This window comes from Saccharothrix sp. ST-888 (assembly GCF_000955975.1).
Taxonomy (GTDB): Bacteria; Actinomycetota; Actinomycetes; order Streptomycetales; family Streptomycetaceae; genus Kitasatospora.
Genome location: NZ_JYJF01000039.1, coordinates 1 through 56,126, shown reverse-complemented (window position 1 = coordinate 56,126; position 56,126 = coordinate 1). Strand labels below are relative to the sequence as shown.

43 protein-coding genes and 1 tRNA gene are annotated in these 56,126 nt (G+C 71.5%); 20 read left to right on the top strand and 24 right to left on the bottom strand.

The window, feature by feature from the left end; genetic code table 11:
* Window positions 1-1,125: 1,125 nt before the first annotated feature.
* From UK12_RS41275 to UK12_RS39735, 5 genes are all read right to left on the bottom strand, one after another.
* A complete protein-coding gene (locus UK12_RS41275) occupies window positions 1,126-2,124 on the bottom strand; it encodes a DUF6529 family protein (RefSeq protein ID WP_197084872.1) in 999 nt (332 codons plus the stop codon).
* Entirely contained in the window at window positions 2,121-3,074 is a 954-nt protein-coding gene (locus tag UK12_RS15105) for a metallophosphoesterase family protein (RefSeq protein ID WP_045303467.1), read from the bottom strand. The genes UK12_RS41275 and UK12_RS15105 overlap by 4 nt, the downstream gene beginning before the upstream one ends.
* Window positions 3,071-3,592: a cupredoxin domain-containing protein gene (locus tag UK12_RS38000; RefSeq protein WP_082119632.1), complete on the bottom strand. Its 522-nt coding sequence runs from the start codon at window positions 3,590-3,592 to the stop codon at window positions 3,071-3,073. Before UK12_RS38000 ends, UK12_RS15105 begins: the two co-directional genes overlap by 4 nt.
* A gap of 671 nt (window positions 3,593-4,263) precedes the next feature.
* Entirely contained in the window at window positions 4,264-4,920 is a 657-nt protein-coding gene (locus UK12_RS36590) for a C40 family peptidase (RefSeq protein WP_052681895.1), read from the bottom strand.
* Window positions 4,921-4,981: 61 nt separating this feature from the next.
* Window positions 4,982-5,731 (bottom strand): hypothetical protein, encoded by a 750-nt coding sequence (locus UK12_RS39735; protein ID WP_156178741.1) that lies wholly within the window; start codon window positions 5,729-5,731, stop codon window positions 4,982-4,984.
* A 708-nt stretch (window positions 5,732-6,439) separates the two neighbouring features.
* On the opposite strand from UK12_RS39735, the gene UK12_RS15085 reads away from it, so the two are divergent.
* Window positions 6,440-6,949: a universal stress protein gene (locus UK12_RS15085; RefSeq protein WP_045303466.1), complete on the top strand. Its 510-nt coding sequence runs from the start codon at window positions 6,440-6,442 to the stop codon at window positions 6,947-6,949.
* Window positions 6,950-7,068: 119 nt separating this feature from the next.
* Here UK12_RS15085 and UK12_RS15080 read toward each other — a convergent pair whose 3' ends face one another.
* From UK12_RS15080 to UK12_RS15050, 6 genes are all read right to left on the bottom strand, one after another.
* Window positions 7,069-7,911 (bottom strand): hypothetical protein, encoded by an 843-nt coding sequence (locus UK12_RS15080; RefSeq protein WP_082119631.1) that lies wholly within the window; start codon window positions 7,909-7,911, stop codon window positions 7,069-7,071.
* A 487-nt stretch (window positions 7,912-8,398) separates the two neighbouring features.
* A complete protein-coding gene (locus UK12_RS15070) occupies window positions 8,399-9,424 on the bottom strand; it encodes a ketoacyl-ACP synthase III family protein (protein WP_045303463.1) in 1,026 nt (341 codons plus the stop codon).
* Window positions 9,421-10,074 (bottom strand): hypothetical protein, encoded by a 654-nt coding sequence (locus UK12_RS15065; RefSeq protein ID WP_045303462.1) that lies wholly within the window; start codon window positions 10,072-10,074, stop codon window positions 9,421-9,423. Before UK12_RS15065 ends, UK12_RS15070 begins: the two co-directional genes overlap by 4 nt.
* Window positions 10,046-11,770, bottom strand: a complete 1,725-nt coding sequence (locus UK12_RS15060; RefSeq protein WP_045303461.1) for a thiamine pyrophosphate-binding protein — start codon at window positions 11,768-11,770, stop codon at window positions 10,046-10,048. Before UK12_RS15060 ends, UK12_RS15065 begins: the two co-directional genes overlap by 29 nt.
* Window positions 11,767-12,801 carry a GlxA family transcriptional regulator gene (locus tag UK12_RS15055; protein WP_231591221.1) on the bottom strand — a complete coding sequence of 345 codons (1,035 nt, stop codon included), beginning with the start codon at window positions 12,799-12,801 and terminating at the stop codon, window positions 11,767-11,769. The genes UK12_RS15060 and UK12_RS15055 overlap by 4 nt, the downstream gene beginning before the upstream one ends.
* 188 nt (window positions 12,802-12,989) lie before the next feature.
* Window positions 12,990-13,706, bottom strand: a complete 717-nt coding sequence (locus tag UK12_RS15050; RefSeq protein WP_045303460.1) for a TetR/AcrR family transcriptional regulator — start codon at window positions 13,704-13,706, stop codon at window positions 12,990-12,992.
* A gap of 103 nt (window positions 13,707-13,809) precedes the next feature.
* On the opposite strand from UK12_RS15050, the gene UK12_RS15045 reads away from it, so the two are divergent.
* Together UK12_RS15045 and UK12_RS15040 are read left to right on the top strand one after the other, a co-directional pair.
* Window positions 13,810-15,009 carry an FAD-dependent monooxygenase gene (locus UK12_RS15045; RefSeq protein WP_045303459.1) on the top strand — a complete coding sequence of 400 codons (1,200 nt, stop codon included), beginning with the start codon at window positions 13,810-13,812 and terminating at the stop codon, window positions 15,007-15,009.
* Window positions 15,010-15,052: 43 nt separating this feature from the next.
* Window positions 15,053-15,889 (top strand): poly-gamma-glutamate hydrolase family protein, encoded by an 837-nt coding sequence (locus UK12_RS15040; RefSeq protein ID WP_082119630.1) that lies wholly within the window; start codon window positions 15,053-15,055, stop codon window positions 15,887-15,889.
* Between the two features lie 42 nt (window positions 15,890-15,931).
* On the opposite strand, the gene UK12_RS39730 is transcribed toward UK12_RS15040, so the two are convergent.
* Window positions 15,932-16,159 (bottom strand): hypothetical protein, encoded by a 228-nt coding sequence (locus tag UK12_RS39730; protein WP_156178739.1) that lies wholly within the window; start codon window positions 16,157-16,159, stop codon window positions 15,932-15,934.
* Window positions 16,160-16,266: 107 nt separating this feature from the next.
* On the opposite strand from UK12_RS39730, the gene UK12_RS15030 reads away from it, so the two are divergent.
* Complete coding sequence (locus tag UK12_RS15030) at window positions 16,267-16,464, top strand: hypothetical protein (RefSeq protein ID WP_045303456.1); 198 nt, start codon at window positions 16,267-16,269, stop codon at window positions 16,462-16,464.
* Window positions 16,465-16,613: 149 nt separating this feature from the next.
* Window positions 16,614-17,783, top strand: coding sequence for a L,D-transpeptidase (locus UK12_RS15025; RefSeq protein ID WP_197084871.1), 1,170 nt, complete (start codon window positions 16,614-16,616; stop codon window positions 17,781-17,783).
* Window positions 17,784-17,948: 165 nt separating this feature from the next.
* On the opposite strand, the gene UK12_RS15020 is transcribed toward UK12_RS15025, so the two are convergent.
* Window positions 17,949-18,656 (bottom strand): RraA family protein, encoded by a 708-nt coding sequence (locus tag UK12_RS15020; RefSeq protein ID WP_045303454.1) that lies wholly within the window; start codon window positions 18,654-18,656, stop codon window positions 17,949-17,951.
* Window positions 18,657-18,949: 293 nt separating this feature from the next.
* Between UK12_RS15020 and UK12_RS15015 the strand changes: the two genes are divergently transcribed.
* The 3 genes from UK12_RS15015 to UK12_RS15005 all read left to right on the top strand — a co-directional run bounded on the left by UK12_RS15015 (window position 18,950) and on the right by UK12_RS15005 (window position 22,919).
* Window positions 18,950-19,459 (top strand): mycothiol transferase, encoded by a 510-nt coding sequence (locus UK12_RS15015; RefSeq protein WP_045303453.1) that lies wholly within the window; start codon window positions 18,950-18,952, stop codon window positions 19,457-19,459.
* Window positions 19,460-19,621: 162 nt separating this feature from the next.
* Window positions 19,622-20,419: a serine hydrolase gene (locus UK12_RS15010; protein WP_045303452.1), complete on the top strand. Its 798-nt coding sequence runs from the start codon at window positions 19,622-19,624 to the stop codon at window positions 20,417-20,419.
* A gap of 280 nt (window positions 20,420-20,699) precedes the next feature.
* Window positions 20,700-22,919, top strand: a complete 2,220-nt coding sequence (locus tag UK12_RS15005) for an NADP-dependent isocitrate dehydrogenase (protein WP_045303451.1) — start codon at window positions 20,700-20,702, stop codon at window positions 22,917-22,919.
* A gap of 548 nt (window positions 22,920-23,467) precedes the next feature.
* Here UK12_RS15005 and UK12_RS15000 read toward each other — a convergent pair.
* Window positions 23,468-23,776, bottom strand: a complete 309-nt coding sequence (locus UK12_RS15000; protein WP_045303450.1) for a WhiB family transcriptional regulator — start codon at window positions 23,774-23,776, stop codon at window positions 23,468-23,470.
* A 292-nt stretch (window positions 23,777-24,068) separates the two neighbouring features.
* Here UK12_RS15000 and UK12_RS14995 point away from each other — a divergent pair, with 292 nt between their 5' ends.
* Window positions 24,069-25,103 carry a mechanosensitive ion channel family protein gene (locus UK12_RS14995; protein WP_045303449.1) on the top strand — a complete coding sequence of 345 codons (1,035 nt, stop codon included), beginning with the start codon at window positions 24,069-24,071 and terminating at the stop codon, window positions 25,101-25,103.
* Window positions 25,104-25,267: 164 nt separating this feature from the next.
* Here UK12_RS14995 and UK12_RS14990 read toward each other — a convergent pair whose 3' ends face one another.
* Window positions 25,268-25,738 carry an ATP-binding protein gene (locus UK12_RS14990; RefSeq protein WP_045303448.1) on the bottom strand — a complete coding sequence of 157 codons (471 nt, stop codon included), beginning with the start codon at window positions 25,736-25,738 and terminating at the stop codon, window positions 25,268-25,270.
* A gap of 138 nt (window positions 25,739-25,876) precedes the next feature.
* On the bottom strand, window positions 25,877-26,272 hold the full coding sequence (locus UK12_RS14985; RefSeq protein ID WP_045303447.1) for an STAS domain-containing protein: 396 nt from the start codon (window positions 26,270-26,272) through the stop codon (window positions 25,877-25,879).
* Window positions 26,273-26,568: 296 nt separating this feature from the next.
* Here UK12_RS14985 and UK12_RS14980 point away from each other — a divergent pair, with 296 nt between their 5' ends.
* A complete protein-coding gene (locus tag UK12_RS14980; RefSeq protein WP_045303446.1) occupies window positions 26,569-27,495 on the top strand; it encodes an RNA polymerase sigma factor SigF in 927 nt (308 codons plus the stop codon).
* A 50-nt stretch (window positions 27,496-27,545) separates the two neighbouring features.
* On the opposite strand, the gene UK12_RS14975 is transcribed toward UK12_RS14980, so the two are convergent.
* Together UK12_RS14975 and UK12_RS14970 are read right to left on the bottom strand one after the other, a co-directional pair.
* On the bottom strand, window positions 27,546-28,106 hold the full coding sequence (locus UK12_RS14975) for a MarR family winged helix-turn-helix transcriptional regulator (protein WP_052681893.1): 561 nt from the start codon (window positions 28,104-28,106) through the stop codon (window positions 27,546-27,548).
* The gene (locus UK12_RS14970; protein WP_231591222.1) at window positions 28,103-29,872 is read right to left on the bottom strand and encodes an MFS transporter; all 1,770 of its coding nucleotides are present in this window, start codon (window positions 29,870-29,872) and stop codon (window positions 28,103-28,105) included. The genes UK12_RS14975 and UK12_RS14970 overlap by 4 nt, the downstream gene beginning before the upstream one ends.
* An 801-nt stretch (window positions 29,873-30,673) precedes the next feature.
* On the opposite strand from UK12_RS14970, the gene UK12_RS14965 reads away from it, so the two are divergent.
* Window positions 30,674-31,798, top strand: coding sequence for a PP2C family protein-serine/threonine phosphatase (locus UK12_RS14965; RefSeq protein WP_197084870.1), 1,125 nt, complete (start codon window positions 30,674-30,676; stop codon window positions 31,796-31,798).
* A gap of 45 nt (window positions 31,799-31,843) precedes the next feature.
* On the opposite strand, the gene UK12_RS14960 is transcribed toward UK12_RS14965, so the two are convergent.
* From UK12_RS14960 to UK12_RS14950, 3 genes are read right to left on the bottom strand one after another with little or no spacing between them, the layout of a single operon-like run.
* Window positions 31,844-32,164 (bottom strand): hypothetical protein, encoded by a 321-nt coding sequence (locus UK12_RS14960; RefSeq protein ID WP_045303444.1) that lies wholly within the window; start codon window positions 32,162-32,164, stop codon window positions 31,844-31,846.
* On the bottom strand, window positions 32,161-36,336 hold the full coding sequence (locus UK12_RS14955) for an RHS repeat-associated core domain-containing protein (protein WP_052681892.1): 4,176 nt from the start codon (window positions 36,334-36,336) through the stop codon (window positions 32,161-32,163). Before UK12_RS14955 ends, UK12_RS14960 begins: the two co-directional genes overlap by 4 nt.
* Entirely contained in the window at window positions 36,333-36,917 is a 585-nt protein-coding gene (locus tag UK12_RS14950) for a WXG100-like domain-containing protein (RefSeq protein ID WP_156178737.1), read from the bottom strand. The genes UK12_RS14955 and UK12_RS14950 overlap by 4 nt, the downstream gene beginning before the upstream one ends.
* A 489-nt stretch (window positions 36,918-37,406) precedes the next feature.
* Between UK12_RS14950 and UK12_RS14945 the strand changes: the two genes are divergently transcribed.
* A complete protein-coding gene (locus tag UK12_RS14945) occupies window positions 37,407-37,715 on the top strand; it encodes a hypothetical protein (RefSeq protein WP_197084869.1) in 309 nt (102 codons plus the stop codon).
* Between the two features lie 58 nt (window positions 37,716-37,773).
* On the top strand, window positions 37,774-40,347 hold the full coding sequence (locus UK12_RS14940; protein WP_045303442.1) for a DUF6185 family protein: 2,574 nt from the start codon (window positions 37,774-37,776) through the stop codon (window positions 40,345-40,347).
* 69 nt (window positions 40,348-40,416) lie between these two features.
* Here UK12_RS14940 and UK12_RS14935 read toward each other — a convergent pair whose 3' ends face one another.
* From UK12_RS14935 to UK12_RS14925, 3 genes are all read right to left on the bottom strand, one after another.
* A complete protein-coding gene (locus UK12_RS14935) occupies window positions 40,417-42,261 on the bottom strand; it encodes a peroxidase family protein (protein WP_231591220.1) in 1,845 nt (614 codons plus the stop codon).
* Window positions 42,262-42,345: 84 nt separating this feature from the next.
* Window positions 42,346-44,340: a GMC family oxidoreductase gene (locus UK12_RS14930; protein ID WP_045303441.1), complete on the bottom strand. Its 1,995-nt coding sequence runs from the start codon at window positions 44,338-44,340 to the stop codon at window positions 42,346-42,348.
* Window positions 44,337-44,705: a hypothetical protein gene (locus tag UK12_RS14925; RefSeq protein WP_045303440.1), complete on the bottom strand. Its 369-nt coding sequence runs from the start codon at window positions 44,703-44,705 to the stop codon at window positions 44,337-44,339. The genes UK12_RS14930 and UK12_RS14925 overlap by 4 nt, the downstream gene beginning before the upstream one ends.
* Window positions 44,706-45,105: 400 nt before the next feature.
* Between UK12_RS14925 and UK12_RS14920 the strand changes: the two genes are divergently transcribed.
* The 7 genes from UK12_RS14920 to UK12_RS14890 all read left to right on the top strand — a co-directional run bounded on the left by UK12_RS14920 (window position 45,106) and on the right by UK12_RS14890 (window position 54,536).
* A complete protein-coding gene (locus UK12_RS14920; protein WP_197084868.1) occupies window positions 45,106-48,639 on the top strand; it encodes a patatin-like protein in 3,534 nt (1,177 codons plus the stop codon).
* 284 nt (window positions 48,640-48,923) lie between these two features.
* Window positions 48,924-50,096, top strand: a complete 1,173-nt coding sequence (locus UK12_RS14915) for a branched-chain amino acid ABC transporter substrate-binding protein (RefSeq protein ID WP_045303438.1) — start codon at window positions 48,924-48,926, stop codon at window positions 50,094-50,096.
* Between the two features lie 19 nt (window positions 50,097-50,115).
* Complete coding sequence (locus UK12_RS14910; RefSeq protein ID WP_045303437.1) at window positions 50,116-51,036, top strand: branched-chain amino acid ABC transporter permease; 921 nt, start codon at window positions 50,116-50,118, stop codon at window positions 51,034-51,036.
* 187 nt (window positions 51,037-51,223) lie between these two features.
* Window positions 51,224-52,588, top strand: coding sequence for a branched-chain amino acid ABC transporter permease (locus UK12_RS14905; protein ID WP_045303436.1), 1,365 nt, complete (start codon window positions 51,224-51,226; stop codon window positions 52,586-52,588).
* Window positions 52,585-53,427, top strand: coding sequence for an ABC transporter ATP-binding protein (locus tag UK12_RS44405; protein ID WP_045303435.1), 843 nt, complete (start codon window positions 52,585-52,587; stop codon window positions 53,425-53,427). Before UK12_RS14905 ends, UK12_RS44405 begins: the two co-directional genes overlap by 4 nt.
* A 116-nt stretch (window positions 53,428-53,543) precedes the next feature.
* A complete protein-coding gene (locus UK12_RS14895; protein WP_197084873.1) occupies window positions 53,544-54,251 on the top strand; it encodes an ABC transporter ATP-binding protein in 708 nt (235 codons plus the stop codon).
* Between the two features lie 198 nt (window positions 54,252-54,449).
* A tRNA-Leu gene (locus UK12_RS14890) sits at window positions 54,450-54,536 on the top strand.
* The last annotated feature ends 1,590 nt before the right edge of the window (window positions 54,537-56,126 follow it).

Genomic DNA, 56,126 nt, shown 5'->3' with positions numbered 1-56,126 from the left:
GGAGTGGCGCAGGCCACAGGAATGCCTGTGGCCCGGGTCACAGAATGCCCGGGACCCGGCTCGCGGGAATGGCGGTGTGACCCGGGTCACTGAATACGGGGACCGAGGTGATTCGGAGCCTGGTGGCGGGCCCGGACGGTGCTGCGGGCCCGCCACAGGCAGGGCGCCGGAGAGGTAGTCGGGGGCGCCCGCCGGGCGGCACTGCACCGGCAACGAGGGCCCGCGCATCCTGCTTTGCCCCGCGAGGGCGGTGTCTCCGCAGCGTCTCCTTAATCGCTGCACGGCCGGTCGGGGGCGTGGCGGCGACCTGGAGGCGTCGGCGCCCCGGCACGGTGCCGGAGCCGTACGGGCCGGTCCGCCGGGACGCGTCGGGTAACTGCCGGCTGCGCCCCTCGTTGGGGCGCGCGGGCCGGTCTCCCGGTTCGGAGGCAGCTCTCCGGTTCAAGGTGCCGATGTGGGTCCGTCGGCGTCGCTGCTCACGGGGGCGGTGATCGGGGGCGGTCGATACCTGCAACGCCGCTGCGTTTGGACGTGAGGCCGGAGGTCAGGGGGGGTGAACGAGGCAACGGGACACCTGTAGATCAATGATCGGCAAAGAAAGTCGATCAAGGAAAGGGGCCCCGTTGCAGGAGAAGTCTGTCATCTGAACTTCGCGCTCTGCCCGCACGACGTGTGGCAGGGGGCAGGAGTACCCACCGCCTACGCCGAGCAGCTCATCGGATCAACCTTCTGGGAGTCCTGGTGGGACTGAGCAGCTGCTGCCCGCCACACGGTGTGTCCGTCAGCCGCCGTCCGTGCCGGCGGCGCACCTGGTCGGACGCTGTCCGGGGGTCCGGACACTCCAGACCGAGCAGGTCCAGTGCGTCGTCAACCGGGTCGCGCAGCCGTCCGCAAGCGGTCGGGGTCACGGGGCCACGGCGACCGCCGCGACCTGGCAGGTCGGCACGTATTCGGGTAGCGCCACGATTTCCGGGACGGTACTCATGGCCCCGGATCTATCGGCCACTTCGACATGTATGCGACCAGCGGCCGGAATCTCCTCGTGATTCCGGCGTAGGACGAACTCGGCCGCGCCACGCGGGAGTCCGGTGTCGGCCGTCGGGAGAGAAACGCCTCACGTTCTGCTCACAGGCCGGGGGCCTGGAAGCCGTTCAGGTACCAGAAGGGGGCGACGTACCAGATCAGGGCGATCGCGGTGACGAGGGTGCCGCCGGCCAGGGGGAGTGCCCAGCCGGGCCAGCGGCGGTGCCGGACCACGATGACCTTGGCGACGAAGGCCCCGTAGAGGAAGCAGCCGGCGAGCGAGTGCAGCGCCACGCGGGTGTCGGTGAATTGGACGCCGTAGGCGGTGATGCAGTGCCGGGCGATGGGCAGGGAGAGGAGGAAGGCGGTCAGGCCGATGAGGCGGTGCACGGTGTGGACCCGGTGCGGTGCGGCTCGCAGTGCGGGCAGGCGGCCGTACATCCACAGGGCGAGAAGTAGCTGAATCAGCGCCAGGCCCAGGAGCGCGGATCCCAGCTGGGCTTTCAGTAGTATCGCGTCGTTGCCGCGGTTCCCGAAGAGGCTGGTCTCGTAGTTGGGGGTGTGTACCCGGCCGTACCAGAAGAGGCCGACCATCACCGCCACGGGCAGGAGGAGCCACAGGACGTCGTGGAGCCGTTGGTGGCTGGCGGGGTGAGTGAGGCCCTCCGCGTGATCAGCCGTCCCCGCTCCCGACTCTGCCGCCCTGGATCTTGACGGCACGAGCCCGACCTCGGATGCATGCCAGGCCACGACGATCAGCAGGGTGAGCGTCTCGGTGATGAGGCTGAGCAGGGCCTGTGGGGCGGGTTGCAGGCCGTTTTCGGAGAACCCGAACAGTCCGGTGGTGCGGGATGCGGTGAACCCGGCGAGTGTGCCGATGGCGATCGCGGTGGCGGCGATCCGCAGGAGCGGGGGTGCCCCCAGCAGCAGGAGTGCGGCCACCGCGAAGGCGGTGCTGGCCTGTAGCAGGAACAGCGAGCCGATGATGTGGACGAAGCGGTATCCGTCGATGTAGAGCTGGGCGTGGATGTATCCGCTTGCCGCGAGTGTGGCGGCGAGTACCAGGCGCAGTGCGAGGGCTGGCAGGCTGCGGGTGTTCATGCGAGTTTCTCGTCCTTGATGGCCAGTGCGTGGTTGCCTTGCCAGTAGTTGACGGTGCGGATGCCGAGTGCGTCCTTGAGGTGTCCGGCGGGCAGTACCTGTGGGAGCGGGGCGGGGCCCTGGCCGGGTTTGGGGAACGGGTAGCAGGTGGGGGCGGCCGAGTGGAAGGTGATGTTGCCCTCGGTCTTGGCGAACAGCTGGTGGACGTGCCCGTTGAGGCAGGTGACCGAGGAGAAGCGGCGCAGCATCGACAGCACCTGTACCGCGTCGTCGGTGCCCCAGCCCCAGGTCGGATACATCGCGAACAAGGGGATGTGGCTGAAGATGACGATGGGGGTGTCCGAGGACAGGCCGGCGATGTCCTTGCGCACGAAGTCGATCTGATCGTTGCCCAGGTGGCCGAGTTGCTCCAGGTGCAGCGTGTTGACCAGCGCGATGAAGTGCACGCCGTGGGTGTCGAAGCTGTACCAGCCGTCGCCGAGGGTGTTTTTGCCGAAAGTCTGCCGGTAGGCGCGTGGTCCGTTGTCTCCGATCGAGTCGTGCTCGCCCGGCACGGTGAAGACCCGGTCGGTGTCCAGCTGCGACAGCATCTGCTTGACCTGGTCGAACTGGGCGGGGGTGGAAAGGTGTGTCAGGTCGCCGCTGTGCATGACGAAGTCGGGGCGGAAGCCGAGGGAGTTGACCTGGTTGATCGCGTCGGCGAACGTTCCGGTGACGTCCATGTTGGCCGGGCCCTGGAAGCCGATGTGGCTGTCGGAGACCTGCACGAACCGCAGGTCGGCGCTGCCCGCCGGGGCCGCGTTCGACGAACCGGGGATGTGACTGATAACCTCTCCCGCGGTGACGGTCAGGACCACGGCACCACCGAACCAGGCGGAGTGCCGCATGAGCTGGCGGCGGGTCATGCCGTGTTCGACGCCACCGTTGGAGTCGGGTGTGGGCTCGGTCACGGGGTCACCACCACGGTCGCGGTCATGAACGGGTGGATGGAGCAGAAGTAGGGGTAGCTGCCGGGTTGGGTGAACGTGTAGCTGTAGGTGTCGTTGGTGCCTAGGGCTGCCGACTGCAGTGGCCCGCCCGATCCCTGCTTGCTGGTGACGGTGTGAGCGTCGGGGTCGGTGTTGGTCCAGGTCACCGTCGTTCCCGCCTTGACCGTCACGGTGGCCGGGGAGAACGCAAAGTTCTTGATCGTCACCGCGTTGGCGGCCGCCGGAGCGGACGGCTGGCCGCTGGTGTACGGGGTCGATGGCGCGGTTGGTGGTGGGCTGGCGATGGCCGTACCGCTCGTTCCGGAGGCACCGGGAAATCCGGGCAGGGTCTGGCCGGGTCCCGGGCTCAGCGCGCCGGCGGGTTTGGGGTGTGACGATCCGCCGCACGCGCTGAGCAGTCCCAGTGCTCCGGCAACGGCGACAGCGGCCAGGCACGCCGTACGCGACCACCGCGCCGGAGCAGAGGAGTTCGCATTCATGCCCATCGTTCCTTCTGCACGTCCCCGGCCGCACGGGCGGGTCTGATCCGAAACCAATGCGGGATCGGCCTTATCAGGCAGACAGACGACCGCGTTACACCCTTCGGGGGGATGCTGGAAGGGGATGCAACCAGGTGGGCTAATTTATGTGAGCGGACAGCACAATCCATGCAGCGAAACGAATTCCACAGCGGAGTCTCGCTGTTTCACCCTGGCGGCGGGCAGCGGAACAGGGCTTCGGCGTCGCGCAGGAACTCCCAGGCGTCGGAGCCCGCAGCGTTGGAGGGCCGGAGGGGCTCTGCCGCCAGGCTGAGCTGGTTCCTCACCTCCGTGCTCTGCTGTCGTCGCCTGGCCACCGCATCGGGGGCCGCATCCGGTGGCGGAACCGGCACCCGCTCCGAACCCGTCACTGACGCCAAGTCAGCCGCCGTTGTCCGCGACACGGTCTCTGACCAGCGGAGATCGCCGACATCCCGGGAGCGGTGGAGCCGCTGTAATCGGCCTCACATCCTGGGATCTCATATCCCGGACGTTTTTCCGCCGGTAGCGCGTCGCTCGCGCACCCGGCAGGTCCGCCGCAAACGCATCGAGGGTCGGCCCCGCTGGCGCGGGGCCGACCCTCGAAGGTGGCGGTTGTCACAGAGTCGGGCAGGGGACTCCGGGGGGACTCGTTACCAGCGGTACGAGTGGTGCTGCCAAGTGTGGTCGGCGGGCGCAGGTGCGGGGGCGGCGGGTGCGGGGGTGCTGGTCGTGGGGGTGGCGGGGGCCGGTGCGGGTGCCGTCGTGGACGCGCTGGTGGCGGAGCCCGTGATCTTGTTGTAGCGGAGCGGCGTGTAGTAGCTGGTGGGCCAGCCGGCCAGCGAGCTGGCGTTGAGGTTGCCCTGGTACTCGCGGGTGGGAACGCTGCGGTTCTGCTCGGCGTAGAAGTTGAACGTCCCGGCGGACTGGTCGATCCAGTTGCCGAAGAGGATGACGTGGTCGGCGGTGTAGTCGAGGGCGTCGCCGGGCTGGAGCTGGGAGCTGGCGATCCTGGTGGAGACGCCCGGGAGCGTGGAGGTGACCAGGCTGGAGCTGAGGTGCCAGGCCATGGAGACGAACCCGGAGCAGTCCTCGCGGTAGGTGCCGTTGCTGTCGGTGTGGGTCGCGCCCTGGTTGTAGGGCACGCCCTGGCTGACCCAGCTCTTGGCCCGCTGGATGACCTCGTCGGGCGAGATGCTGCCGCCGACGGACGACGCCGCGTGCGCGGGAGTGGCGATCATCAGGGAGGCGGCGCCGACTCCGAGGAGGCCGACGAGGCAGCGGCGGAGGGCGGGTCCGTACAGGTGCATGGATGTCTCCAGGGGGTGCTGGTGTGGGGCAGCGGGGTGCTGGTGTGGGCAGCGGGTGTGGCTAGCCGAGCTGTCGGGCGACCGAGGTGAGCAGGTCTCCGTCGGCTCGGGTGCTGTAGGGGACGGCGTGGGTGGCAGCCCACTCGTCGAAGTGGACGACGGCCAGGGTGGTGCCCTGCTGGACGGCGTAGAGGTGGTCGGTCTGCGGGCCGGCCGCGGACAGCCCCTCGACGCCCGTCCACTGCCGCGACCAGGCGGTGCCCTGATCGGTCACGGCGGTCCTGGTGACCTGCGCGTCCGTCGTGCCGAGGGCCTTGGCCTGAAGGGCGCGGGACACGGTCTGGCAGGCGTCCATCTGCGTCAGCAGGCCCTGGTACGCGGTCTGCGCGGCGGTGCCGTCACGGAAGGTGAACAGGTCCTGCTCCGCCGGTGTCCGGTAGACGCTGACGTACGCCTGCTGCTGCCAGGAGGCGGCACCGGGGACGGACGCGCACTCGTCGAGCTGGACGGCGCCGGTCACGGCCTGGGTACGAGGTGGAGCGAGCGGGTGCCATCCCTCGACGGCTCCGTTGGGGAGCTGGGCCGCGGAGAGCCGTTCCGTCGCCGTGGGCCCTGCTGTGGACTCTGCGGTGACACTCGTCGGTGCTCCGGCGACCGAGGCGGACGCGCCGGTACTGCGGGCGGTGGCGGACAGCCGGGGAGCGCTGCCGCAGCCGCCGACGGTGACCAGCACGGCCAGGACGCCGAGCGCGCCGAGGGCAGCCGCGCTGACAGGTCGGACAGGGGCGGGGAGACGAATGGAGCCAGGCATCGGGGTCTTCCTAGCAAGGCCACCGGGTCACGGGACGGACTCGGTGGAACAAGGCACGGTGCAACAAGGCATGGCGGGACAGGGTGTGGCGGGACAAGGCGTCGGACGCCGGGGCAGGGACTTCCGGGTTTCGGCGTTCGGCCGGCGGCGCGGCACCCGTAGGGCGATCCGGCGACCTGGGCCTTCAGCACGACAGCTGTCCGCTTGGGGGGCGGCGCTGGGTGACCGGATTCTTGCCCGGTGGTTCGCGCACTGTCAAGAAGCCCATATAGGCAAATAAGGGCGGAAATGACCGATAAGTCCGATTTCTCGCTACCGGGATCTTCGGCTCGAACGGTGCGCTGGTCAGGCGGTCTGCGGACCCCTGCGGAGTCGGCCGATCCGGCTCTGGGTGTCCAAGTCCGAACGCAGCCGCCGTGGCGGGTGCGCGGCATCGCTTCTCAATCGCCAACTGGCCAGGATCACAAGGGAGTTCGCTGCGGTCGAGGGCTGTGCCCGGGGGGTGGCCGCCGCCGCGTCCCGACCGGCCGACCGGCCGCGCGTCGTCCGCATTGATGCAGGTCAGATGCCCCAAATAGTCAATGTATACAAGATCAAATAGTAGAAACACCTTTGATTTGCATGTAATAGGAGTGGCGTGCCACTATAATCGAAGGAGTCCGCGTTGAGCTCAGGGCGAGCGGGCAAGAGCAGAAAGAGCGAGGGTCCATGTCGGACGGCGCGCGCGTCATCGTCGGAGTCAGTGGCTCGTTGAACAGCCTGACCGCACTGCACCGCGCGGTGGACGAGGCCCGTACCCGCGGGGCGGTGCTTGTTCCCGTGCTGGCCTGGTCGCCCGTCGGCGGCGAGTTCAACTACCGCGCCCGGCCGTGTCCGCCGCTGCTCCGCACCTGGGAGGCGGCTGCCCGGGAGCGACTGGAGCGAGCCTTCCAGGACGCCTTCGGCGGACTCCCCGTCGGTGTCCGGGTGGAGCCGCTGGTGGTCCGCGGTGAGGCCGGACCGGTGCTGGTCCAGGTCGCCGATCGGCCGGACGACCTGCTGGTCATCAGCACCGGACGCCAGGGCGGCCTGCGCCGACTCCTGCACGGTTCGGTGAGCCGCTACTGCCTGGCCCGTGCGACGTGCCCGGTGGTCGCCGTTCCGCCGTCCACGCTCCACACCGAGCTGCGGCGGGTCGCCCGCATCACCGACCTGCGAGAGCTGTCGCACGCCGCCTGACCCCGGAGGTCACGCCGGCGCGAGCCGGCTCTGCGGGCAGCGGTCAACCGGCGCTGGCGCACGGGCAGTTCGGCGCAGCTCGACGGAGGCCGACACAGGCCGGCGCAGGCCAGTACGGGTCAGCGCAGAGCCTGCGTCTGCCAGTAGCCGAAGCGCTGGAGCGGCTCGCCGTCCATCCGCCAGGGCCAGGGGGTGACGGTTCCTCCGATCAGGCGGAAGACCTCTGCGGCCTCCGGGAGCCGGTTGGCCCGGACCAGCGCGTAGGCCAGCAGGTTGAGGTCGGCCAGCGCCGCGGCGTGCCGCAGGTAGCCCGGCTTGGTCCAGTCGGCGAGCGCGCGTTCCAGGGACGACGCCGCGCGGGCCTGCGTCCACTGTCTTCGGGCCAGCAGTCCGTCGACGCCGCCGCGGGAGACGGTGCGGTGGTGGTGTTCGACGATCGCCGTGAGCTCCAGGCCCACCGCCGGTACCGCCGGAGGTATCCGGGACCGGACGGAGTCGACGAAGTCGAGCACCCGGCTGTGGGAGCCGCACTCCTCCGGGGACAGGTAGCCCAGCATCTGCAGATGCGCTTCGCGGTGCCAGGCGTCACGGGCCATCACCTCGTGCCAGACCTGGAACACCTCCTGCGGGTCGCGCCGCAGCAGCCGCAGCATCCCGAGCATGACCACCCAGGGCGTCGGATCGCTCGGCTGGAGTTCGGCGGCGCGGTGGCAGCGGTCGGCGGTGGCGCGCGCGTCCTCCATCTCTCCGGCGAGTTGGCCGCGGATCAGCTCGACCCAGGACTCGAAGATCAGGGCGTCGGCACTCTTCGGCCGGCGCATCCGCCAGGACCGGGCGAGACCGGAATTCGCCGCCGGTCCCGCCAGTACCGCGAAGCGGTGCGCGCGCCGGTCCCAGTCCGTTCCCGCGTCCTGAATTACCCGTTCGACCTGGTCGATCTGAATATCGGTCAGGCCCGGCATAGGGGGGGAACCAAGTTGCTTGCGCACCCTTCCGAGTTTGCTGTCGTCGAGTTCGGGGGACAGGCGGGGGCCGGTGGTTCGAAGCATTCGGAAGAGCGACACGGACGCAGCGTAGGGCCGCCCCGGAATTACCGATAGACCCTTGGATGAATCGTTACTCGAGGGAACTCCGGGGAGCGGAATTACCGTCTCGTACGGTGAGATCGCGAGGAGTTCGGGTACTCAGGGAGACCATTCGGTCGCGCGGTGATGCGGTGTCGGCGGACGGCGGTGCCGGCTCCGCCAGTTCCCGCGCTCCGGCTGAGCACCGTCGAGTGGCCGTACTCGGTGGAGGACCGGCTGCCGTTCGACCTGCCCGGTGAGCCGGAGCCGGTCGGGACGCCCGCCGCGCGGCCGCACCGGAGTGCGCCGAGCCGGCGGGCGTCGCCCCGGGTTGTGCAGTCGCCCCGCTGCCGCGAGGCGGTGTAGCCCACCCGGCGGCAGCGCGTCAGGCGGCGCGGTGGCCGCCGCCCCAGCGGATCGCGGCCGCGCCGGCGAAGTCACCGGCGTGGGCGAAACCGCCGAGTACGACCAGGCCTCCGTCCTCGACCGCTCCGGAACGGATCGAGCGGTCGAGGGTGATGGGGATGGCCGCGCCGAACAGGTTTCCGCAGCTGTCGAACGTGTCGGGGTGCCGGTCCTTCGACAGCCCCAGGGACTCGCGCCAGTTCTGCAGGAACGTGCGGTTGGGCTGGTTGGTCACCAGCAGGTCGATCTCGGCGGTTCGGACCTCGATCCGGCGGCACAGGTCCGTGACGACCTCCGGGACCAGGCGGTTGCCGCGTTCCATGACCTGGGCGATGCCGGACTCGGTGAAACCTATCCGCAGCTGGGACTCTCCGGGTTCCCAGTACTTCCGGCCGTCGTCGAGGACCGCGGTCATGTCGCCGCCGTAGTCGCCGATGTGGCGGGTCACCACGTCCAGCACGGGCGCGCCGGCCGAGGTGGTCAGGTAGCCGACCCCGGCGCCGTCGCCGGGGATGGCGGCCTGGGCGAGCCGGCGCACGTCGGACTGGGTGAACAGCTGGCCCGCGGCGCTCTGCGCGTTGCAGATCAGCGCGGTCTTCGCGTCGGTGGTGGTGAGGATCGTGCGTGCCAGTTCGATCATCTGGATGAAGGACGCGCAGCCCGCGTTGGCCACGTCGATCAGCCACTGCGGTTTCAGCCCGAGCCGGCGCGCGACCTCGGTGCCGGCGCCCACGAACGGGATGTCGGGAAGCTGGCTGTGCGTCAGCAGGACGTCCACGGCGCGGATCTCCTCGCGCCCGTGCCGCTCGACGAGCGGCTGCACCGCGCGTTCGATCATGTCCACGTTGGTCTCGTCGGCGGCCACGTGGTGCCGCAGTGGGGGGATCCGGAACATCGGGCTGTCGCGGAGGCTGTCCTCGGCGTCGGCGTACTCGGTGTAGAACTCGGCGGGGACCGGCCTGCCGGGCAGATAGCCGGCGACGTCGGTGAGGCTGACCGTGGTCACGGCGCCACCACGGTGCGGGGGGAGCTGCTGACCGGCAGTCCGCCGTGGTGGCGGTGTTCGAGGATGGCCTTCAGGTTCTCCAGCTCCACCGTGTGGCCGGCGTAGAACATGTCCCAGTAGTCGCCCACCCACGGCCGGTCCGGCCGGGGAGCCAGCTCGGGACGGGGGTTCCGGTCGTAGTACGGGTGCCGGCAGTTGGTCCAGGTGATCACGGAGCCCGGTGCGCCCAGCACCGACCGCGCGGGAACGACCCGCATCAGGTAGATCATCCAGAGCTCCTCGCCCTGGTCCCAGGCGCAGTGGAAGTCCACCGTCATGGCCTCGGCGTTGGCCACCACCTTGCAGAAGATCTTGGTGTCCTGCTCCAGCCGGTCGTCCCCGACCCACAGGCCGGGGGTGCCGGCGGGCGCGAAGTCCCGCAGGCTGAACGTCCACTCCTCCAGGTGGTGGCCCTGGCTCAGGTACTCGTACGCCTTCTCCGGCGGGCAGTCGACGTAGGTCTGGATCGTGCAGTACTGCCCGTAGACCTCCTGGTGCGGATACGACGGCCGGGTCAACTCCGCGCAGCGGACCAGCAGTTGCTCCTGGTCGGTGTTCTCCACCCGGGTCAGGCCGGGGACGTCAGCCAACTCGTACGGGTCCGCGCTCATGTGCGCTCTCCTCACTCTCGGCCGGCTCCGGGCCGGCGGCCGCCACATCGGGAAGGGACAGGAACGGAAGGAACGGCGGTGTTTCGGCAGGATCGAGGTCGAGCGTGACGAACGCCGGGGCGCCGCTGTGGTTGGAGCGCAGCAGCGCCCGGCGCAGCTGGGTGCCGTCGTCGGCCCGGGTCACGTCGAGGGTCGGGAACATGCCCGCCACACCGGCCGCGATGTCGGTGGGCCGGAACAGGTTGCTGTGGTGCGGCGCTCCGAGGAACACCTGCTCGCGGGTGGCGCACATGGCGTGTGCGTTGTTGTTGAGGATCACGAAGGTGACGGGCGCGGTGTACTCGACCGCGGTGTGCACCTCCATCCCGTGCATGAAGAACGACCCGTCGCCGGCGATCACATAGGTGCGCCGGCCGGTGGCGAGCGCCGCGCCGATGCCGGCGCCGAAGGTGTAGCCCATGCCGCCCATGCCGACGGCCACCACGAAGCGGCCGTGCCGCGGGGCCGGCAGCAGGTGGATCGCACTGGCCCCGGCGTTGCCCGCGTCGACGAAGACGTCCGCCTGCGGCGGTAGCGCGGCCTCGACGGCGGCCACCGCAGCGGCGTAGGAGGTGCCGCCGCGACCGGTCCGCGGTGTCCGCCGGGGCACCGGTCCGGCGTGCCCGGGGGCCGGTCGCGGGCGCGGGTCGAGCCGCTCGGCCAGCGCGCGCAGGGTGTCCCGGACGGTGCCCTGCAGCGAGATCCCAGGGACGAACGGCGGTTCGGGGTCGATGCAGACCACCGGGGTCCCGGCCAGGGCTCCGTCCAGTCCGCCGCGCGCCACGTCCGGCAGCCTGGTGCCGACCAGCAGGCAGACATCGGCCCGCCGCAGGCAGTCCGTGACGTTCTGATGGCCCATCACCCCGGCCACGCCCGCGAACCGGGGATCGTCGTTGCGGAACACGTCCTTGGCGTCCGGCGTGACCGCCACCCAGGCGCCGAGCCGGCCGGCCACCTCGGCCAGCTCCGTCCGGGCGTCCGCCGAGGCCACGCCCTCACCGGCGATGACCAGTACGGTCCGCGCGCCGCGCAGCAGGTCCACGGCCCGGTCCGGCAGCGGCGGCCTCGGCGGCTCCGCCAGGGTGGCCGGGGCGGCCGGGCCCGTCGGCCGGCGGGGCTCGACCGGTGCCTGCTGGACGTCCTTGGGCAGCAGGAGCACCGCAGGGCCCCGGAGACCGGTGCGGGCTGCCGCGAGGGCTTGGGCGAGCAACTCCGGCAGCGAGTCCGGGTCCTCGACCCGGGCGCAGAACCGGGTGACGGGGGCGAACAGTTCCAGCGCGTCGAAGGAGCCGGCCTTCCCGCTGGTGTCCTGGAAGGCGCCCCGCCCCTCCGAGCCGGTGGGCGGCTGGCCCACCAGCGCCAGCACCGGAACCCGGGAGGCGTACGCCTCGGCCAGTCCGGGCAGCAGGTTGACCGCGCCGCCCCCGGACGTGGCGGCGACGACCCCGATCCGCCCGGTGACCCGGGCGTGTCCGTCGGCCATGGTGACGGCCGAGAACTCGTGCTTGGCCACGACGGCGCGGATCGCGCCGCCGGTGGCGTGGAACGCGTCGTACAGGTCCTCGATGTTCGCGCCACCGACGCCGAACACCTGGCTGACGCCCGCTGCGGCCAGTTCGGCCGCCAGCCGGTCGACGAGTCGGACTCCGATGGTCATGCGATGCTCCTCTCCGCCTGGCCGGACATCTCCGCCTCGCCGGGCGCGACGATGAGCCCGGACGGCGAGGTGGCCTGGAATCGGCGGCGGTATTCGCTCGGGGTCAGTTCGAAAGCCCGGCCGAAGGAGCGGAAAAACGTCTCGGAGGCCGGATAGCCGCAGCAGCGGGCGATCTGACTGATCGGCAGATCGGTGGTCTCCAGCAGTTTGCGGGCCTGGGCGATGCGCATCTGTTCGATGTAATGACCGGGCGGCATTCCCACCTCGCGCCGGAATACCCGGGCGAAGTTGCGGACACTCATATTGGCGCGCTCGGCGATCTCCGGGACGGGCAGCGGCTGTTCGAGATTCTGCAGTATCCACTCCTGTGCGGCGCGAATCGGGGCCCGGTCGGCGAGTTGGGCCTCCAGAATCGAGCTGAACTGCGACTGGCCGCCGTTCCGCTTGAAGAACAGCACCAGGAAACGCGCTATCTCCAGCGCGAACGCCGCACCGTGGTCGGCCTCCACCAGCGCGAGGGCCATGTCGATGCCGGTGGCCACCCCGGCCGAGGTCACGAACCGGCCGTCCCAGACGAAGATCGGCTCGGGATCGACCGTCACGGCCGGGTACCGGCGGGCCAGGTCCTCGCAGTAGGCCCAGTGCGTGGTGGCGCGCCGCCCCTGGAGCAGGCCCGCCTCGGCGAGCAGGAACGCCCCGCCGCACACCGAGGCGACCCGGCGCGACCGGTCGGCGGCCCGGCGGATCCACGAGACCAACTCCCGGTCGTCGAGCGCCTCCTTGAGGCTCCAGCCGCCGGGGACGAGCAGGGTGTCGATCGGGCCGTCTCCCGCAGCGAGCGGTTCGGCCTCGATCACCATGCCCGAGGAGGTCCGTACCAGCGGCGCATCGGCGGAGACGAACTGGATCCGGTAACCGGCACCCGTCGTCGACAGTTGCCGGTTGACGGTGTCGAACACCTCGATCGGCCCTGCTATGTCCAGCGCCTGTGCACCGGAGTAGACCATCACCACTATTCGTCGCTGAGACACGGTCACAGCCTGTATCCAGAGCGTGATGGCGGCAATGACGGCTTACTGACGAATTCGGCCACACCGGCCGGCCGGGGCTTGGAGAACCGTCTCTGAGCAGGCATGTTGACGGAGCGTCAGGGCGTGGTGTGAGGCACGTCATGTCCGCGTCCGCCAGGGCCGGCGGCCCGGGAGTGCCCCGGGTCCGCTCAGCCCGCGCGCTGGGCGATCAGGGCGCCCAGGCCGTCGAGGATGCGGTTCAGGCCGAAGTCCAGCGCCCGGTCGTGCCCGCCGGGTTGGGCCGCCGAGGCCATCGCGGCGGTGAGGGCGGGGTAGTCGGCGCCGTGCGTCCGCATCAGTTCGGCGAGCGGGGCGAGGAACCGCGCCTCCGGTTCGCCCGCCGGGCCCGCCGCCCGGCTCTGCGCGACGATGCCGCGGACATGGCCGACGAGCAGCACCAGGGCGTCCATCCGCTCGGCGCCGGTCAGGCCGGTGCCGTCCAGTGCGGCCAGGGCGCGCTCCATCCAGGTGAGTTCCCTGGGGCCGGGGAGACGCGGGCCGACGGTGGCGTCCAGCAGCCACGGGTGCTGCGCGAAGACCTCGCCCAACCGGTGGGCCCAGTCGCCCAGTTGCCCGCGCCAGTCGCCGCCCGCCCCGGTCCTCGGCGGGGCCTCGCCGATCGCGGCCTCCACCATCAGGGCGACCAGTTCGGCCTTTCCGGGCACGTACCGGTACAGCGACATCTTGGTGAAGTCGAGCTGTCCGGCGACCCGTTGCATGGAGACCGCACCGAGCCCCTCCGTGTCGGCGATCCCGACGCCCGCCTGCGCGATGCGGTCCAGGCTGAGGGCCGGCTTGGGTCCGCGCGAGGGCTTGGGGTGCGGGCCCCAGAGCAGCCGGACCCTTGCGCTCGCTTCGTCACTCATCCGCCGCTCCCGTCCTCGGTCTTGCGCTGCCGCCATAACTGTGTCTACCGTACACATAAATCATCAGTGTCCATCGGACACAGTTTTCGGGGAGTGGTCTGCCGTGGTCTTCGCCAACAGGAACGTGCTCATCTCGGGCGCCAGCATCGCCGGCCCGGCGCTGGCCTACTGGCTGGGGCGCTACGGCTTCCGGTCCACCGTGGTCGAACTGGCCCCGGAGCTGCGCGGCGGCGGGCACGCCGTCGACTTCCGTGGCGATACGCACCTGACCGTGCTGGAGCGGATGGGCGTGCTGGAGGAACTGCGCACGCTGGAGACCGGCGGCAGCCCGATCCGCTTCGTCGACCAGCGCGGGCGCGAAATGCTCAGCCTGCCGGGCGAGTTCGCCGGGGGCGACATCGAGGTGCCGCGCGGCGACCTGGCCCGGGTGCTGTACGAGCGCAGCCTCCCGTACGCCGAGTACGTCTTCGGCGACACCATCACCCGCCTCACCGAGACCGCCACGGGCGTGCGGGCCGAGTTCCGGCACGGCGCGGCACGCGAGTTCGACCTGGTGATCGGCGCGGACGGACTGCACTCCAACGTGCGTCGGCTGGCCTTCGGCCCGGAGGACCGCTACGTCCGCCACCTCGGCTACTACGCCGCGACCTGGTCACTGCCCAACTACCTGCGCCTGCACCGGGGTTCGGTCGGCTGCAGCGTCCCGGGGCGGTTCGCCTCGGTCGGCGCCGGCCACCGGGACGCCGAACGGGCGGGCGCCTTCTTCGTCTTCGCCTCACCCCGGCTCGACTACGACCGGCACGACCCGCAGCAGCAGAAGGCGCTGCTCACCACGGCCTTCGCCGACCTTGGCTGGGAGGTGCCGCGACTGCTCGAAACCCTGCGGCAGGCGCCGGAGTTGTACTTCGACTCGATCAGTCGGGCGGACCTGAACCGCTGGTCCACCGGCCGGATGGCCCTGCTCGGGGACGCCGCGTGCGGCGCCACCATCGGCGGCATGGGCACCGGAACCGCCGTGGTGGCGGCGTATGTGCTGGCCGGCGAACTCGCCCGGGCCGGCGGCGACCACCGGACTGCCTTCACCCGGTACGAGAGCCTGCTGCGCGACTACGCCCAGGGCTGCCAGAAGGGCGGCGACCGGACCGGGAAGTTCTTCGCTCCCGGCTCCGCGATCGGACTGCGGATCCGCAACGGGCTGTTGAACCGGCGCTTCCTGCTGGACCTGATGCTCAAGGAGGGCATGAAGGTCACCACCGTGGCGCTGCCGGACTACCCGGCCGAGCTCGGCGTGGCACGCCGGTGAACCTGATTGTCAGAAGGGTCTGCCCCTGCCATGCTCGCTCTACATGATCCTCAATCGCCGTACAGTGATCACCGCGCTGGCAGCCGCACCGGCCCTGAGCACCGTCACCGGTGTCGTGGGCAGCGCTCCGGCCCGGGCCGCCGGCGACACCTACGCCTCCAACACCGCCCTCTATGCGGACATAGGACTGGTCGAGGGTGTGGACTACGGCCGCCGCTCGCGTCGCCATCCGATCGACGACGCCGACCTTTCCGGCCGTTCGGCCTTCAACAGGACCACGGTCATCGCCCCGCACGGCGGCGGTATCGAGGGCGGCACCTCCGAACTCTGTCTGGCGATAGCCGGTTACCACCCGGCGGACCTCGCGCCCACCCCGGCCGCCGGGCCGGTGCACGACTTCTGGATGTTCGAGGGACTGCGCCTCGTCGGGAACGCCACCCTGCACGTCACCTCGACGCACTGCGACGACACCATCGCCCGCTCGCTCTGCGCGGGCAGCCTCAACGTGGTATCGCTGCACGGCTGTACGCCAGCCCAGGCCGGTCTGGCGGCCGGGACCCGGGCGGTGCTGGTGGGCGGTCTCAACGCCGACCTGCGGAAGTACCTGATGGAGGAGCTCACCGCGACCGGTATCCGGGCGCTGACGGCCTCGGGGGAGGAGGAGATCGCCGGTGTCTCCCCGAACAACATCTGCAACCGCACCCTGCTCGGGATGGGCGTCCAACTGGAGATCACCACCGACCTGCGTGCCGCCATGTTCGCGGAGGGGAGGAACACCCGGGCGGCCCGGGCGGTCAACACCCGGCCGCTCTTCTGGTCCTTCGTGAACGCGGTGCGCACCGCCGTCGGCCGGATCGAGGCCGACCAGCGGGTGATCTGATCCGATCCGACCGGGGGGGCGTCCGTACGGGCACCGGACTCCTCAGGGCGCCCCCGGTGGTGCGCGGACGCGGTCCCAGCCGAGCCCGGGCGAGCCTTCCCGAGGAGCTTCCGCGCCGGCCCGCACCCGCCGCCGGTACCACACGGTCCAGGCCAACAGGACGGCGACGGCCGCCAGTTCGACGACGGTCGACAGTCCGGCCACCACCGGGACCGGCAGGGTCCGGAGCAGTACGAGCCGTACGGCGTGGGGTCCCGGCGTGCCCCCCACGGATGACTCGACCGGGCCGATCGGTACGTCACCCTCGCCAGGCCATGACCTCCGGCTCCGCACACCGTTGACCCGGCGCAGCATCCACGCCACACGAAGGATCCGCCATGCGCCACCTCGCCGATACCCTCACCACCGCCGGGATCATCGCGGCCGTCGTCGCAGCAGGGTTCGTCGTCCTGCTGATCGCCGGTCTCGCCCGTACCTCTGCCCGCGCCGAGCGAATCGCCGCCAGGCACTGGGAGGAACGCGCCCGCGAGGCCGCCGCCGAAGACCCGGACCAACCGGCCGGGGACGACCGGTGACCACCGTCGATCGGGACCGCCGTCGACCGGGGCCGGTGCCGTCCCGTGCCCACCTGGGAAGTTCTCGGAAAGATCCCATGATCGGTGTGCAACCGAACGCCTGCTCGCCACGTATATCTTCACGGAACCGACAGACAGAGGGGGATGCGGTGAAGCGGGCGACGGGTTTGCTGGCGGTGGGCGGGGTGCTGGTGCTGGCGGGGTGCAGCGGCGGCGGTACCTCCGGCGCGGATCATTCCGACGCGGTGGCTTCGCCGAAGGTGTCCACGGCGAGACTAGCGATCGAGCCCAAGGACGGCTCGCAGGGGGCGGCGCCGAACGCGCTCAAGGTGTCGGTCGCCAGCGGCAAGCTGACCAGCGTGGCGGTGACCGACAAGAGCGGGAAGCCGGTCGACGGCACCATCTCCGCCGACGGGGCGAGCTGGTCGCCGTCGGCCGGCCTGGCCGTCGGCGCCGCGTACCAGGTGAGCGCGCGGGCCGCCGATGCCGATGGTGTGGTCACCACGGCGAACAGCGCCTTCACCACCCTGACGCCGGAGCAGACCCTCAAGGTCTCGGACAACGTCGACACCGGCGAGAAGTACGGCGTCGGCATGATCGTGTCGGTCAGATTCGGCGACCAGGTGAAGAACCGGGCGGAGGCGCAGAAGGCCATCACCGTGGAGGCCACCGACGGAACCGTGGTCAAGGGGCACTGGTTCGAGGACGGCACGCGGCTCGATCTGCGGCCGGAGAACTACTGGAAGCCCGACACCACGGTGAAGGTGCACTTCCGCACCAAGAACGTCGAGCTCTCGCCCGGCGTCTACGGCGACACCGACCGGGACGAGCAGTTCACCATAGGCCGCTCGAAGGTCAGCGCGGTCGACGCGTCCTCCCACATGATGGTGGTCAAGGAGGACGGCAGGTCCGACCAGAACGTTCCGATCACGGCCGGCGCCAACGACAACCCGTCCTGGAACGGCACCATGGTGATCTCCGCCAAGAGCCGGATGGAGCACATGGCCTCGTCCACCGTGTCGGACATCAAGGGGCCCGGGTACTCGGTGGACGAGCCCCACGCCCTGCGGCTGACCAACTCCGGCACCTACGTCCACGGCAACCCGAAGGCCGGTGCGGTGGCCGGCCGGGAGAACATCAGCCACGGCTGCATCGGCCTGCCGGACAGTGCGCAGGGCGACGACGGCTCCACGGCGGGCAGGTTCTACGCCGACTCGCTCATCGGTGACGTCGTGACCGTCAAGAACTCGGTGAAGACCCAGGCGCTCAACCCGGACAACGGCCTCAGCGGCTGGAACATGGCCTGGTCGAAGTGGTGACCCGGCGCTCCTGCGAGGCACCCGCCGACCTTTCCCCGGTGCCCTGAAGCGCGGCGGTCCGGTGAACTGATCCTCCGACAGTCCGACAGCCCGGTTGTCGGGCTGTCGGACTGTCGGGCCGCGTGACGGCCGGGTGCGTGCTCCTTGCCCGGCCAGGGCCGCAGGTCACTCCTCGATGGCCCCGCCCACGGACCGCAGGTGATCGCGGAAGGTCAGGGAAGGCGTCTGCCGGCGCTGCGCGAGGTAGGCGTCGAAGTGCACCTGGCTGCGCAGCGGGACACCGGCGTGGATCCGTCCGGCCTGCCGGCGCTCGGTGTCGCGGATCCTCTCCGCGAGGGCGAGGACCTCCTCGGCGCGGGCGGCCGGGAGGAGCAGCACCCCGTCGTCGTCGCCCAGGACCAGGTCCTCGCAACTCACCGTCCAGTCGCCCACGGTGACGGACTCCAGCGCGTCCTCGGGGCGGTCGTCGAGGCGTTGCGGGCCGGTCGGCGTCGCGCCCAGGCTGAAGACCGGCAGTCCGAGTGCCCGGATGTCGGCGGTGTCGCGGTGCAGCCCCCAGATCACGATCCCGTCCAGCCCCGCGGACTGCGCCTCCAGGACCACGAGATCACCGACGCAGGCCTCGTCGAGCCGTCCGCCGTTGTCGACCACCAGCACATCGCCGGGCGAGGACCCCTCGATTGCCTCCAGGAAGATGTCGACACTGCCGACGTGCCGGGCCGGGCAGGCCCGCCCGGCCACCCGGCCACCGGCCACCACGGCATGCAGTCCCGCGGGCGCACAGCGCACCGGGATCCGGGTGCGAATGCAGGCATCCGCCACATGGGCCGTGGTCAGCGTCGCGAACCGGTGCCGGAGTTCCTGGTGATCCATGGTGTGTGTCCTCTCGCCCGCTCACTCGCCCGGGCCTCATTGTCCTCAACCGGCCTGCCGCGAGGAACCGTTGCGCCGAAACGACGGAGCGCGCGCCGTCCGGCGCGCCCGGACCCCGCCGCCCGCCCAGCGGCCCCGGCCGGACCCCTGGACTTCCCGGGCACCGTTCCGGGAGCCGGTGGACGACACGTGCGGCGCCCCGTCATTCCGCGCCGCAGGATGGCCGGGCGGGCACAATCGGAGCAGTCGCACCGCCGAACGGCGGTGCCGCAGCACCGAGTACGGAGGGCCGGATGACCAGCGCGGACCTATTGGTCGATGCCTTCAACCGAGTCCAGGAGACCGTCCACGAGGCGGTCGGCGGTCTCACCGCCGCCCAACTGGCCGAGCGTCCGGCCGAACAGGCCAACTCGGTCGCCTGGCTGATCTGGCATCTGACGCGGGTACAGGACGACCATGTCGCCGATGCGAGCGGCACCGAGCAGCTGTGGACCGCCGACGGCTGGTGGGACCGCTTCGCGCTCCCGTTCTCCGCTGCGGACACCGGATACGGCCACTCCGCCGGGGAGGTGGCCGCGGTGCGGGTCAAGTCCCGTACGCTGCTGACCGGTTACTACGACGCCGTGCACGAGCACACCGTCCGCTACGTCGGCGGGATCCGTGACGCGGACCTGCGCCGGGTCGTGGACGAGAGCTGGACTCCACCGGTCACCCTGGCCGTCCGACTGGTCAGCGTCATCTCCGACAACCTCCAGCACGCGGGCCAGGCGGCCTATGTCCGCGGCCTGGTACGGCAGCGGTAGCCGATCGCATCGCGGCCGGACCGACCGGCACACGGGGCACGCCGCCATTCCCGTGATTGCGGCCGCCACCGCTGCCGACCGGCGGACAGCGGGGGCTTTCGGGTGCCATGCTCCTCGGCCGGGGGAAGAGGACTCGCAGGCGGTCACGGATCGGAGTGGGGCATGCTGTCTGTCGTCGTGGGGCCGTGGCGCGGAGCGCCGGTGGTACTGCGGAACGCCGAGGTGCTGCACGATGCGGCGAGCACCATGAAGATGGCCGTGCTCGCGGCCGTGTACCGCAGCGGGCTCGACCTGGAGGCCGCCGTACCGGTGGTCAACCGGTTCACCTCGGCGGTCGGCGGCAGTTACGGCAACGCGCGCGAGTGGGACAGTGACCCCGAACCCTGGCAGCTGCTCGACGCCGGACCGGCGTCGTCCCCGGCCTCGTCCCCGAACATGGCTGAGGCGCCGGCCTCGGCCCCGTTGCGCTGGCTCGCCGAACGGATGATCACGCACTCCTCGAACCTGGCCACCAATCTCTGCCTGGCGCAGGTGGGCCGGCCCGCGGTGGCGGAGGCGTGGCGGCAGGCGAACGCCACCCGCAGTTCGAGCCCGCGCGGCATCGAGGACTTCCCCGCCCGCGACGCCGGAGTGCACAACCGGGTCACCGCGCTGGACCTGGTCCGGCTGCTGGAGTCCCTGGAGCCCGAGCTGCTCGCCCTGCTGGAACGCAACACCTGGCGGGTCGACCTGGCGGCCGGGCTTCCGCCGGGCACCCGGATCGGCTTCAAGAACGGCTGGTGCCCCGGTGTGCGGCACTGCGCCGCCGTCGTCCACCCCGAGGACAGCGCGCCGTACGCGCTCGCGGTCTGCTACACCGGCCCGCTGGCCTCGGGCCACGACGAGATCGATCCGGCGGCCGGGCTGCTGGCGCGGATCTCGGCGCGGGTCTGGGACCGGCGGCACGAACTGGCGCGGTGACTCCGGCAGCCGCGTGCGGGGCGAACAGGAAGTAACCCGTCTCGATGGGGGACTGGGCGGTGAGGGCGCCGCTCTCGGAGAGCAGGGCCGGTCCGATTGGCAGCGGCATCAGGGTGCCGCTCATACTCGGTGTGTGGTGCGTCACGTCGGCGTGCTCGCCGCCGCACGGGAGCCGGTCCGCCCCGAGGACCTGACGACTCGACGCGGGGGTGGGTGTCGGGGAGGGGCCATCACGAGATATCTTGATATCAAGACGTTGTAGACGTGAAGCGGAGTACCGGTGACTGACTCGACCATCATCTATACGCACACTGACGAGGCCCCGGCCCTGGCAACGTATTCGTTCCTGCCTGTGGTCCAGGCGTACGCCTCGACGGCGGGCGTCACTGTGGAGACTCGCGACATCTCCCTGGCCGGGCGCATCATCGCGAGCTTCCCGGAGCGTCTCGAGGAGGGCCAGCGCATCGCCGACGCCCTCGCCGAGCTCGGCGAGCTCGCGAAGACCCCCGGGGCCAACATCATCAAGCTGCCGAACATCTCGGCCTCGATCCCGCAGCTCAAGGCGGCCATCGCCGAGCTGCAGCAGCAGGGCTACGCGCTGCCGGACTACCCGGACGACCCGAAGACCGACGAGGACCGGGACGTCCGCGCCCGGTACGACAAGGTCAAGGGCAGCGCCGTCAACCCGGTGCTGCGCGAGGGCAACTCCGACCGGCGCGCGCCCGCCTCGGTGAAGAACTACGCCAAGGCGCACCCGCACCGGATGGGCACCTGGACGGCCGACTCCAAGACGAACGTCGCCACCATGGGCGCCGACGACTTCCGCTCGACCGAGAAGTCCGCGGTCGTCGCCGAGGCCGGTTCGCTGCGGATCGAGCTGGCCGCGGCGGACGGCGGCACCACCGTGCTGCGCGAGTCGGTCCCGGTCCTCGCGGGCGAGGTCGTCGACGCCTCCGTGATGCGCGTGGCCGCGCTGCGTGAGTTCCTCACCGCGCAGGTCGCCCGTGCCAAGGCCGAGGATGTGCTGTTCTCGGTGCACCTCAAGGCCACGATGATGAAGGTCTCCGACCCGATCGTCTTCGGCCACGTGGTGCGCGCCTTCTTCCCGAAGACCTTCGCCGCGTACGGCGAGGTGCTCGCCGCCGCCGGTCTGAGCCCGAACGACGGCCTCGGCACCATCCTCAAGGGCCTGGACGCGCTGCCCGAGGGCGCCGAGATCAAGGCGTCCTTCGACGCCGAGATCGCCGAGGGCCCGGCCCTCGCGATGGTCGACTCGGACCGCGGCATCACCAACCTGCACGTGCCGAGCGACGTCATCGTCGACGCCTCCATGCCGGCCATGATCCGCACCTCCGGCCACATGTGGGGCCCGGACGGCCAGGAGGCCGACACCCTCGCCGTCCTGCCCGACAGCAGCTACTCCGGCGTGTACCAGGTCGTCATCGACGACTGCCGCGCGCACGGCGCCTTCGACCCGTCCACCATGGGCTCGGTGCCGAACGTCGGCCTGATGGCGCAGAAGGCCGAGGAGTACGGCAGCCACGACAAGACCTTCGAGATCGCCACCGCCGGTACGGTGCGCGTGGTCGACGCCGAGGGCAACGTCGTGCTGGAGCAGCCGGTGGGCGCGGGCGACATCTTCCGGATGTGCCAGACCAAGGACCTGCCGATCCAGGACTGGGTGAAGCTCGCCGTCAGCCGTGCCCGCGCGACCGGTGTCCCGGCCGTGTTCTGGCTCGACGAGAACCGCGCGCACGACGCCGTCCTGATCGAGAAGGTCAAGGCCTACCTCGCGGAGCACGACACCGAGGGCCTGCAGATCGAGATCCTCTCGCCGGTCGAGGCGACCGCGTTCTCCCTGGAGCGCATCCGCCGCGGCGAGGACACCGTCTCGGTCACCGGCAACGTGCTGCGCGACTACCTGACCGACCTGTTCCCGATCCTGGAGCTGGGCACCAGCGCCAAGATGCTCTCGGTCGTCCCGCTGATGAACGGTGGCGGTCTGTTCGAGACCGGCGCCGGCGGCTCCGCGCCGAAGCACGTCCAGCAGCTCGTCAAGGAGAACTACCTGCGCTGGGACAGCCTGGGCGAGTTCCTCGCGCTGGCGGTCAGCTTCGAGCACCTCGCGCAGACCACGGGCAACGCGCGTGCCCAGGTCCTCGCCGACACGCTCGACCGGGCGACCGGCACCTTCCTCGACGAGAACAAGTCGCCGAGCCGCCGCCTGGGTGGCATCGACAACCGCGGCAGCCACTTCTACCTGGCCTTCTACTGGGCGCAGGAGCTGGCCAAGCAGACCGCCGACGCCGAGCTGGCCGAGGCGTTCGCGGGTCTCGCCAAGACGCTGGCCGAGCAGGAGCAGACCATCGTCGACGAGCTGATCGCGGTCCAGGGATCGTCGGCCGACATCGGCGGCTACTACCAGCCGGTCCCCGCCAAGGCGGCTGCCGTCATGCGTCCGTCGCAGACCTTCAACGAGGCCATCGCGAGCCTCGTCTGATGCGATCCGCGCGGTAGTTCCACTCCGCGCGGTGGTTCCACGGCGTGACAGGCAGGGCCCCGGGCCGTCCGAGCGACGGCCCGGGGCCTTCTGCCTGTCCGGCGGACGGGCACCGATCGCGGGGTCCGGCTGCCCGTCGGCCAGGGTCCGGATCGGCGCTCCGGCGAGGAAGTCGGCGATGTCGGCCACGGCCTCGGTGGAAGTACGTGCGGTAGTCGGACTGCGTCACACAGCCCAGGTGGGGGGCGTTGCCAGCACGTTGGGCAGCGTGCGCAGCACGTCGTCGTCCGGCAGCGGCCCGGTCTCGAACACGTCCATCCCGAACGCCCGGCCGACGGCCGCCATCTTGAGGTTGCGGCCAGGCCGAGGATCAACTGGCCGACCCGATCTGTCCGACCAGAGCCGGCAGCTCACCCGGAGCGCTCTTGTCGGGCCGCTCCAGCAGTTACCCGAGCAAGCGGCCGAAACCCGTGCCGTCCACAGCTGCCACCGTCGGCCGCGCGTCTCCCGGCCGCCAACCCGGCCCAGCCGAACGATCAGCCGGGCACTCAGGCGGCGGTCCGGTGGCGGGTGGTCCGCGCCTGCTGCCGGGAACGCAGGGCGCGACGTTCCTCCACGGTGAGCCCGCCCCAGACGCCGTAGGGCTCGCGCGCTTCGAGCGCGTACTGCAGGCAGGCGGCGCGGACGGGGCAGTGCGCGCAGACCGTCTTCGCGGCCGTGTCCCGATCGTCGTGGGCGGGGCCGCGTTCGCCGGGCGGGTGGAAGAAGAGGCCGGTGTCCGCGGTGCGGCAGGCCGCGTGGAACTGCCACTCCCAGCGGTGTTCGAAGGGGCCGGGCAGACGGGATATGTCGGTCACGGAATCTCCTTGGGAAGGGCTGGTTCAGGGGCCCAGGCGTCCGTTCGATGCCCCGGCTACCCCCGTCGGTCGGAGCTATGCGGATCTCCATCGGTCTTCTGCGGAGTCCGGTCGGGGCTGCCGGAACCGCCTCGGGCGGGGTAACGGCGTGCGGCGGGGGTAGACGGGCGCCGACTCCACCCGCCCGGGCGGGCCGCCGCCCCTTCGTCCGTACCGGCCGCCCACCGACGCACCCGCCGTCGATCCCGAGCGGCCCGAGCGACCCGAGCGACCCGATCGAAAAAGGAGATACATGTCCCCGTGGAATCTGCTGACGCCGATCGCGCTGGTCGGTGCGGTGGTCCTGGCGACTGCGGCCGCCGACCGTGCGGTGCTGCTGGTCGGCCGTCGGACCGCCGGGCGGCTGCCCGACCTGTCGATGAGGCGCATGCTGCGGAGCTGTCGGGTACCGACGCTGCTGACCCTCGGATCGTTGCTGCTGCTGGTCGTGGAGCCCGGGGCGGGCCTCCCGCCGCCGACCCGGGGGCCGATCCGGCACGGCCTGCTGCTGCTCCTCCTCGCCTCCGGCGGCTGGCTGCTCACCAGGGTCGTGACGCTGCTGATCGACACCTCGTTGGCCCGGTACGCGACCGAACGCCGGGATCCGGCCAGGATCCGCCGGGTCAGGACCCAGACCGTGATGCTGCGACGGCTGGCCGGTGCCGGTATCGCCGTCGTGACGCTGGCGGCCGCCCTGACGACCTTTCCGGCGGTCCGCGCGGTCGGTGCCAGCCTGCTGGCCTCGGCGGGCGTGGTCGGTCTGGTCGTGGGTGTCGCCGCGCAGAGCACGCTCGCCAACCTGTTCGCCGGAGTCCAGCTGGCCTTCGGCGATGTCGTACGGCTCGGCGACGACGTGGTGGTGGCGGGTGACTGGGGCACGGTCGAGGAGATCACCCTGACCTATGTGGTGATCGCGACCTGGGACCAGCGGCGGATCGTGATGCCGGTGTCGTACTTCGTCGGCAAGCCCTTCGAGAACTGGTCCCGCCGGGATCCCGCGATCACCGGTACGGCGCTGCTGCACCTCGACCACCGTACGCCGATGGACGAGCTGCGGGCCGAGTTCGACCGGCTGTTGAAGCAGTGCCCGCTGTGGGACGGCGTCGGCAGCGCGCTCCAGCTCGTGGACACCACGCCCAGCACCATCGTGGTCCGTGCGCTGATGACGGCCCGCAACGCCTCGGACGCCTTCGAGCTGCGCTGCTGGATCCGGGAGCAGCTGATCGCGTACCTCCGGGAGCACTGTCCGGAGTCGCTGCCCAGGATCAGTGTCGGCCAACGGGATTGACAACCAAGAGAGTTGACGATCGGTCAGATGGCGCTGGTAACCCCGGAGGCCTCCCGGGTGTCCGACCCGCTGACCGTTCGCCTCGCCCGGGCCGGCCGCGATCTGCGGCCGACCCGGGCGTTCGGTGTGCAGTGCCCCGGGCCTGTCCGGCGAACGCCCGGGCCTCAGGTGAGGGGGAGGTCGATCTCGGCCCAGACGGCCTTGCCGGGGTGGTCGGTACGAGGGGTGTGACCCCAACGGCTCGCCAGCAGCGCGACGGTGTGCAGGCCGTGGCCGCCCGGGCGGCCGGGGGTGTACGGCAGCCGGAGGTGCGGAGCGGTGGCCGCGCCGTCGTACACCTCGACCCGCAGCGTGCGGCCGGTGGCGTACAGGACGAGCTGGTCCGCGCCTCCCGTGTGCTGGCAGGCGTTGGTGACCAGCTCGGAGACGACGAGCAGGATGTCCTCCGCGCGGGCCTCCTGGTCCGGGTCCTCGGTGGGCAGCCAGCCCCAGTCGTGCAGGGCCTGGCGGGTGTGGTCGCGGCAACGGCCGACCGTGCCGACGACGCCGGTGAGGATCAGCTGACGACGCTGCCCCGACTCGGGCAGGTCGGACAGCACGGGCCGATCGGTGGTCCGAGAATCACTCGCGCTCATCTGTCCTCACTCTGACGGCTGGTGGACTGGCGGCGAGCCGACCGCCGCAGGCTCGTCTTCCCGCTGCGCCGGGGCGAACACGTGCTGCGGGCCGGTTCACCCGCCGATGTCCGCTGCCGGAGCCCCGGAGCGTAGGGGTCATCCGGCGACCGCACTGTCGACGTCGGGGCGGATGTCGAACACCGCGTCGGTGCCGGTGAGCTCCAGCACTCTGGCGAATCTGGGCTGGACGTCGGCCAGGACCAGGGAGATCCGGGCCGCCTCCGCCTGGAGCCGTGTGACAAGCAGCACGTTCAGCCCGGTGGAGTCGCAGAACGAGAGGCCCCGGCAGTCCACCACGACGCGAGCGTCGGCCCGTCCGACCGCCTCGGCCAGGCAGTCCTTGAGCAGGGCGGCGCTGTCGTGGTCCAGTTCTCCGGAGGGTGAGACGACGACCACACCGGCCTCGGTCCGGAGTCCGGCCGTGAGCCGTGCCGGTTCGAGGTCGGTCGTCGGCGGGGTTGCCCCGGCCCCCTCGGGGACGCTGCTGTGCATGGTGCTCCTGTCTGTCGGGCGACGGTCCGGTCCCGGGCCACCGGCGATCTGTGCGGGACGCTCGGCACCCCCGGTACGACTTTATGGCGACGGCTCCTCGGTGGGTAGGGACCCGCTCCCGCAGGGCCGGACGAGCCCGGTGCCGGGACGAATCGGGCCCCTCCGGCGCCGATCGGGTGAGACCTGGTGGAGAATATGTGAACCTTGAGTGTCTTTGCGACTGCTCTGCGCTGGTCGGGGCACCCGAGTCGGAGCCGTGTCCGACCCGCGCGGTTTGTCGCCAGAGGAGAAAGAGCATGCCGGCCACTGTTTCCAGCCCTTCGCCCGCTGTCCGCTGCGCCGACGCCTCTCCGGCGGAGCCCGGACCGGCGTCCGCGATCACCGGATCGGACGACCTCGCCGCCCTGGCGGCCGAGCTCGGAATCGAGACGGACGACCTGGCGCAGGTCTGCCCGGCCGACGCGCGCGAACTCTCCAAGGTCCTCTTCGCCCGGCTGCGCGCGGCGGACGAGGGCACCGCCGAGTACTCCTACGTCCGCGGCACCCTGATCGAGCTGAACATGGCCCTCGTCAAGTTCGCGGCCGGCCGCTTCGGGCACCGTGCGGAGCCGACGGAGGACATCGTCCAGGTCGGCACGATCGGTCTGATCAGGGCCATCGACCGGTTCGATCCGTCGTACCAGGTCGAGTTCTCGACCTTCGCGCTGCCGACCATCACCGGCGAGATCAAGCGCTTCTTCCGCGACACCGGCTGGATGGTGCACGTCCCCCGGCGACTGCAGGAACTGCGTCTGACCCTCGCCAAGACCACGGACGCGCTGGAGCAGTCGCTGGACCGCGCACCGACCTCCGCCGAACTCGCCGAGCACCTCGACCTGACCGAGGCCGAGGTCAACGAGGGGCTGACCGCCTCCCGCGCCCAGACGGCCCGCTCGCTGGACGCCCCCGCCGGCCCCGACGACCCCGCCGAGACCAGCCCTTCGCTGGCCGACCGGCTGGCAGTCGACGAACCGGCCTTCGACACCCTCCTCGACCTGCAGACGCTCAAACCGCTGATCGCCGACCTGCCCGAGCGCGACCGCAGGATCCTCTCCCTGCGCTTCGGCGCCGAACTCACCCAGGCCGAGATCGGGCGCGAACTCGGCCTCTCCCAGATGCACATCTCCCGCCTGCTCAACCGCACGCTCACCGACCTGCGCACGGCCCTGCTCGCCGAGCACTGACCCGGAACCGGACGGCCCGGCATCGCCGACGGTCGCGTCCGGTTCGACGTTCAGCCGGCGGTGCCGGCGTCGCTGCTGGTGCCCGTGGCGGTGTCGGCGACCGGTGCGGTGGGCTCGGGCTCGTCGAGGAGCAGTTCGAGCACCGGGATGGCCGCCTCCAGGTCCCGGCACTGCCGGGGGGTGAGGCGCCCGCTGCGGTGGGCCAGCAGTGCGGACCGTTCGCGGCGGATCCGGGTGATCGCGTCCAGGCCCGCCGCAGTGAGTTCCAGCAGCTGGGACCGCCCGTCCAACGGGTCGGGCGTCTTGGCGACCAGTCCGGCCGCCGTCAGCGGGCCGACCGTGCGGATCATGGACGGGACGGCGACACGTTCGCGCGCGGCGAGCTCGCCCAGCCGCAGCGGGCCGTACTGCTCGACCCGGGCCAGCGCGGAGAGCTGGGCGAACGTGAGGTCCTTCCCGCTGGCGGCCTGTGCCATCTGCCGGTTGAGCCGGGCGATCACCAGGCGGAGCCGGACCACGGCGTCCTCGGAGAGGGCGCCGCCGCTCTCGGCCGTGGTCTCGGCTGCGGTCTCGGGCCTGGCGGCGGGCGGGGTGCTGCTGGGGTCGGTCATGATCCGCCGGACTGTCCTCGGTCGGGCCGGCGGGGCTGCGTCGGCGGTGTGCTCTGCGCCACGGCGGTGGCCCGCTCCGCAGTGGTGGTCTGTGTCACGGTGCCGGCCTGCGCCACGGCGGTGCCCGGTGTCGCGGCGGCGGGGGCCGCCACGGCCGTCGGCTGCCGGACGCTGTCGGGCTTGCGGTCGCGCAGCAGCGAGGCGACTGCGGCGACCAGGGACATGCCGATCGCCAGCCAGAACACCACGACCAGTCCGTCGTGGAAGGGCCCGGAGATCAGCTCCGGGAAGAACTCGCGTCCGGTGAGCGTCCGGGCGTTGGCGGCCGGGAGCTGGGCGAGCGTGTGCGGGCCCAGGAGCTGCTGGATCGGGTTGTAGCCGAGGAAGGCGGCGAAGAGGGTGCCCACCGGCGGCAGCGACGCGACGGCGTGCGCGTCGGCCGCCGGCACGCCCTGTGCGGTGAGTCCGGAGCTCAGGGTGTGCGGCAGCGACCCGGCCAGCCCGGCCACCATCAGGGAGAAGAAGACCCCGATCGAGAGCACCATGCCGGCGTTCTGGAAGGTCGCGCGCATGCCGGAGGCGGCGCCGCGTGCCTCGGCGGGCACGCTCGACATGATCAGCGAGGTGTTGGGCGCGGCGAACAGTCCGCCGCCCAGGCCATTGAGGAACACCAGGACAGCGAACCACGGGTAGCCGAAGTCGGTCGGCAGCACCAGCAGCCCGGCGAAGGAGGCGGCCATGACCACCAGCCCGCCGGAGGCGAACAGGTGGGCCCCGGCCCGGTCCGAGAGGTAGCCGGAGATCGGCCCGGCGGCCAGGAAGCCGACGGTGAGCGGCACCAGGTAGATACCGGCCCACAGCGGCGTGTCGGCGTAGTCGTAGCCGTGCAGTGGCAGCCAGATGCCCTGGAGCCAGATGATCAGCATGAACTGGAGGCCGCCCCGGGCGATCGAGCCCAGCAGGGTGGCGGCGTTGCCCCCGGTGAAGACCGGGTCACGGAAGAGTGCGAGCGGGAACATCGGCTCGACGGCCCGTGCCTCGATCAGGCAGAACGCGATCAGGACCGCCACGCCGCCGATCAGTCCGGCCAGTACCCACGGGTTGGTCCAGCCCATGGTGTGGCCGCCGTACGGTTGGATGCCGTAGGTGATCGCGGCCAGCAGTGCGGTCAGGCCGAAGGCGAAGGTGACGTTGCCCCACCAGTCGATCCGGGCCGGGCGGCGGATGCCGGTGTCGTGCAGGGACCGGTAGGCCCAGACGGTGCCGAGGATCCCGATCGGCACGTTGACCCAGAAGATCGACCGCCAGTTCCACTCGGCGAGCAGCCCGCCCAGCACCAGCCCGATGAACGAGCCGGCGATGCCGGCCACGATGTTCACGCCCAGGGCCGTCCCGCGCCGGTCGGCGGGGAACGCGTCGGTGATGATCGCTGCCGAGTTCGCCATGAGCATCGATCCGCCGACCGCCTGCACCACCCGCCAGCCGATCAGCCAGAGGGCGCCGGCGCCGCCGTGCAGCGGGTCCAGCGAGAGGGCCACCGAGGTGACGGTGAAGATCAGGAAGCCGGCGTTGTAGATCCGCACCCGGCCGTAGATGTCGCCGAGCCGCCCGAGGGTGACCACCAGCACGGCGGTGACCAGCATGTAGCCCATCAGCATCCACAGCAGGTAGCTGACGTTGCCGGGGCGGAGCGGATCCAGGCCGATGCCGTTGAAGATGGCGGGGAGCGAGATCAGCACGATCGAGGCGTTGACGGTGGCGATCAGCGTGCCGAGCGTGGTGTTGGAGAGTGCGACCCATTTGTAGTGCGGATGGTCCGGTCCTGCGCTCCACCATGAGCGTCCCGTGCGTCCGGCTCTGTTCCCGACCGCTTCCTTGGTCGTCACCGCCGCCTCCCGATGCGTGGCCGGTGTCCCTGTGCCCTCGTCCGGAGTGCTTTAGATAGCTCTCATCAGCTAACGATAGTCCGATCATCGGATTTTCAATAGGCGTACTGGGGGCGCGCGGAGCTGCGGGCGGCTCCGGTGGCGCCGCCCGCGCGGTCACGACTGCTCGAAGAGTCCGAAGCGGGGGAGAGCGGGCCCGTCCGGCCGTCCGGAACGGTCAACGCCCGGATCGGTGCGCGTACTTGGCTTGAAGCGGGCGCTCCCCGGCAGCGGTGGCGTGGCGACTCTGCCGTGATCTCGGCTGAGACAGGTGAGCGGAGTAATCCCTTTCATATCCGCTGACCGCGACCCGCGCGGCGGCTCGGCCGTGGGGGAGAACCATCTTGTCCGACTGTGTGTGGCATGCCGCGTACGGCGTAATGGTCGGGGCGGGCTGTCCGGCCGCGTCAGGCTGTGGGTCTTGATCACGGCCGTCTCGGGAGCCCGTGTGCACAGGTCGCGTGAGCCGATCTTCGAAGGGGTCGGCCGGGGTCCGGCGGCGGACCCGCAGGACGCCCGGTCGGTCGAGCGTGCCCGCTCCGGCCGCCCGGAGCCGCAGGAGCTCCGGTCGGCTGCGCCGTACCGCCGGGGCCCGCAGTGAGGTGGCCCGGCCGGGGCAGGGCCGACGGCCGCGCGGTCCGGTTGAGCGCCGCCGGCCTGGAGGCGCCCGCTCTGCCGGCCTGGATGCGCTGGCTGCCGGTCGCCTACGTCGCGGCGGTCCTGGTGCTCGAACCCGTGACGCCGGTGCAGTGGCCGGTGAGCTTCCTGCTCATCGCCCTGCCGGTGGTCGCCGCCTACACCTTCGGCCCGGTCGGCGTCATCGCAGCCGCGGTCTTCGCCGTCGGGTTCGAGGGAGTTCTGGCCGGCACTCCGTGCTGTGCGGGCCGTAGTTCGCACGACCTGTTGGAGCGCCACTACGTCGGGGCCTACATCTCCACCGCGCTGGTCGGTGTCCTCGGGACGGCCCTGGCCTTCCACCGGAGGCGCCAGGAGACCCACCTCGTCAACGTCAACTCGGTTGCCGAGGCGCTGATGCGGACCCTGCTGCGGCCGGTGCCGCACCGGGTCGGCCGGCTGCTGGCAGCCGGTCTCTACCGCCCTGCCGTGGTGGGCAGCATGGTCGGCGGCGACCTCTTCGACATCTGTGACACCGAGGCCGGCGAACGCGCGATCGTCGGCGATGTCCGCGGCAAGGGCCTGCAAGCCGTGCGCACCGTCGCCGACATCCTCGGCAGCTTCCGCCAGGTCGCCCACGAACCCGGTGACCTGGCGCAGATCGCCGACAGCATGGAACGCCGAATGGCCCGCGAGGCCGAAGCGCTGCTCGACAGCGAGCTGTTCGTCACCGCCGTCCTGATCGAACACGACTACCAGGCCCAGCGGGTCACGATCATCAACCACGGCCACATCGAGCCCGTCCTGATCTCCGGCGGCGAGGTCCACGCCCTCGTCGGACCGCCGGCCCTCCCGCTCGGCCTCGGCTCCCTGGACTCCGAACCGCCGATCGCCTACACCCACCGGCTCGGCCCCGGCGACGTCCTGCTGCTCTGCACCGACGGACTGATCGAGGCCCGTGACCCGGCCGGGGACTTCTACCCGCTCCTGGACCGGCTGCGCCACCGGTTCGCCGGTCGGCCGGCCCCGACACCCGTCGACGTCATCGACTTCCTCGACACCGACCTGCCCCGCCACGCCCGCGTCCTCGGCGACGACGTCGCCATCCTCGCGATCACCCCGGACGTCAGTGAGCCGCCCACGCGGCCCTGACCCCGCCACCGGCGGACCTCCGGCGGCGGGCCGGTCGCGGGTGCGTCAGTCGCGCTGCTCCGGCTCGCGCGGGAGGGTCCAGGCCGGGGAGTCGGCGGGCGGCGGGTCGCTAGCCACCCACGTCGACCGGTCCGCGTCCTCGTCCCAGTACGGCACGTCCCCGTAGTAGATGAGGTAGGCCCAGTGCTCCGGGAACTCGTGGCAGAGGATGTGCGGGAAGCTGTCGAAGGTGTCGTCCTTCCAGGACTCGTTGATCCGCGCCACTGCCTCGGCCCGGCTGATGCCGAACCGCTGCACCATCTCGTCCGCCATGTCCGAGAAGTACTCGACCATTTCCGGGACCGCCCGGAAGATGAACTCGCTCACAACCTCACCTCATGAATGTGACTGTTCAGCAGGTCCGCGCCTGCCGTCGTGTTGAACGCCATCTGGTGGCCGCCGAGCCTCGGCGGCTTGTTCTGCCTGAGGAACCCCGGGACGTTGTAGAGCATTTTGCCCTCCACGACGTCGTCGCTGGTCATCCGGCCGCCGTTGCGGTTGTGGCGGATGAAGTTCGCCAGGGCCTGGTCGTCCCCGTCACCGAACCGGCGCACCTTCAGCGCGTTGAGCTCGTCCTCGGGGACCTTGAAGTGGATGACGGCGGGTTCGCCGGGCGCCTGCCCGTTCCGGCCCTTCGCCATCGAGTGTGCCCACTCCTCCGCCTGCGCGCGGTCCTTGGTCACGTAGAAGCCGCCGTTGCCGAAGTCCATCCTGCGTGGCTTGAACTGCGGGTCGATCCCCTTGCCGACGATGTTGTCCGCGCCCGCCTTGGTGGTCCCGTGGTAGAGGTCCAGGATCTTGGGGTCGAGACCGAGCGGGTCGGCCCAGGTGAGCGGATTCGTGACGTACGCGTACGGGTTGGCCCCGGCCTCCAGGCCCAGCGGGTCGGGGCTGAGGTAGCGGGCGGCCTGCGGGTCGTAGTAGCGGAAGACGTTGTAGTGCAGCCCGGTCTCGGCGTCGTGGTACTGCCCGGGGAAGCGCAGCGGGCAGTCCACTGCCGGGGCCGGACCGTCGGGCGCGGCGCCCCACAGGGTGGTGTCGGACCGCCAGGCGATCCGGCCGTCCCCGTCGACGAGTTCGCTCGGCGCCCCGACCAGGTCGGTGACGATGGCGTAGAACCGGCGGTCGATCTCGGCCTGGGAGGCATCGCCCGGCAGTGCGCTCTGCTCGATCTGCTCGGTCTGGGTCAGCGGAACCTGCCCGCCGACACTCCAGTCCCAGCTGCTGATCCGCCGTCCCGGCCGGCCCGCCTCGGTGTGCGACTGCTCCACCAGCTGCGCGCCGTCCCACGCGTAGGTGGTCTCGGCGAGCACGGTCTCCGCGTCCGCCGCCAGGTGCTGCTTGGCGACCCGGCGGCCCGTGGGGTCGTAGCGGTAGCGCCAGCGGGTGCCGTCGGGCAGGGTGGCCGAGGTGAGCTGATCGTGGCTGTCCCAGGTGTACTGCCAGGTCCGGACGGTGCCCGAGAGCAGCTTCGTGGTCCGGCGGACCACCCGGCCCTGGCCGTCGTACTCGTAGCCGGTACGGCCCGCCCGCCGCAGCAGGCCGCGCTCCAGCAGCCGGGCGCCGTCGGCGTCCGCTCCGGTCGGCTCCGCAGACCCCGCAGACCCCGCAGATCCCGCGGCTCCGGCCGATCCGGCGGACTCGGCGTGGGTGAGGTTCCCGGCCGCGTCGTAGGCATACCGCTCGGTCCAGTTCTCGCCGGTCACGGCGGTCACGCGACCCTGCGGGTCCAGCTCGTAGGAGCGCCGGCCCCGCGCGGAGTCGGTGCTCCCGGTGACCGCGCCGTCCGCCCGGTAGTCGAACCCGGCGCGCAGCACGGGCTGTTCAGCCACGGCCAGCTGGCGTGCGGTGAGCCGGTGCACCTCGTTCCAGGTCTGGGTCAGCGCGGCCGGCCCGAACTCGCGCCGGATCTCGTGGCCCGCCCGGTCGTGGTCGAAGCGCAGCGCGCCGCCCTGGCCGGTGAGTGTCCGGGGCTGGCCCACCGCGTCGTACGTCCAGGCGCTCTCGACCCCGCTGGGGGTGCGGCGCAGCAGCCGCCGGCCGACCGGGTCGTAGCCGGAGACGACCGCGGCGCCGTTGTACTCCTCGGTCAGGGTCCGGCCCAACGGGTCGTAGCTGTAGCGGAGTTCGCCATCCGCGTCGCGCGCCGAGAGGATCCGCCCCGCGCCGTCGCGGCTGAAGCGGGTGACCTGCCCGTCGGCCAGCAGCTCGGTGGTGCGGCCGTGTGCGTCCAGGGTGTAGTGGACGGTCTGGCCGGCTCCGTTGGTGCGGGACGTCACCTGCCCGGCCAGGTCGCGGGTGTAGCCGACGGTGCGCCCGCCGAAGTCGGTCTCGGAGATCAGCCCGCCGACCGCGTCGTACCGGTACGTCCACTGGGCGCCGTCGGGGCCGGTGACGGCGGTCAGGCGCAGCTCGGTGTCGTACGTGAAGCCGTAGCGCGCCCCGTCGGGACCGGTGCGGGCGGCGAGGCGTCCGAAGCAGGTGTACTCGAAGCGGGAGATGCCGCCGGCGGCGTCCTGGTGTTCGACCAGGTTGCCCTCGGCGTCGTAGCGCCACTCCTGGCGGCTGCCGTCCGGCTCCACCCGCCAGGCCGGCCGGCCCTCGACCGTCCAGCCGTAGGCCGTGACGCCGCCGAGCGGGTCGGTGGTGGTCTGCGGGCGGCCGAACCGGTCACGGACGCAGGTGGTGACGGCGCCCAGCGGGTCGGTGACGGACACCGGCAGACCGGCCGGGTCGGTGGCGACCCGGGTGGTGCTGCCGAGGGCGTCGGTGACGGCCGCGGGGTGGCCGAGCGGGCTGTGGGCGTACCTGGAGCGGTGGCCGAGCGGGTCGGTGGTCCCGCTGAGGTTGCCCCGGAGGTCGTACTCGTAGTGCCAGGTGGCGCCGTCGAGTGCGGTGAGCTCGACGATCCGGTGCTCGGCGTTGTGCACGGCGGTGCTGGTGGTGCCGTCGGGCAGGGTGCTGTGCGCGAGGTTGCCGTCGGAGTCGTAGCCGAAGCGGGTGGTGAGGCCCAGCGGGTCGGTACGCGAGACCAGGCGGCCGCGACGGTCCCACTCGGTGGTGGCGACCGCGCCGAGTGGAGAGGTCTCCCGGACGGTACGGCCGTGCTCGTCGAGGTCGAAGACGGTGCGGTGGCCGAGCGAGTCGGTGAGTGTGGTGGTGCTGTTCTCGGGGTCGTACGAGAAGACCGCGTCGAGGAAGCCGCCGTCGCCGCGCGTCTGCACACAGCGGCCGGCCCGGTCGTAGAGGTAGCGGTAGCGGAACCGGTTGCGGTCGGTCCAGCTGGTGATGCGGCCGGCCGCGTCGTAGGTGAACTGCATGGCCAGGCCGGAGGAGTTGGTCACGGCCGACAGCCGGCCGTTGCCGTCGTAGCCGAAACCGACGAGCTGGACCGCCTCGGCCTCGGCGGCGTCGGTCTCCGGAGCGGCCTCGGTGCTCTCGGTGGCCAGCAGCCGCAGGGCGGTGACGGTGCGGCCGTCGGTGTCGATGCCGACCCGGTAGCCGCCGCCGTGCCGGACCTCGATCGGCACGCCGCCGGGCCCGTAGTGGACCTCGATCCGGTTTCCGTTGCGGTCGCTGATCGCCTGCAGGGGCAGTTGCAGCGCGCCGGACCGGCGGGCGTGCGGGCCCGGCCCCTGTGCGGGTATCGCGAAGTGCCAACTGGTGCCGCTGTGCGGATCGCTGATCCGCATCCCGCCGGACGGGGTACCGTCCCAGTGCAGCGGCCAGCGCGGGCCCTCCACCGGTTCGACCCGCCCGCCCGGCTGCGGGACCGGGTACACCAGCAGCATGCCGTCCTCGGCGGCGAAGACCACGCCGTCGTCGTCGAGCTCCAGGCGCTGGTCCAGCGTCGATGCCCAGGACGCACCGAACCAGCCACCGCTCCGGTAGGACGAGACGTGGGTGCGGGAGAGCACCAGGGGCAGCACACCGGGCAGGCTGACGTCGGTCTGCGGCAGGAGCATCTCGCCGGAGGCGATGTCGACCGGGTCGCTCTTGGTGTTGCGGGCGGTGGCCGGGGTCGCGGTCTTCTTCGGGTCGGCCGTGTTGTCCCGCAGCTTCGGGGGTGTCGGCTTCGGGGCGCCGCCGGCCGACGGGCCCGGCTTGGGGGCGCTGCTGCCCTCGCCCTTGGCGATGCTGGCCCAGCTCTTGGGGGCGGCCGGTGCCGGGGCGCCCTTGCCGCCCATGCCGCTGAGGGACTTGGCGAGTCCCTCCTCGTGGGTCTTGTGGTTGGCGCTGGTCTGGTGCAGGCCCGTGCCGACGTCGTCGAGGTGTTTGCCGAGCGCCTGCTGGCCCTTGGTGATACTGCCCATCAGCTTCTCGGCACCCTGCTCGGCGGCAGCGGCGAGGCCGCCCTTGCCCCGGGTCCTGCCGAGGTGCTGGTTCGCCTTCCCCAGATGGGTCCCGGCCGAGGAGTTGAGCTTCTGCGCGTACGACTGGAAGTGGGTACCGAGCTTCTCGGTCTCTTCGTGGTTGTGCTTGAACCCCTCCTCGTTCATGCCGTGGCCGCCGATCCGGCCGGGGCGCCGAGTTTCAGAACCAGGTTCCCGGCCATGCCCTCCAGGGCGCTGATGATCGGCCCCTCGGCGATCGACATCAGCTGCGAGATGATCTGCTGCTCGGCCTCCTTGAGCAGCTGCTTGACGACCACCCGGGTGACCTGGGTGGCCGCGGCCGCGGCTGCCTCGGAGGCGCCGAAGGTGACCACCGCAGCGGCCTGGGCGGCGATCACCTCGGCTGCCAGGATCCCGAGTTGGGCGATCGCCGCGATCTTCGCGCCCTCGACGACCATTGCGACGGCGTCCATCACCGTCGCCACCATCCGGGCGCCTTCGCCGAGTTGGTGGAGGTGGGTGCCGGACAGCTTGCCCCAGTGGGCCTGGAAGGCGTCGACGGCCATCCCGGCGTTCTCGCCCAGCATCCGCTGCACGGCCTGGTGGGTGTCGGCAGTGTGGTCGTCGATGTCGGTGGCGAACGAGCGCAGCGAGTCCGCCATCGCCCGGTAGTCGTCCTCGTCCACGTTCGGCCAGTCGACCCCGATCAGGTCCAGGATCCACACCAGCTCGTCTGGCAGTACCACGCCCATGCGTCCCCCACCGATCGGATCGGAAAGCTGCCCGTTGGACGATACCCGTCCATCCGGAGACCGAGTCCGGGGGGTCGGGTCGAACGGCCCTCCTCCGCACCGTAACGGTCGGTGCCGCGGCCCCGGCAGAGGCTGGTCGGCCCGTCAGCTCGCCGCCGCCCGCCGGCCCGTGTCGAGCCGTTCCCCCGGGCCGCTCCCTCGGGCGGTTCTGCTCACCGGCACGGCGGCGGGCGGGTCGCAGCGACGGCCGGCCGGCCGGCGCCGAGTGCGTGGATCCGGGTGAACGGCTGATCTTTCCGGGGGACGGGCCGGTTGTCCCATGTCTGTCCTTGCAGGTGCATACCGACCCATTTAGCGTTCCGAGTGCCATGCAGCGCTGTGATATCGAGGAGCGGATCGATGGGAAATCGTACGGCTGATTCCGGGCAGGCACTCCCGCGGTTCGAGGAGGTCGAAGGGCTGGGTCCGCAGGATCGCAAGTTTGTGGACGATCTTGTGGCGGTGCTGGAGAAACACGGAAATCTCGACCGGTTCGGCCTGTGCCTGCTGCACCACCACTTCCCCGTCGCCGCCGACGAGATCCTGGTCGAGACCCACGACCTCGCGGCGCGCACACTGCACGTCCAGGTCGAGAAGGCGGCGACGACCGAGCACACCAGGCCCTCGCAGTGGCGGTTCGTCAAGACCGCCGGGGGTGACGGCGGTGAAGCGGCCGTCAGCCACGCCTACCAGGTGATCCTGCAGTGCAGTCCGGTCAGCGGGTGCCCGGGAAGCGCGAACGGCCGGCCTTGAAGGCTTCCCGCGCAACGAGGACGCCGCTCCTCCGGGCACCCCTGCCGGGGGCGGTGGCATGAGGCGGGACGCCCGGGCGCTGGTGCACCGGTGGCGGCGGTGCACCGCCCTCCTGCTGGTGGGCCTGGCCTGGTGGGCCCTGTGGCCCGGCCGGGCGGAGGCGGCGGCCGACGGCTGCCATGCGGAGCAACTGGTCACGGCCCGGACCGAGGCCGTCCTGCGACTCGTCAACCACGCCCAGACCGTGATCGAGGGCAAGGGGGACATGACGGTCCAGGTGCCCACCACCTGGGCGCTCGCCAACGACCTGATGCTGAGCGAGAGTTCCGATGCCTACCGGCTCGCGATGCGCTGCCTGCTGCGGGAGGAGCAGGGGAGTCCCCGGTTCCAGGACCTCCGGACGGACGAGTGGCGCCCGCACCGGCCGCAGGTGACCGCGGAGGATTCCTGGGTCAAGGTCCAGTACCAGACGGTCTTCTGGTTCGACCAGCGCGGCACCTTCACCGTCGGGCCGTGGGCGGTCGACATGCACGCCGAGCGGTGGAAGCTGTCCCTCACCCCGCCGACGGCACTGGCGGGCGCCCGCTGGGACCGGGTCCAGATCGACCTGGGCGGCCTGGACGCCTTCGAGGTGGCTCCCACCCCCACGGCCGTCGACAGCGAGAACCTGGTGTGGTCGGGGCTCGGGCAGCCCGGGGGCCCGAGCACCGCCGTGACGGTGCAGCTGGTGCCCCCGTGGCAGCGAGCCCTGGCGACGGCGAACACCAGCAGGGGGTGGCGCGTCGTCAACGCGGCCGGGCTGGCCGCCTGGTGGGCGGGCACCTCGGCGGTGATCGTGGTGGCCGCCGTCCGGGCCCGCCGCCAGCCGGCCGGCGCCGTGGCCACTCCGGTGGAGCGGAGCAGCAGCGGAGCCCTGCTCCGCTGGGGCCTGCTCAACGCCGTCGTCGGCGTGATGATCCTGCTGCTCTACCTGTTGATTCCGGACGCGGCCAAGGCGGTGGGCGAACCGGGTCCGTGGGGCGACGAGCGGCGCTGGCAGGTCCTGATCGGCGTCCTGACCGGCTGGGCCCTCACGGTCACCGCCCGCCCGAGGGCGTCGGTGCTGCTCGCGGCCTCGCTGACGGCGGTCGCCGGGACGCTGGTGGCCGTACTGCCCGGCCTGTTCGGGCTCCCCCCGACGCTCGTTCCCCAGCAGCCCCCGCCCGCCTCCGGCATCGCCGCTCTGGTGCTGCTGACCGCGGCGATGCTGTGGCTGTGGCTCACCGGTCTGGTGCTCTGGGTCCGGCTGATCGCGAGTGACGGCGGTCTGCTCCGGGAACCGGCGAACCCCTTGCGGCTGCGCGGGACCGGAGCGGCACTGGCCGCCCTCACCGTCCTGCTGCTCGGCTGGGCGCTCTGGGCCCGCGAGGGCTACTGGGAGCGCATCAGCTGGCTGACCGACCGCACCGCACCGGCGTACGGCTCGCTGCACCTTCTCGTCCTGAGCCAGCAAGCGGCCTCGCTGGCCGCCAGTGTCCCGGCGTGGTGCTTCTCCCACGCCTGGGTCCTGACGGGTGTCGCGATCGTGGCCCTACTGCGGGCCAGGGGCACCGGGCTGCCGGTGCCCTACGCGAACCCCGCCGAGCTGGACCGCCTCCTGCTGGCCGTGTTCTTCGCCGTTGTGGTGGCCTGGCGCGAGGGCTCGTACGCGGGCAGCCAGGTGCTGGCCAGCCTCTGGCTGGTGCTGGACATCGCCGCACTGTACGGCCTGCTGGCGGTGGGGCAGCGGTGGGCGGTGCTGAACCAGCACCTGGAGGGCTGCGCCGCCGCTCCGACGCTGGGTGAGGCGATCGCCGAGGCGGGCCACCGGGACCTCATCGAACGGGCCCGCCGCTACCGGGAGCTGACCACCGTGCTGCGCGGCCTGGACCAGGGGCACGGCGAGGGCGCCCTCGGCAGGCACGCGGTGGAGAAGGAACTGAACCGGCTGCACCGCTGGCGGCAGGTGGCCCAGGGTGCCGTGGCACGGCCGTGGCTGCCCAGCCAGGTCACGGTCGTGGACATCGCCCTGAGCTGGGGTCCGCACGCCAGGTGGTGGGACAACGCCCGCCGGGCCGCCCTGCTGGCGGCCGCGGTGGGCGTTCCCGGCAGCGTCATCCTGGTCTGGTCGGCCTACGCGCCGCAGGAGCAGTGGATGCTCACCCGCCAGAACCTCTTCGGAGTACCCGATCTGGTATGGAGGTTCGCGTCCTGGGAGCTCGTCTGGGCCGGCGCGGGTCTGGTCATGGGAGCGCTCTGGCGCCTGCTGCCCGGTCGCCGCGGCCCGGCACGCGCCCTGTGGCTGGTGGCCGCCTACAGCATGCTGATCGCCCTGGACATCATGGGCAACCTCATCACCGACCAGACGCTCGGCGCCGTGGCCCTGGCCATCTGCCTGATGCTCCTGGTGCTGACCCTCACCAGCCTCGCCATGGACGCGGACACCTTCCGCGCCGAACGGCGGTTCTGGCCCAGCCGGTTCGAGCTGCTGCTCTCGATCTACCAGCTGCGCGGGCTCTCCGTGCAGATCGCGTACGTGATGGCGCAGCTCGCCGTGGTGATCTCGATCTGGAAGTTCCTGGCCGGCCCCGATCTCCGGTCGATGAAGCCGTAGCGGGCGTCGCCACCCGCCCGGCCGGGACACCGGGCGGGCGGTGGCGGAGTGCGCGGGCCGGGGCCCGGTTCAGGCCCCGGTGCTCTGCCAGGGGGTGAACGCGTTGGTCACCGAGGACATCGCCGGGCGCAGGTCAGGGAAGTGACGCAGCAGCACGGAGGTCATGGTGTTGTTCGCGATCCAGTCCAGCCCGGTGCGGGTGTACACCTGGCTGCTGAAGTCCTTGGTGAGGAACCGGTCGCTGTTCAGACGGCGCGAGGCCATCAGGATGAAGATGCGGAAGGCGGTGTCGCTGAAGGCGAACCCCTTGGGCCGGCGCTCGGCGAACATCCCGACCATCAGGTCCACCCGCTCGATGTCGCCTTCGTAGACCCGGCTCAGCTCCCGGGCCCAGGCGGGGTCCGGGGTCAGCGACTCGAAGTCCTTGGCGGGCTTGAGGTGGAGCAGCCGCCGGAACTCGTTGTACCTGGGCACGCCCAGTTCGCGGATCCGCAGGATGTCGACGGCGCCCAGGTCGACGACCTTCCCGTCGGGCCGCTCGAACTTCTGGAGGAACTCGGGGTAGTTGTGCAGTGTCACCAGCCCCGGATGGGCCGTGCCGAACGAGTAGAAGAGATCGGTCAGCGAGTGCTTCGCCAGCAGCTCGTAGGCGTGCGGCCCGGACAGCTCCGGGAACTTCGCCTCCTGGAGCAGCGTGTCGTCGGCGGCGGAGCGGAAGGCCCACTCGTCCCGGATCAGCGGGTGCATCCGGTAGACCGCGGTGAACTCCTCGGTGAGCGCGTACGGGACGCCGAAGTGGTCCGTCGCACCGCCGACGATGCCGCTGAGCACCTCGCTGCGGCTGACCCGGCCCAGGAGCCGGCTCAGCCGCTCGCCGAGGACGCCGAACCAGTTGGCCCGCAGCGCGAGGACCGTGGTGGGGTGGCTGATGACCGCCGGGGTCCACTCGACCGTGTGGATCTTCGCGATGAGCGCGGCGTTGATCAACCGGGCCCGCTGGAAGAGCTGTTCGTCCGTCCACTGCGGGTACTCGTCGTGCAGCCGGTCGCAGATGGCGTTGTGCTCCAGGATGAACAGCCGGTGCATCATGGCCAGGCCGAGCCAGAAGCCCGGGGTGTTCGCCGGATCCTGCTCCGGGTCGCCGGAGGACATCGCGCCGTTGCCGGGCACCCGCAGCCTGCCGCCCTCGCCGGCGCGCAGCTGCCGCTGCTCCTGCGGGCCGTCGCCGTAGATCTGGGACGCGTCCCACCAGTGGGTCTTCTCGTTGATGAAGGTGGGCGGCAGGCCGTCGCCCGCCTGCCTGGTCGGGTCGGGGATCGTCCGCGGCACCAGCATCGGGCGATCCGGCCAGGGATCGTCGTCGACCAGCTCGATCCGCCAGGGATCGGTCATGACGCCCTGTCCGTGGCTGAACCAGTCGCGGATCATGAACTGCAGCCAGGCGGAGACCAGCGAGTTGACCGTCGTGGCCGGGACGAACGCGTGCCGGGTCAGCAGCGCGCGGCTCACCTCGCGGGGGCTCGGCGAGAGGATCTCCGGTTCGGGTTCGGGGTAGGTCCGGTCCGGCGGGACGTTGCGGCCGAAGCGCGAGTTGGCCATGCCCATCCGGGCACTGCCGAGGTCGTTGTAGGTGCCGTCGGCCGAGCGCTCGGTGGTGTCACGGGCCTGGCGCGGCTCGATCGGCGGCAGGTCGGTCGCCGGGAAGGACGTGGTGTCGAAGAGGTTCTTGCGGCGCAGCAGGTTCCGCAGGCCCAGCAGGGTCGCCAGGCCGAGCGGCGTGGGCAGCCTGTCCCAGCCGACCTTGTGGTCGACGGCCAGCGCCAGCCGCTCGTACGCCCGCATGAACGCGGGCGCCTCCTGGGAGGTCGATCCGGCCGGCGGCCGGCTGTTTCGGGGGGTGGGCTGGTCGGCCATGACGGCCTCCTCGTGTCGGGTGTGCGGGTGGTGCGGTTCAAGTCGGTGGCGCGGCCAGGTCGGTGGCGCCCGGTGGGGCAGGTGTCAGCCGGTACGGGCGGCCGTGGCCGGGCGGCGGCGGTTCGCGCGGGCAGCGCGTCCGGTCCCGGCCGCCTCACCGAGCAGCACGGCGCTCGCCTTCTCGGCGATCATGTAGACGGCCGTGACGATGAAGAATCCGGGAATCCGGGGGAAGACCGAGGCGTCGACGACCCGCAGGCCCTTCGTACCGATCACCCGGAAGCGGCTGTCGACCACGGCCAGCGGATCGTGCGCGGCTCCGATCCGGGCGGTACCGCAGGCGTGGTGCCCCCAGGCCCGGTCCCGGACGAACTCGCGCAGCTCCTCGGAGGTCTGCACGCCCTCCCCGGGCAGCGCCTCGCGCCTGACCACCGCTCCGGCCCGCCGCATCAGGTCGCGGGCCAGCTCGATGCCGTGCACCACCGCGTCGAGGTCCTCGCCGCGGCTGTCGGTGCCCTCCTCGAAGTACCGGAACGAGATCAGGGGCGTGTCGCGGGGGTCCGCGCTGCGCAGACCCACCCGGCCACCGGTGTTGCGGGTGTGGGCCTTGAGCACCGCCCAGGTGAAGTAGCGCCTGTTGCGGAACAGTTGGTCCGAGTAGCCGGGGTAGTAGCCCTGGAAGTAGGCGGGCAGGCCGAAGAGGAACAGGTCGGGCGACTCCAGCTGCGGCCGCGACCTGGCCGTCACCGCGAGCACCGCCCCGTTCGAGGTGTAGACCCCGCGGCCGCTCTCCCACTCGGTGAGGCAGCGGTCCGGTGGGGTTCCCGGCGCCGGGGGCGCGAAGGTGCAGTCCTCGATGAGGGTGAACGCCTCGTCCAGCTCCGAGACGACGCCGACCTCGTAGCGGTCCTGCAGGTTCGAGCCGACGCCGGGCAGGTCGAGCCGGACGGGCAGGCCGTGCCGCCGGAGTTCCGCGCGCGGCCCGATCCCGGAGAGCATCAGCAGCTGCGGGGTGTTGAAGGCGCCCCCCGACAGCACGACCTCGCGGCGGACCTTGACCCGGCGCAGCGGCGGCAGGGGATCGGCAGCGGCGCGCGGATCGGCCCGGTACGCGTGCGGTGCCGCCGCGTACTCGACCCCCACCGCGGCCAGGGACTCGTCGAGGAGCACCCGGGTGACCAGCGTGCCGGTGCGTACGGTGAGCCGGTCCGGATGCCGCCGCCGCACGTCCCGGATGCGGTCGCGGACACTGACGCGGTGTCCGCCGGAGGTGGCCAGCGGCACCAGCCACAGTCCGCCGGGGGCGCCGCCCGCCACCCGCCGGTCGTTGGGGTCGAAGTAGCTGTCCAGACCCTCGAAAGCCGTGAGCGGGCGCCCCAGCGTGGCGGTCAGCGCGGACTCCGCGGCGGCGGCGACGACCTTGAGCAGCCGGTGGTCGCGCAGGACCAGCCGAGGATCCGGGAGCGAGGTGGTCAGCCAGCCGTCGAAGCCGTGGCCACTGCGGTTGACGAACCTGGCGGAGACCAGCGGCAGGTGCTCCAGGACGGCGGCGAGCAGGCGGCTCCGCGGCAGGAGCCGCGGCCGGTGGACGTAGGTGCAGCGCTCCACCCGCTGGAACCAGCGTGCCATCCGCCTGCTGGCCCAGGACTTGTCGCCGGTCAGGGTGGCGATGCGGTCCCAGTCCGCCGGATGCGGGCAGACGGTGATCATCGCGTTGTGCGCGGTGCACCCGCCGAGGGTGCCGGCCCGGGGGTACCAGACCCCGTGGTGGCCGCTGACGTACTTGTCGTCGCGCCGCTGCCGGTCCTCGTCGTCCCAGTGCCGGACGTAGAAGTCCCAGCGCAGCTCCGGGTTCTCGGTCGCGTGGGTGTGGAAGGCCGGGACGGTGTAGTCGAGTCGCTCGTCCTCGCCGCCGGCCTCGAACAGCAGTACCCGGTACCCGGCCTCGGCCAGGTTCGCCGCCAACGGCCCGCCGCCCGCCCCCGATCCGACGACGACGTAGTCGAACTCCTCCTCCGCGTCGGGTGAGTCGGGCGCGGCGGAGGCGGACGGTTCGTGGGGCCGTGGCGCCGCGTTCACCGCGACGGCTCCCGGGCGAGGAAGGTCAGCGCGACGTTGACCGACGAGATGGCCGTGGCGATCACGGCCGCCCGGGGCGGCAGGTCACCGTTCTTCCCCGACCGGATCGCCGAGATCACGTCGCTCGCGTGAATGAGCGTCCCCAGGCGCAGCGAGCGGTTCAGTGCCGCGCCGTCCTTGACGAGCAGGAGCTCTGCGCCCAGCAGCACGGTGCGCACCCCGAAGAGCGGAAGCGTGTAACTCGTGCCGCTGTCACGGCCGGTGGCGATGCCGAGTCGTTGCGCCAGGGTGTTCGGGGCCAGCAGCGCCACGGCTCCGTTGACGAGGCGGATACCGGCAAGGCTGTATCGGGCGATCTCGTGCATGTCCACCACGTTCCCGGTCGGACGAATGTCGGAAGGTGATCTGGGCCGCGCGCCCGGTGGCTCTCCGGGCCGCGCTCCCGGCGGGTTCGGAGCCCAGGGCGGGTTCGGAGTCCATGGCGGGTTCGGAGCCCATGGCGGGGTGGTGAGGAAATCCCGCGAGCCGGAGGAAGGGACGCCTCCGCCGGAACGTCGGCGGACCGGCGCCCTGTCAACGTCATCATCGGCGGGGCCGGGATGCCACCGGAAAGAGCCGGAAGCGTGACTCGGACAGGTGGTCCGGCTTTCTGTTACTTCGCCAACGATCTCTTGTTGACATTTTGCGCTTGCCGTCGGTTGCGGATCACACTTCTTGCGGCAGATCCGATGCGCGAGGCGCACGTAGCCGGGTGGAGACCTTGTGGTGAACGCAGCGGACGAGTACGCAGATCCGGTGGGCGGCGCGGCGCCCGAATCCGACTTCGACCGTCAGGAAATCCGCCTCGCCGTCGTGCTGAACGGCGGTGTGAGCCTGGCCGTGTGGATGAGCGGCGTCACGCTGGAGCTGCACCGCCTGGCGACGGTGCGCCGCCGGACAAGGGCGGCCTACCTCCCGCTGCTCGACCTGCTGCAGGCCGAGGCCCGCGTGGACGTCATCGCCGGCACCTCGGCGGGCGGGATCAACGGCGCGTTTCTCGCGCTCGGTCTCGCGCGACCCCGGGAGCTCGCCGGCCTGCGGGACCTGTGGTGCCGGGACGGCAGCCTGGAGAAGCTGCTGCGCAGCCCGCTCCGGAAGAACCCGCCCTCGCTCCTGATGGGGGACGAGTACTTCCTGCCGAAGCTCCGCTCCGCGCTCAGGACGGTGCTCGACTCCCCGCCGCTCGGGGACGGCGGCGAAGCGGCCCGGGACGTGGCGGCGCACCCGGTCGAGCTCATCCTCACCGGCACCCTGTGGGAGGGCCGGACGACCTCGTTCACCGACGACATGGGCACCGGGATCACCGAGGTGGACCACGACGCGACCTTCAGGTTCGCCGCGCCCGCCGACGGCACGGACACCCTCGGGGACCTGACCGCCGACGAGGTCGTGGAGAAGCTGGCGGTCGCCTCCCGGTGCACCTCCTCGTTCCCGGGCGCCTTCGAACCGCACTGGGTCGCGGTGACGGCCTCCCCCGCCGCCGCCGGCGAGGGCCCGTGGCCGTCCACCGCGGGTGGCGCCAACTTCCGTCAGTCGCAGTACGTCCTCGACGGCGGGGTGCTGCTCAACAAGCCCATCCGCCCGGCGCTGGAGGCGGTGTACCGCCAGCCCGGCGGAGTGCAGGTGCGGCGGGTGCTCGCCTACGTCGTACCCGACCCGGCCGAGACGACGGCGTTGCCCGCCCAGGTTCCGACCGCCGAGGACCTCCCGCACGCCCGGGACGCCCTGCTCGGTGTGCTCACCCGGCTGCGGTCGACCGACTCGGTGTCGCGCGAGCTCACCGAGATCCGCACCCGCAACGAGGCGGTGCAGTTCCGGCGGCGGGCCAGGGACCGGCTCGCGGCCGCGATGACGGGCGGCGCCGAGGACCTGTCCGAGCGGGCGTGGAGTGGGTATGTCGACGTCCGCATCGACTACGCCGCCCGGACCATCGGCGGACTCGTCGCCGCGGGCCAGCCGGTGGGGGAGCACCGCTGGAGCCCGAGCGAGCTGGACGAGGTGCTGCGGGGGCTGATCCGGCAAATGCGGGGCCAGGACGGATCGTTCGTCCCCGCCGACCCGTTGGCCACCGCCCTGACCCGGACGGGCGGGGACTGGGACTGGGGGATGACGACCGTCGAGCGGCTGGCGGACATGGCCGTCGACGTCCTGCGGCGGGCCCTCCAGCTGTCGCCGATGGGCTCCCCGCAGCGTCGGGAGATCGTCGAGGCCCGCCGAGGCCTCGGCGCCACGCTGGAGGACATCCACCGGAACCGGCGCCTGATGGACCTGTACTGGGCGGGCGCGCCCGGGCGGGAGTACCCGAGGGCGGTGGACGGTGCGGTGGACGAGTGCTCCAGGATGCCGATGCGCGAGTCGGACCGGTTCGGCAAGGTGACGAACCGGGACATGCTCCAGAGGTGGCTCGGCCGGGTCGTCGACGGGTGGGTGGACAGCGCGCGCTCCGAGAACGAGGGAGCCGACCCCAGGCAGCGGCAGTACGAGCTGGCCGGGGCGGTGGCCGAGCAGGTGCGGACCTGCCGTCAGGCCATCGGTGCCGTGGTCAGGACCTCGCAGCTGGTCGAAGCCGAACGGGTGGAGAGCCAGTGGCTCGAAGCCCTCCACGACTACCTGTTCGGACCGGTGGAGGGGTCGGCGGACGACGGGCCGGTGGAGGGACCGGGCGCGGCTGGGGAGGCGCAGCTGTTGCAGCGGATGCTCCGGCTCGACGTCGTGCAGCTCGCCTTCTCCGGCGCGAGCCAGGACGTCGAGCAGGAGGTGGAGCTGGTCCAGTTCTCCTCGATGACACCGCAACTGCTGACCGGGAAGCAGCTGCACCACTTCGGTGCGTTCTACCGTCCGTCGTGGCGGGTCAACGACTGGCTGCACGGGCGGATGGACGGTTCGGCTCACATCGTCCGGATGCTGCTCTCGCCCGACCGGCTCCGGCAGTGCGGGACGGTTACGGCGGACGACGGGCCGAGCCCGGCCGACCGTGCCGCCGATCTGACCACGGACCGGACCGCCGACCGGACCGCCGACCGGGCCGCCGAGCGGATTGCGGAGCTCCGGCGGAGGCGGGTGGACGAGCTGCTCGGGCTCATCCGGGCCTGCGCGCTCGCCACCGGTCCGAAGGGCGACCGCGACCGCGGCTGGCTGGCGGAGCGTTGGGAGGCCGAGGACGCGGCGGAGTGCAGACGCTTCATCGAGAGCATCGTCACCGTCGTCCCACCGGATGCACCGGACGCACCGGGGCCGACCGGCGCACCGGCGCCGAGCGGAGCCGACCAGGCGGGCAGCCTGCCAGGACCGGACGGCGACGTGAACGAGACGGCCGGTGACGCGAACGGACTGGCCGGCCTGCACGCGTGCGTCCGGGCGGTCTGCCGGTCGGCCCAGACCGGCATCCTGCGGGAGGACCTCGACGCGCTGGCGGATTCGATCCGCGGCGAGGGCGACAGCGACCGCACCCGCGACGGCAGGATCTGGCTGGAGCTCTACGACGCCAAGCGGAACGCCGCCGGGGGCACGCTCAGGACGGAGGACCTCTGGCAGCTGTGGTGGGAGGCCGAGCGGATCGGCGGTGAGCGGATTCCGGACGACGCGGGCAGCGACACCTTCGCCCGCACGGTCGCCCACGCGGCGGCGGCCGCCGCGAACACCGCGACCTCGCAGAAGCTCCTGCGTCCTCGCGCGGGCCGCCCCGGTCTGCCGCGGTTCAGACCGGTCGGCATCATCCTCGCCGCCTTCCGGGGCTACACCCTGATGGTGTGGGGGATGGTCGTCTTCCTCACCCGCCGGAGCCGGTTCGGCACCCGTGCCGTGGAACTCGCCCTCGCCGCGGGCGGGGTGCTCCTCGCCTGTGCGGTCCTGGTGCCCGCACTGCCGATGGCGTTCACGCTGGCAGGGGTCCTGCTGCTGCTCGCCGGGGCGTCCACGGCGGCCCTGTGGACGCCGGGAGCCCGCACCGTCGGACGGCGCCTCCTGGCCCTCGCCGTACCGGTCGCCGCCGGGATGGGCTACGTGGTCTGGGAGTGGGTGCACCGCTCGCCCAAGGACGCGGAGAGTGCGCTGATCAGGATCGGGGTCGGCCTGCTCGTCGTACTGGCGGGGTGGTGGGTGGCCCGATCCCAGCGGGAGCCCCGGCCGGACTCCACAGCAGGGCGGCTGGGCGGAGCCGAACAGCCGCGGCCGGCGGTGGCGGTAGCGAGTGCCGCCGGGGCGAAGGACGGCGGTTCGGCCGACGGGAGTTCGGAGGAGGACCGGGAGGCCGCTGCGTAGCCTGCGGGAACCCCCGGACGTCCGGACACCGAGGTGACATAGCGCCAACTCGGTTCTGCCGTCCGCTCTTCGACTCTGGCTAGAGTCACGGCCGCTGCAGAAGGCTGCAGTTGGCGCAGAGACCGCTGCCGTCCGGTCCTCCGGCGCACTCGGCACGCGTCCGGCTCACCGGAGTCGGCCCGCCGGAGCCCACCGCGTGACCGTGGGACCGAGCGGCGCGGGACCGCGCGAGATCGGACCGCTGCGCCGTAGTACCGCCAGAACCGTTCAACCAGGGGGAAGTTGTGCTGCACAGAAGACTTCTGCGGACCGCCGCGCCGCTGATCGTCGGCGCGCTGGCGCTGAGCGCCTGTTCGAAGAGCGACGACGACGCGGGCTCGGACGGCGGCAAGAAGGTCTACCGGATCGCCTACCAGGGGCCGCTGACCGGGGAGAGCTCGGCGCTCGGCGTCCACATGGAGAACGGCGTCAAACTCGCGATCAAGCAGGCCAACGCACGTGGGGACCTGCCGTTCACGCTCTCGTACGCGGCCGGTGACGATGCCGGCAGTGCGGACCAGTCGCCCGCTGCCGCACAGAAGATCATCGACGACGACAAGGTGATCGCGACCATCGGCCCGGCCTTCTCCGCCCCGACCAAGGCGGCCGGCGAGCTCTACTCGCAGGCCGGCCTGGTGGCGCTGACCCCTTCGGCCAGCAGCCCCGCACTGACCACCCTGGGCTTCACCTCCTTCCTGCGCGGCATCCCCAACGACGACGCCCAGGGCGGCGGGATGGCGGCCTACCTCGCGCGGAAGGTCAAGGCGAGGAAGGTCTTCCTGGTCGACGACAAGACCGAGTACGGCGTCGGTCTGGCGGGTGTCGCCGAGGCGGACCTGAAGAAGGCCGGAGTGCAGGTGGTGCACGAGAGCGTCCCGCAGAAGACCCCGGACTACACCGCGGTGGCCACCGCCGCCAGGAACTCCGGTGCCGACGGCCTGATCTACGCCGGTTTCTACGCCGACGCCGCGCCGTTCGCCAAGAAGCTCAAGGAGGCGGGCTTCGACAAGCCGAAGATCGCCAGCGACGGCACCAACGACCGGAAGTTCATCGACCTGGCCGGCGACGCGTCCGAGGGCTGGCTGCTGACCTGCCCGTGCGTGGACGCCACCGTGGAGCCGGGGATCAAGAAGTTCACCGAGGACTACCGGGCCGAGTTCAAGGTGGACCCGGGTACCTACTCGGCGGAGGCCTTCGACGTCACCAACCTGGTGATCGAGCAGCTGCGGACGCTGGGCACCGACGCCACCAGGGAGGCCCTGCTCGACAAGGTCAGGCACGCCGACTACAAGGGCCTGACCAAGCGCTTCCGCTTCGACGACAAGGGCGAGTTCCCGGACCGGACCGCGTTCCTGTACCGGGTCGAGAGCGGCAGGATCGCCTACCAGGGCAACATCCTGACGCTGGCCGCGAGCTGAGCCGGGGGAGAGTGACACGATGTCCCCCCACGAGTTCTGGGACTACCTGGTCCCCGGGGTCGCCCTGGGCGCCCTGTACGCCGTGATCGCGATCGGCTACACCCTGGTCTACGGCGTGCTGCAGCTGATCAACTTCGCCCACAGCGAGGTGTTCATGCTGGGCGGCTTCGGCAGCCTGATCGTCCTGACCTCGCTCACCCCCGCGCACCCCTCCGCGCCGATTTCCGTCCTGCTGGTGCTGGTCGGGCTCGTGGTGTCCGCGCTCTGCGGCGGCGCCACCGCGTACGGCCTGGAGAAGGTCGCCTACCGGCCGCTGCGGCGGCGCGGCGCTCCGAAGCTGGTCTTCCTGATCAGCGCGATCGGCGCCTCCTTCTTCCTCTACAACCTGGCGGGCAAGCTCTTCGGGCGCGACCCGCTGCCGATGCCGCACCTGTACGACAACAACGTCGTCCTCACGGTCTTCGGCGCACGTGTGACGATCACCCAACTCCTGCTGCTGGTCTGCGCGCTGCTCATGATGGTCGGGCTCGACCTGCTGGTGAACCGGACCAGGCTGGGCGCGGGCATCCGGGCGCTGGCCCAGGACCCCGAGACGGCGAGCCTGATGGGCGTGGACACCGACCGGGTGATCTCGCGGACCTTCGTGATCGGCGGCCTGCTGGGCGGCGTCGCCGGATTCCTGTTCGGCCTCAACACCCAGGTCTCCTTCACCATGGGCTTCAACCCCGGTATCACCGCCTTCGCCGCCGCCGTCCTCGGCGGAGTCGGCAACATCCGCGGTGCGATGCTCGGCGGCCTGCTGCTCGGCCTGGTGGAGAGCTTCAACGTGCCGCTGTTCGGCGAGGAGTGGCGCTATGTCGCCGCGTTCGTCGTCCTGGTCGGGGTGCTGATGTTCCGTCCGGCCGGCATCCTCGGCGTGAAGATCGGGAGGGCGGCATGAGCGGGTGCGGCACCGGAACACCCGTTCCCGTCCCTTCGGCCGGGTGGCGCCCTCGGGCCGCCGGCCGGGCGGAAGCCGTCGGGCGGCGCACGTTCCACGGAGCGGCCGACGGGCGGGGCATGGTCCACGAAAGGGTCGACGAGCGGCGGGGACACCCCCTGCCGGAGGCCGGCGGAGAGGAGGGCGCATGAGCGCCGTGATCGAGCAACGGACCGAGCGTCCGGCGAAGGCCGTATCCGCCGTGGTGGTGGCCGGGCTGCGCCGCGAGCGCTGGTACCGGCAGCCCCGCCTGCGGCGCCTCGGCGCACTGCTGGCGGCGGGCCTCCTGCTCGCGGTGATGACCGGCGAGCAGGGCAACGGAAAGGACCTGCTGTACTCGCTGCGCGGCACCCTCGCCTCCGGCCGGCTCTGGGTCTGCCTCGGCCTCGGTGTGGTGGCCTGGGTACTCGCCGAGACCGGTGCGCCCCTGCGGGCCGCCGCCGTACGGCTGTTGGCCCCCGTGACCGCGCCGATCGCCCGCGGCGGGGAGCTCGCCGTCCGGCGGCGCGGCGTGCGGGTCACCGCCGCCCTGGTGGGACTGGCCCTCGCGGTGTTCGTACCGCTGGCGCTCAGCCGGGCCACCAACCAGGTGCTGGTGGACTGGGTCGGCATCTACATCCTGCTGGCGCTCGGCCTCAACGTGGTGATCGGCTGGGCCGGGCTGCTGGACCTCGGCTTCGTCGCCTTCTTCGCCATCGGCGGGTACAGCGCGGCCTTCTGGACCGGCCACCTGCCGGTGAAGCCGCCCTTCGAGCTCAACCCCTTCCTGGTGATCCCGGTGGCGATGGCCACCTGCCTGATCGCCGGAGTGCTGCTCGGCGGGCCGACGCTGCGACTGCGCGGCGACTACCTGGCCATCGTCACCCTCGGCTTCCACGAGATCATCTACCTGGTCGCCAAGAACTCCGACGGACTCACCAACGGCTCGCTCGGCGTCTTCGGCATCCCGCACTTCTCGGTCGGCCTCGGCCCGGTGCAGTACCGGTGGAAGCTGGACCCGCTGGACTACTGGTGGCTGCTGCTCGGCCTGATCGTGCTCGCCGTACTCGTCCTGCGCCGCCTCGAACACTCCAAGGTCGGCCGCACCTGGGCGGCGATCCGCGAGGACGAGGTGGCCGCCGCCGCGCACGGCGTGGACACCGTGAAGTACAAGCTGATGGCCTTCGCCATCGGCGCCTCCACCTCCGGCGCCGCCGGTGTCGTCTACGCGAGCAAGGTCGGCTTCATCAACCCGGAGAACTTCCCGCTGCTGTACTCCGTGCTGGTGCTCGCCTACGTCATCTTCGGCGGGATGGGCTCGATTCCCGGGGTGCTGCTCGGCGCCGGGCTGCTCGCCTGGCTGCCGCACGCGCTCAAGGACGTGGTGGACCAGAAGGACCGCTTCATGTACATGGGCGCGCTGCTGGTGGTCATGATGATCTACCGGCCGCAGGGGCTGCTGCCGGCCCGGCGCCGCAGGCGCGGTGAGCCGACACCGGCGCGGTCTTCGGTGCAGACAGGGGACGCACAGTGACTACCACCACCACGGCAACCGGTACGGACGAGGTGGTGCTGGAGGCCAGCCGGGTCACCCTGCGCTTCGGCGGGCTCACCTCGCTCTCCGAGGTGAGCCTGCGGATGCGGCGCGGCGAGGTCCTGGCCGTGATCGGGCCCAACGGCGCGGGCAAGACCTCGCTGTTCAACTCGCTCACCGGCTTCTACCACCCGCAGGAGGGCCGGGTCACCCTGCGCGACGAGTCGGGCGCGACCCACGAACTGATCGGCCGCAAGCCGCACTCGGTGAACCGGCTGGGCGTCGCCCGGACCTTCCAGAACATCCGCCTCTTCGGTGCGCTCACCGCCCTGGAGAACGTCAAGGTCGCGGCCGAGACCCGCGAGCGCAGCGGGCCGCTCGGCATCGCCCTCGGCCTGCCGCACACCCGCCGGGCCGACCGGGCCAGCGGCGAACGGGCCGAGCAGCTCCTGGAGTTCGTCGGCCTGGCCGCCCGCCGGTACGAGCGCGCCGGATCGCTCTCCTACGGCGACCAGCGCCGCCTGGAGATCGCCCGTGCCCTCGCGACCGGCCCCCGCGTCCTGCTGCTGGACGAACCCGCCGCGGGCACCAACCCGACCGAGAAGCTCGAACTCACCGCGCTGATCCGCCGGATCAACCGCGAACTCGGCGTCGGCGTGCTGCTCATCGAGCACGACATGCGCCTGGTGATGTCGGTCGCCGACCGGGTCGCGGTGCTCAACTTCGGCCGGGTGATCGCCGAGGGCACCCCGGCCGAGATCCAGCGGGATCCGGCGGTGGTCGAGGCATACCTGGGCGCGGAGGCGGCCCAACCGGACCCGGAGGAGGTCGAGCGGTGACCAGTACGACAGCCGGTGTGGCGACTGAGGTAAGGGCCGGTGTGGCGACTGAGGTAAGGGCCGGTGTGACGGCCGAGGTGAGGGCCGGTGCTGCGGTCGGCGCCACCGTCCCCGCCTTGCTGGAACTGGCCGGGCTGCGGGTCGACCACGGTGCGATCACCGCGCTGAAGGGCATCGATCTGACGGTACGTCAGGGCGAGGTGGTCGCACTGCTCGGCGCCAACGGCGCCGGCAAGACCACGGCCCTGCGCACCATCTCCGGACTGCTGCGCCCGGCCGCCGGCGAGGTGCGCTTCGGCGGCGAGCGGATCGACGGCGTACCGGCGCACCACGTGGTCGGCCTCGGCATCGGCCACTCGCCGGAGGGCCGCCGGGTCTTCGCCGACATGTCGGTGCTGGAGAACCTGCAGATGGGCGCCTACCGCTTCGGCAGGGCGGCCCCCGAGGACCTGGACCGAGTCTTCGGCCTGTTCCCCCGGCTCGCCGAGCGCCGCCGCCAGATCGCCGGGACGCTCTCCGGCGGTGAGCAGCAGATGCTCGCGATCGGCCGCGCCCTGATGGGCCGTCCGGAACTCCTGCTGCTGGACGAGCCCTCGATGGGCCTGGCGCCCATCATCGTCGCCCAGCTCTTCGACATCATCGGGGAGATCAACGCGCAGGGCACCACCGTCCTGCTGGTCGAGCAGAACGCCGCCCAGGCCCTCAGGCTGGCCGACCGCGGCTACGTCCTGGAGACCGGTGAGATCCGGATGTCCGGCCCGGCCGCCGAACTCCTCCACGACCCCCGCATCCGCGAGGCCTACCTGGGCGAGAGTGCGGCCTGAACCCCGATCGCCCCGTCCGCCCGCTCCTCCGGGTGCGCGCCCGCAGAGCCGGGTCGCGCCCCCGGCGGCGGACGGAGGGAAGGACTCTTCCGTCCTGGTGAACGCGGCGGAGCCCCGGTTGAAGCCGGCGAGGGCGGCGGACTGCGGGGGCGGTGCGGAGTGGTCCGAAGATCGGCTAGTATCTACGACATCACCGATGCGCGGGTGGCGGAATAGGCAGACGCGCTGGATTCAGGTTCCAGTGCCCGCAAGGGCGTGGGGGTTCAACTCCCCCCTCGCGCACCAGCAAAGACCCCTGTTTACAGGGGTCTTTCTGTTTTCTCGGCCACGGTTCAGCAGTCACGTGACCCACCGCGTGACCCACCGGCCGCCGGACTTGCCCTTGGACCAGGGCAGACAGGCCGAGTCGGCCCGCTCCGGAGGCAGCCGGTCGCCGCGCTCCGTCCTCACGTGACATCGCGAAGCGGGCTGAGCCGTACCAGCTGGAGCCGGAAGATCGCCTGCGGTGGCGGATCCGAATCGCGAGCGGCCGGCGTGCTGGAGGGTGCTCGGCCGGTGAGCGCCCGTGGTGGCCTCGTCATGGGACCGAGGACACTTATTGATCAGACTTCGGACAGCAGTGCTCCCACGCCCGAGGGCTGAGGCTACAGCTTGCTGCAGGGTGAGCTCTAGGATGGCGTCCCGCGTGATGGTGGGGGTGATCACGGTGCCGTTCAACCGCCGCGTGCGGGACGGCAAGGGCGTCGGCATCCGGTCCCGGCGCGGGCTACAGGTCCGGAGGGCCTCCGCTGTCGAGTACGACATGGCTCTCTCCTCTCACAGTCGGAAGGCCCCCGACCGGCCGTCAGCAGCACACGGCCGGTCGGGGGCGGCCTCAGGAGTGCTGTTCCCGTACCGACCTGCCACCGCAGGTACGGCCCGAGCAGGGCCCGCTGTGGCGCCCGCGCGGTCCCATTCGGCAGGTCCTGGAGGGGAGTTGAGAGCTGGCCGTCAGGCCGTGATCGCGTAGCCCTCGACGTGGTACACGGGCGCGGTCGGGTCGGCGAGGCGGTTGAGGCGGCCTTGATGCGGCGGGTCTGGTCGGGCTCGCACCGGTGGGGGACGTCGTCCGGGTGGACCCACGCGATTTCGCTGATCTCTCCGCGTTCGCCGGCACGAGCAGGGCTCGCGGGAGTGTGGTCGCGTGCCGGGCGTTCATGCGGATCTTGCCGAGGATGCGCCGGTGCCTGTCAGGAGGGGGCGGCGACTGCCACTCTCGGGCCCGCTCGGCAGGGGGGCTGACGGGCTGTTACCGCCTCCGGCGGCCTGCTGGACTCGGTGCAGGTCGTCCAGGCCCCGGGCGCCTCGCGCCCTCGACCGTACGGACCTGGTGGACCTGGCCGACCGCCGTGCATGGCGGGGCATGGCCTGTGGGCGCAGGCGTCGGCAGGCCGGGATCCCCCCCCGGAGGCGCCGCATCCATGATGGCGACTCAGCTCATCGCATCGGCAGATCCAGGCGTCCTGGGGCCGAAGGCGTGAGCAGGTGTCAGGTTCAACCAGGTGGATCAATGGCTCCGTCAACTTCCTTATTTTTCCTATGATCTGACATTTCGTCTGTCGTCCCTAAGCCTTGCACCGGTACCCCGTTCGGCCCCCCAGCGCCGGACCTTCGACATGCCCGATATGACAGCCGTCGGTACGTTCAAATCACGTCGACGACCCAGTCGATCGCTCATAAATCAGGAGAGGTTCCATGAAGATCACCCGCGCCACCGCCATCACCGCGGCCGCCGGAACCGCCGCGGTCCTGGCCGCGACCGGCCTCACCTTCGCCTCGGCCGCGTCCCAGCCGGTGACTCAGGCAGCCCCGGTCGTCCAGCAGGCGGCCGCTCCC

Excerpts from the sequence above, each read along its gene's own strand:
- UK12_RS14925 (WP_045303440.1), bottom strand. The coding sequence starts at position 44,705 with ATGCACGAGATCGCCCGATACAGCCTTGCCGGTATCCGCCTCGTCAAC.
- UK12_RS15020 (WP_045303454.1), bottom strand. The coding sequence starts at position 18,656 with ATGGATCACCAGGAACTCCGGCACCGGTTCGCGACGCTGACCACGGCC.
- UK12_RS14985 (WP_045303447.1), bottom strand. The coding sequence starts at position 26,272 with ATGCACAGCAGCGTCCCCGAGGGGGCCGGGGCAACCCCGCCGACGACC.
- UK12_RS15085 (WP_045303466.1), top strand. The coding sequence starts at position 6,440 with ATGTCGGACGGCGCGCGCGTCATCGTCGGAGTCAGTGGCTCGTTGAAC.
- UK12_RS15040 (WP_082119630.1), top strand. The coding sequence starts at position 15,053 with ATGATCCTCAATCGCCGTACAGTGATCACCGCGCTGGCAGCCGCACCG.
- UK12_RS15050 (WP_045303460.1), bottom strand. The coding sequence starts at position 13,706 with ATGAGTGACGAAGCGAGCGCAAGGGTCCGGCTGCTCTGGGGCCCGCAC.
- UK12_RS14940 (WP_045303442.1), top strand. The coding sequence starts at position 37,774 with ATGAGGCGGGACGCCCGGGCGCTGGTGCACCGGTGGCGGCGGTGCACC.
- UK12_RS14990 (WP_045303448.1), bottom strand. The coding sequence starts at position 25,738 with ATGAGCGCGAGTGATTCTCGGACCACCGATCGGCCCGTGCTGTCCGAC.
- UK12_RS39735 (WP_156178741.1), bottom strand. The coding sequence starts at position 5,731 with ATGCCTGGCTCCATTCGTCTCCCCGCCCCTGTCCGACCTGTCAGCGCG.
- UK12_RS36590 (WP_052681895.1), bottom strand. The coding sequence starts at position 4,920 with ATGCACCTGTACGGACCCGCCCTCCGCCGCTGCCTCGTCGGCCTCCTC.
- UK12_RS14910 (WP_045303437.1), top strand. The coding sequence starts at position 50,116 with ATGTCCCCCCACGAGTTCTGGGACTACCTGGTCCCCGGGGTCGCCCTG.
- UK12_RS14995 (WP_045303449.1), top strand. The coding sequence starts at position 24,069 with ATGTCCCCGTGGAATCTGCTGACGCCGATCGCGCTGGTCGGTGCGGTG.
- UK12_RS15015 (WP_045303453.1), top strand. The coding sequence starts at position 18,950 with ATGACCAGCGCGGACCTATTGGTCGATGCCTTCAACCGAGTCCAGGAG.
- UK12_RS14980 (WP_045303446.1), top strand. The coding sequence starts at position 26,569 with ATGCCGGCCACTGTTTCCAGCCCTTCGCCCGCTGTCCGCTGCGCCGAC.
- UK12_RS15080 (WP_082119631.1), bottom strand. The coding sequence starts at position 7,911 with ATGCCGGGCCTGACCGATATTCAGATCGACCAGGTCGAACGGGTAATT.
- UK12_RS14935 (WP_231591220.1), bottom strand. The coding sequence starts at position 42,261 with ATGGCCGACCAGCCCACCCCCCGAAACAGCCGGCCGCCGGCCGGATCG.
- UK12_RS14955 (WP_052681892.1), bottom strand. The coding sequence starts at position 36,336 with ATGAACGAGGAGGGGTTCAAGCACAACCACGAAGAGACCGAGAAGCTC.
- UK12_RS14975 (WP_052681893.1), bottom strand. The coding sequence starts at position 28,106 with ATGACCGACCCCAGCAGCACCCCGCCCGCCGCCAGGCCCGAGACCGCA.
- UK12_RS14905 (WP_045303436.1), top strand. The coding sequence starts at position 51,224 with ATGAGCGCCGTGATCGAGCAACGGACCGAGCGTCCGGCGAAGGCCGTA.
- UK12_RS15030 (WP_045303456.1), top strand. The coding sequence starts at position 16,267 with ATGCGCCACCTCGCCGATACCCTCACCACCGCCGGGATCATCGCGGCC.
- UK12_RS15060 (WP_045303461.1), bottom strand. The coding sequence starts at position 11,770 with ATGACCATCGGAGTCCGACTCGTCGACCGGCTGGCGGCCGAACTGGCC.
- UK12_RS41275 (WP_197084872.1), bottom strand. The coding sequence starts at position 2,124 with ATGAACACCCGCAGCCTGCCAGCCCTCGCACTGCGCCTGGTACTCGCC.
- UK12_RS15065 (WP_045303462.1), bottom strand. The coding sequence starts at position 10,074 with ATGAGCGCGGACCCGTACGAGTTGGCTGACGTCCCCGGCCTGACCCGG.
- UK12_RS15010 (WP_045303452.1), top strand. The coding sequence starts at position 19,622 with ATGCTGTCTGTCGTCGTGGGGCCGTGGCGCGGAGCGCCGGTGGTACTG.
- UK12_RS38000 (WP_082119632.1), bottom strand. The coding sequence starts at position 3,592 with ATGAATGCGAACTCCTCTGCTCCGGCGCGGTGGTCGCGTACGGCGTGC.